Annotated in this window: 54 protein-coding genes and 2 pseudogenes (1 of these 56 cut by a window edge); 24 read left to right on the forward strand and 32 right to left on the reverse strand. The window is 72.4% G+C overall.

Features of this window, described 5'->3' with window-relative positions:
- On the reverse strand, positions 1-147 hold a 147-nt coding region (locus LCH29_RS24610; RefSeq protein ID WP_446464090.1), incomplete at its 3' end, for an NUDIX hydrolase.
- Positions 148-234: 87 nt separating this feature from the next.
- On the opposite strand from LCH29_RS24610, the gene LCH29_RS24615 reads away from it, so the two are divergent.
- From LCH29_RS24615 to LCH29_RS24675, 13 genes and pseudogenes are all read left to right on the forward strand, one after another.
- Positions 235-1,020, forward strand: a complete 786-nt coding sequence (locus LCH29_RS24615; RefSeq protein WP_446463916.1) for a GntR family transcriptional regulator — start codon at positions 235-237, stop codon at positions 1,018-1,020.
- A 195-nt stretch (positions 1,021-1,215) separates the two neighbouring features.
- Positions 1,216-1,566, forward strand: coding sequence for an SCO3933 family regulatory protein (locus LCH29_RS24620; RefSeq protein ID WP_164427170.1), 351 nt, complete (start codon positions 1,216-1,218; stop codon positions 1,564-1,566).
- A gap of 5 nt (positions 1,567-1,571) precedes the next feature.
- Positions 1,572-2,948 carry an FtsK/SpoIIIE domain-containing protein gene (locus LCH29_RS24625; protein ID WP_446463917.1) on the forward strand — a complete coding sequence of 459 codons (1,377 nt, stop codon included), beginning with the start codon at positions 1,572-1,574 and terminating at the stop codon, positions 2,946-2,948.
- Positions 2,949-3,027: 79 nt separating this feature from the next.
- Positions 3,028-3,237, forward strand: coding sequence for a hypothetical protein (locus LCH29_RS24630; protein ID WP_446463918.1), 210 nt, complete (start codon positions 3,028-3,030; stop codon positions 3,235-3,237).
- A 24-nt stretch (positions 3,238-3,261) separates the two neighbouring features.
- Positions 3,262-3,829: pseudogene (locus LCH29_RS24635) on the forward strand (DUF2637 domain-containing protein).
- 17 nt (positions 3,830-3,846) lie between these two features.
- Positions 3,847-4,032, forward strand: coding sequence for a hypothetical protein (locus tag LCH29_RS24640; protein ID WP_446463919.1), 186 nt, complete (start codon positions 3,847-3,849; stop codon positions 4,030-4,032).
- Complete coding sequence (locus LCH29_RS24645; RefSeq protein WP_063729874.1) at positions 4,032-4,223, forward strand: mobile element transfer protein; 192 nt, start codon at positions 4,032-4,034, stop codon at positions 4,221-4,223. The genes LCH29_RS24640 and LCH29_RS24645 overlap by 1 nt, the downstream gene beginning before the upstream one ends.
- Positions 4,224-4,236: 13 nt before the next feature.
- Entirely contained in the window at positions 4,237-4,431 is a 195-nt protein-coding gene (locus LCH29_RS24650; protein WP_391169279.1) for a hypothetical protein, read from the forward strand.
- 24 nt (positions 4,432-4,455) lie between these two features.
- The gene (locus LCH29_RS24655) at positions 4,456-4,734 is read left to right on the forward strand and encodes a hypothetical protein (RefSeq protein ID WP_446463920.1); all 279 of its coding nucleotides are present in this window, start codon (positions 4,456-4,458) and stop codon (positions 4,732-4,734) included.
- Positions 4,735-4,886: 152 nt separating this feature from the next.
- Positions 4,887-6,182, forward strand: coding sequence for a replication initiator (locus LCH29_RS24660; protein ID WP_446464091.1), 1,296 nt, complete (start codon positions 4,887-4,889; stop codon positions 6,180-6,182).
- Entirely contained in the window at positions 6,175-6,414 is a 240-nt protein-coding gene (locus LCH29_RS24665) for a helix-turn-helix transcriptional regulator (RefSeq protein ID WP_446463921.1), read from the forward strand. The genes LCH29_RS24660 and LCH29_RS24665 overlap by 8 nt, the downstream gene beginning before the upstream one ends.
- Complete coding sequence (locus LCH29_RS24670; RefSeq protein WP_446463922.1) at positions 6,414-7,649, forward strand: tyrosine-type recombinase/integrase; 1,236 nt, start codon at positions 6,414-6,416, stop codon at positions 7,647-7,649. Before LCH29_RS24665 ends, LCH29_RS24670 begins: the two co-directional genes overlap by 1 nt.
- A gap of 532 nt (positions 7,650-8,181) precedes the next feature.
- Complete coding sequence (locus tag LCH29_RS24675; protein ID WP_446463923.1) at positions 8,182-8,367, forward strand: hypothetical protein; 186 nt, start codon at positions 8,182-8,184, stop codon at positions 8,365-8,367.
- Positions 8,368-8,446: 79 nt separating this feature from the next.
- On the opposite strand, the gene LCH29_RS24680 is transcribed toward LCH29_RS24675, so the two are convergent.
- Both LCH29_RS24680 and LCH29_RS24685 read right to left on the reverse strand, forming a co-directional pair.
- Positions 8,447-9,208 carry a phosphoglyceromutase gene (locus tag LCH29_RS24680; protein WP_446463924.1) on the reverse strand — a complete coding sequence of 254 codons (762 nt, stop codon included), beginning with the start codon at positions 9,206-9,208 and terminating at the stop codon, positions 8,447-8,449.
- Between the two features lie 108 nt (positions 9,209-9,316).
- A complete protein-coding gene (locus LCH29_RS24685) occupies positions 9,317-9,478 on the reverse strand; it encodes a hypothetical protein (protein WP_446464104.1) in 162 nt (53 codons plus the stop codon).
- Between LCH29_RS24685 and LCH29_RS24690 the strand changes: the two genes are divergently transcribed.
- Positions 9,459-10,733 carry an MDR family MFS transporter gene (locus LCH29_RS24690; protein WP_446464092.1) on the forward strand — a complete coding sequence of 425 codons (1,275 nt, stop codon included), beginning with the start codon at positions 9,459-9,461 and terminating at the stop codon, positions 10,731-10,733. The genes LCH29_RS24685 and LCH29_RS24690 overlap by 20 nt on opposite strands.
- 58 nt (positions 10,734-10,791) lie before the next feature.
- Here the strand turns inward: LCH29_RS24690 and LCH29_RS24695 are convergent, their stop codons facing one another.
- The 3 genes from LCH29_RS24695 to mshA all read right to left on the reverse strand — a co-directional run bounded on the left by LCH29_RS24695 (position 10,792) and on the right by mshA (position 14,553).
- On the reverse strand, positions 10,792-12,462 hold the full coding sequence (locus LCH29_RS24695; RefSeq protein WP_446463925.1) for a glycosyl hydrolase family 28-related protein: 1,671 nt from the start codon (positions 12,460-12,462) through the stop codon (positions 10,792-10,794).
- A gap of 121 nt (positions 12,463-12,583) precedes the next feature.
- A complete protein-coding gene (locus LCH29_RS24700; RefSeq protein WP_446463926.1) occupies positions 12,584-13,096 on the reverse strand; it encodes a YbjN domain-containing protein in 513 nt (170 codons plus the stop codon).
- Between the two features lie 92 nt (positions 13,097-13,188).
- A complete protein-coding gene (gene mshA, locus LCH29_RS24705) occupies positions 13,189-14,553 on the reverse strand; it encodes a D-inositol-3-phosphate glycosyltransferase (RefSeq protein ID WP_446463927.1) in 1,365 nt (454 codons plus the stop codon).
- A gap of 183 nt (positions 14,554-14,736) precedes the next feature.
- Here mshA and LCH29_RS24710 point away from each other — a divergent pair, with 183 nt between their 5' ends.
- Positions 14,737-15,549, forward strand: coding sequence for a class I SAM-dependent methyltransferase (locus tag LCH29_RS24710; RefSeq protein WP_446463928.1), 813 nt, complete (start codon positions 14,737-14,739; stop codon positions 15,547-15,549).
- 26 nt (positions 15,550-15,575) lie between these two features.
- Here the strand turns inward: LCH29_RS24710 and LCH29_RS24715 are convergent, their stop codons facing one another.
- Positions 15,576-16,754 (reverse strand): ROK family protein, encoded by a 1,179-nt coding sequence (locus LCH29_RS24715; RefSeq protein WP_446463929.1) that lies wholly within the window; start codon positions 16,752-16,754, stop codon positions 15,576-15,578.
- A 75-nt stretch (positions 16,755-16,829) separates the two neighbouring features.
- Between LCH29_RS24715 and LCH29_RS24720 the strand changes: the two genes are divergently transcribed.
- The gene (locus LCH29_RS24720; protein WP_446463930.1) at positions 16,830-18,290 is read left to right on the forward strand and encodes an APC family permease; all 1,461 of its coding nucleotides are present in this window, start codon (positions 16,830-16,832) and stop codon (positions 18,288-18,290) included.
- Positions 18,291-18,327: 37 nt separating this feature from the next.
- Here the strand turns inward: LCH29_RS24720 and LCH29_RS24725 are convergent, their stop codons facing one another.
- The gene (locus LCH29_RS24725) at positions 18,328-19,239 is read right to left on the reverse strand and encodes a helix-turn-helix transcriptional regulator (protein ID WP_446463931.1); all 912 of its coding nucleotides are present in this window, start codon (positions 19,237-19,239) and stop codon (positions 18,328-18,330) included.
- 139 nt (positions 19,240-19,378) lie between these two features.
- Here LCH29_RS24725 and LCH29_RS24730 point away from each other — a divergent pair, with 139 nt between their 5' ends.
- Positions 19,379-20,407 carry an aldo/keto reductase gene (locus tag LCH29_RS24730; RefSeq protein ID WP_446463932.1) on the forward strand — a complete coding sequence of 343 codons (1,029 nt, stop codon included), beginning with the start codon at positions 19,379-19,381 and terminating at the stop codon, positions 20,405-20,407.
- A 19-nt stretch (positions 20,408-20,426) separates the two neighbouring features.
- On the opposite strand, the gene LCH29_RS24735 is transcribed toward LCH29_RS24730, so the two are convergent.
- The 5 genes and pseudogenes from LCH29_RS24735 to mshD all read right to left on the reverse strand — a co-directional run bounded on the left by LCH29_RS24735 (position 20,427) and on the right by mshD (position 26,263).
- Positions 20,427-20,885: an NUDIX hydrolase gene (locus LCH29_RS24735; protein ID WP_446463933.1), complete on the reverse strand. Its 459-nt coding sequence runs from the start codon at positions 20,883-20,885 to the stop codon at positions 20,427-20,429.
- A gap of 32 nt (positions 20,886-20,917) precedes the next feature.
- Entirely contained in the window at positions 20,918-22,144 is a 1,227-nt protein-coding gene (locus LCH29_RS24740) for a CHAD domain-containing protein (protein ID WP_446464093.1), read from the reverse strand.
- A 219-nt stretch (positions 22,145-22,363) separates the two neighbouring features.
- Positions 22,364-22,789, reverse strand: a pseudogene (locus tag LCH29_RS24745) (CHAD domain-containing protein); the annotation flags it as partial.
- A gap of 16 nt (positions 22,790-22,805) precedes the next feature.
- Positions 22,806-25,061, reverse strand: coding sequence for an RNA degradosome polyphosphate kinase (locus LCH29_RS24750; protein WP_446463934.1), 2,256 nt, complete (start codon positions 25,059-25,061; stop codon positions 22,806-22,808).
- Between the two features lie 269 nt (positions 25,062-25,330).
- A complete protein-coding gene (mshD, locus tag LCH29_RS24755) occupies positions 25,331-26,263 on the reverse strand; it encodes a mycothiol synthase (RefSeq protein ID WP_446463935.1) in 933 nt (310 codons plus the stop codon).
- A 177-nt stretch (positions 26,264-26,440) separates the two neighbouring features.
- Between mshD and LCH29_RS24760 the strand changes: the two genes are divergently transcribed.
- Positions 26,441-28,264: a bifunctional metallophosphatase/5'-nucleotidase gene (locus tag LCH29_RS24760; protein WP_446463936.1), complete on the forward strand. Its 1,824-nt coding sequence runs from the start codon at positions 26,441-26,443 to the stop codon at positions 28,262-28,264.
- Positions 28,265-28,325: 61 nt separating this feature from the next.
- Here LCH29_RS24760 and LCH29_RS24765 read toward each other — a convergent pair whose 3' ends face one another.
- On the reverse strand, positions 28,326-29,501 hold the full coding sequence (locus tag LCH29_RS24765) for a macrolide family glycosyltransferase (protein ID WP_446463937.1): 1,176 nt from the start codon (positions 29,499-29,501) through the stop codon (positions 28,326-28,328).
- 570 nt (positions 29,502-30,071) lie between these two features.
- Positions 30,072-32,594: an ATP-dependent Clp protease ATP-binding subunit gene (locus LCH29_RS24770; RefSeq protein WP_123107280.1), complete on the reverse strand. Its 2,523-nt coding sequence runs from the start codon at positions 32,592-32,594 to the stop codon at positions 30,072-30,074.
- Positions 32,595-33,056: 462 nt separating this feature from the next.
- Here LCH29_RS24770 and LCH29_RS24775 point away from each other — a divergent pair, with 462 nt between their 5' ends.
- The gene (locus LCH29_RS24775) at positions 33,057-33,719 is read left to right on the forward strand and encodes an SCO3374 family protein (RefSeq protein ID WP_446463938.1); all 663 of its coding nucleotides are present in this window, start codon (positions 33,057-33,059) and stop codon (positions 33,717-33,719) included.
- 5 nt (positions 33,720-33,724) lie between these two features.
- Here the strand turns inward: LCH29_RS24775 and LCH29_RS24780 are convergent, their stop codons facing one another.
- From LCH29_RS24780 to LCH29_RS24825, 10 genes are all read right to left on the reverse strand, one after another.
- Entirely contained in the window at positions 33,725-34,060 is a 336-nt protein-coding gene (locus LCH29_RS24780; protein WP_123107278.1) for a histone-like nucleoid-structuring protein Lsr2, read from the reverse strand.
- Between the two features lie 219 nt (positions 34,061-34,279).
- Positions 34,280-34,801 (reverse strand): amino-acid N-acetyltransferase, encoded by a 522-nt coding sequence (locus LCH29_RS24785; protein ID WP_123107277.1) that lies wholly within the window; start codon positions 34,799-34,801, stop codon positions 34,280-34,282.
- A gap of 22 nt (positions 34,802-34,823) precedes the next feature.
- Positions 34,824-35,219: a BlaI/MecI/CopY family transcriptional regulator gene (locus LCH29_RS24790; RefSeq protein ID WP_009716896.1), complete on the reverse strand. Its 396-nt coding sequence runs from the start codon at positions 35,217-35,219 to the stop codon at positions 34,824-34,826.
- Between the two features lie 112 nt (positions 35,220-35,331).
- The gene (locus LCH29_RS24795; protein WP_446463939.1) at positions 35,332-35,526 is read right to left on the reverse strand and encodes a hypothetical protein; all 195 of its coding nucleotides are present in this window, start codon (positions 35,524-35,526) and stop codon (positions 35,332-35,334) included.
- Between the two features lie 34 nt (positions 35,527-35,560).
- The gene (locus LCH29_RS24800; RefSeq protein ID WP_446463940.1) at positions 35,561-36,364 is read right to left on the reverse strand and encodes a hypothetical protein; all 804 of its coding nucleotides are present in this window, start codon (positions 36,362-36,364) and stop codon (positions 35,561-35,563) included.
- 474 nt (positions 36,365-36,838) lie between these two features.
- Positions 36,839-37,636: a type III pantothenate kinase gene (locus LCH29_RS24805; protein ID WP_009716893.1), complete on the reverse strand. Its 798-nt coding sequence runs from the start codon at positions 37,634-37,636 to the stop codon at positions 36,839-36,841.
- Positions 37,637-37,798: 162 nt separating this feature from the next.
- Complete coding sequence (gene nadC / locus LCH29_RS24810; protein WP_446463941.1) at positions 37,799-38,851, reverse strand: carboxylating nicotinate-nucleotide diphosphorylase; 1,053 nt, start codon at positions 38,849-38,851, stop codon at positions 37,799-37,801.
- Positions 38,848-40,659, reverse strand: a complete 1,812-nt coding sequence (locus LCH29_RS24815; RefSeq protein ID WP_446464094.1) for an L-aspartate oxidase — start codon at positions 40,657-40,659, stop codon at positions 38,848-38,850. Before LCH29_RS24815 ends, nadC begins: the two co-directional genes overlap by 4 nt.
- Before the next feature lie 68 nt (positions 40,660-40,727).
- Positions 40,728-41,705 carry a pantoate--beta-alanine ligase gene (panC, locus tag LCH29_RS24820; protein WP_446463942.1) on the reverse strand — a complete coding sequence of 326 codons (978 nt, stop codon included), beginning with the start codon at positions 41,703-41,705 and terminating at the stop codon, positions 40,728-40,730.
- On the reverse strand, positions 41,702-42,637 hold the full coding sequence (locus LCH29_RS24825) for a Rossmann-like and DUF2520 domain-containing protein (RefSeq protein ID WP_446463943.1): 936 nt from the start codon (positions 42,635-42,637) through the stop codon (positions 41,702-41,704). The genes panC and LCH29_RS24825 overlap by 4 nt, the downstream gene beginning before the upstream one ends.
- Before the next feature lie 213 nt (positions 42,638-42,850).
- On the opposite strand from LCH29_RS24825, the gene LCH29_RS24830 reads away from it, so the two are divergent.
- Complete coding sequence (locus tag LCH29_RS24830; protein ID WP_446464095.1) at positions 42,851-44,062, forward strand: threonine aldolase family protein; 1,212 nt, start codon at positions 42,851-42,853, stop codon at positions 44,060-44,062.
- Between the two features lie 139 nt (positions 44,063-44,201).
- Here the strand turns inward: LCH29_RS24830 and LCH29_RS24835 are convergent, their stop codons facing one another.
- Positions 44,202-44,564: a hypothetical protein gene (locus LCH29_RS24835; RefSeq protein WP_446463944.1), complete on the reverse strand. Its 363-nt coding sequence runs from the start codon at positions 44,562-44,564 to the stop codon at positions 44,202-44,204.
- 99 nt (positions 44,565-44,663) lie between these two features.
- Between LCH29_RS24835 and LCH29_RS24840 the strand changes: the two genes are divergently transcribed.
- Entirely contained in the window at positions 44,664-45,755 is a 1,092-nt protein-coding gene (locus LCH29_RS24840) for a DUF5937 family protein (RefSeq protein ID WP_446463945.1), read from the forward strand.
- 1,057 nt (positions 45,756-46,812) lie between these two features.
- Here LCH29_RS24840 and LCH29_RS24845 read toward each other — a convergent pair.
- Together LCH29_RS24845 and LCH29_RS24850 are read right to left on the reverse strand one after the other, a co-directional pair.
- Complete coding sequence (locus LCH29_RS24845) at positions 46,813-47,511, reverse strand: response regulator (RefSeq protein WP_446463946.1); 699 nt, start codon at positions 47,509-47,511, stop codon at positions 46,813-46,815.
- Positions 47,512-47,592: 81 nt separating this feature from the next.
- Positions 47,593-48,789, reverse strand: coding sequence for a sensor histidine kinase (locus tag LCH29_RS24850; protein WP_446463947.1), 1,197 nt, complete (start codon positions 48,787-48,789; stop codon positions 47,593-47,595).
- A 110-nt stretch (positions 48,790-48,899) separates the two neighbouring features.
- Between LCH29_RS24850 and LCH29_RS24855 the strand changes: the two genes are divergently transcribed.
- Positions 48,900-49,910: an SAM-dependent methyltransferase gene (locus LCH29_RS24855; protein WP_446463948.1), complete on the forward strand. Its 1,011-nt coding sequence runs from the start codon at positions 48,900-48,902 to the stop codon at positions 49,908-49,910.
- Positions 49,911-49,991: 81 nt separating this feature from the next.
- Positions 49,992-51,134, forward strand: coding sequence for an NADH-quinone oxidoreductase subunit D (locus LCH29_RS24860; RefSeq protein ID WP_446463949.1), 1,143 nt, complete (start codon positions 49,992-49,994; stop codon positions 51,132-51,134).
- Positions 51,135-51,144: 10 nt separating this feature from the next.
- Here the strand turns inward: LCH29_RS24860 and LCH29_RS24865 are convergent, their stop codons facing one another.
- The 4 genes from LCH29_RS24865 to LCH29_RS24880 all read right to left on the reverse strand — a co-directional run bounded on the left by LCH29_RS24865 (position 51,145) and on the right by LCH29_RS24880 (position 54,791).
- On the reverse strand, positions 51,145-52,248 hold the full coding sequence (locus LCH29_RS24865; RefSeq protein ID WP_446463950.1) for a hypothetical protein: 1,104 nt from the start codon (positions 52,246-52,248) through the stop codon (positions 51,145-51,147).
- Positions 52,249-52,322: 74 nt separating this feature from the next.
- Entirely contained in the window at positions 52,323-53,285 is a 963-nt protein-coding gene (locus tag LCH29_RS24870; RefSeq protein WP_446463951.1) for an ABC transporter substrate-binding protein, read from the reverse strand.
- Between the two features lie 91 nt (positions 53,286-53,376).
- A complete protein-coding gene (locus LCH29_RS24875) occupies positions 53,377-54,114 on the reverse strand; it encodes an ABC transporter permease (RefSeq protein WP_446463952.1) in 738 nt (245 codons plus the stop codon).
- A complete protein-coding gene (locus LCH29_RS24880; protein ID WP_446463953.1) occupies positions 54,114-54,791 on the reverse strand; it encodes an ABC transporter permease in 678 nt (225 codons plus the stop codon). The genes LCH29_RS24875 and LCH29_RS24880 overlap by 1 nt, the downstream gene beginning before the upstream one ends.
- Positions 54,792-54,919: 128 nt before the next feature.
- On the opposite strand from LCH29_RS24880, the gene LCH29_RS24885 reads away from it, so the two are divergent.
- Positions 54,920-55,351, forward strand: partial view of a betaine/proline/choline family ABC transporter ATP-binding protein gene (locus tag LCH29_RS24885; protein WP_446463954.1) — the beginning only. 726 nt of this gene lie beyond the right edge of the window; only the first 432 of its 1,158 coding nucleotides appear in the window; it begins with the start codon at positions 54,920-54,922; its stop codon lies beyond the right edge, outside the window.

A 55,351-nucleotide genomic window follows, 5' to 3' on the forward strand; every position in this document is an offset into this window, starting at 1 on the left:
GGCGTCCGGGATGGTTTCCTCGCGTTCGAGCACGCCGCCGGGCGGTTCCCACTTACCGTTGTCCCGTCGCTTGATCAGCAACGCACGGCCAGCGTCGTCAACGATGACTCCGGCGACGCTCACGGAGTGCGGGCGCTCAGTGCTCACGTTCCACGCACCTCTCGGCTGGCTAGGCTTTCCACCGTAGCAACACCGCTTAGCCGCTCGTCTAGATACCTAAAGGAGTATGTGCATATGCCTTCCCTGACCTCTGTTCTGGGTGTATTGGACCCTACGAGCGACCGGGCGGTGTTCCGGCAGATCGCCGACGCGCTGCGGGAAGCGATCGACAAGGGGCGTTTCCGGGAGGGCGACAAGCTGCCCTCGGAAACGGAGCTGGTGGAGCACTTCGGGGTGTCCCGGATGACCGTGCGCAACTCGTTGTCGCTGCTCCAGCAAGAGGGGCTGGTGGTCTCCGAGCATGGGAAGGGGGTCTTCGTCCGGCCACGGCCTCCCGTGCGGCGGCTGGCCTCGGACCGGTTCGCCCGGCGGCATCGGGAGCAGGGGAAGGCGGCCTTCACGGTGGAGGCGGAGGCTGCGGGGAGTCGTCCGGAGGTGGACGGCCTGGAGGTGAAGGAGGAGCGGCCTTCGCCGGACATCTCGGCCCGTCTGGGCTCGCCGCGCAAGGTGCTGGCCCGGCGGCGCCGGTATCTGCTGGATGGGCACCCGGTGGAGTTCGCCACCTCGTACCTGCCGCTCGACCTCGCCCGGAACACCCCGATCGCGCAGCCCAACCCCGGCCCTGGCGGCATCTATGCCCGGCTGGAGGAGCTGGGGCACCGCTTGGACCACTTCGATGAGGAGATCCGCGCCCGGATGCCCTCGCCTGCCGAGGTGCGGACGCTCCAGCTCGCGTCAGGTGTGCCGGTCATCCACCTGATCCGTACGGCCTTCGATGCTGAGGGGCGTGCGGTCGAGGTCTGCGACACCGTGATGGCCGCTGACGCCTACGTTCTGGCCTACCAGCTCCCCGCCACCTGACAGGCGGGCCGGATGGGGCGCGGCGGGCCCGTGCTGGGCCGCCTCTCTCAACTCGTATGCACGCAGGCGGATACTCGTATAGACGAGTGGGCGAGCTGTGTGGCATGGTGGTTCTCGTTCCCGCTCGTTCGGGTTCGACCACTGGTACTCATCTAGACAACTAGGTGGGTAGGTTGCGAGAGAAGGAGAAGCAAGTTGCGTTCCATCCGTGTCGAGACCTCCGGTGCCACGGTGCTGCTGACTGAGGCGCCGGAGCCCAAGGTCAGGGACCGGCAGACTGGCGAGATCGCCAAGGACGCGCAGAGCGGCGAGACCCTGATGCGGCTCGGCGTCGTCTACATCGACGGCGGGGAGTCCTCCCTGCTTCAGGTCACCGTGCCGGAGAGCGGGGTGACGGAAGGGCTGGCGCTCGGCTCGCCGGTCACGCTGTTTGGGCTGATCGCCCGGCCGTGGGAGACCGTGTTCAACGGGCAGCAGCGGCACGGCATCGCCTTCCGTGCTGAGGCCATCGCTCCGGCTGCCATGCCGGTGGGTGCGGAGGCCTGAGCCTGATGAACGACGTCATGACGTTGATGGAGGTGGGTGGTCCGGTCGCCGGAATGGTCGGCGGGGCCGCCTACCTCCGGGCCCGGCACCCGGCCGCGTACTGGTCCACGATCGGGATGCCCATCTCCACGGCCCGGCTGTTGGGCTCGTATGGGTCTGTCATGGATGCGTGCGGGCTGACCGTTCCGCCGTCCCGGCTGCGGGCTTGGGCGACACACGCGCTCACCCATCGGGAGGTGCGGCCGGTCCCGCCGCGTCGGGGGCTGATCCGTCCGACATCGACCGGTCTGCGGGTTCGGCTGCGGCTGGCACCGGGGCAGGAACCTGCGGACGTGGCTGCTTCGGCTGAACGGCTGCGGCATGCCTGGGGCGTTCACGGCGTGTACGTGGACGTGGTCAAGCCGGGGGTGGTCGAACTGCGGCTGATCGGCTTCGACGTGCTGCGGAAGGTACGGATGCCCCGGAAGGCGGCGGGTGACCTCCTCAAGGTGCCGGTGGCGCTGCGGGAGGACGCCACGCCGTTCGTACGGGACTACCGGGCCGTTCCGCATCAGCTGACCCTGGGCGCCACGCTGTCGGGAAAGTCCATGTTCCTGCGCCACCTGATATCCGGCCTGGCCCGGCAGCAGGTCGCGCTGGTCGGGATCGACTGCAAGCGCGGGGTGGAACTGGCGCCATTCGCCCCGCGACTGTCGGCGCTGGCCACCGACCCTGTGCAAGCGGCTGAGCTGCTGCCCGTGCTGATGGAACTGATGGAGGACCGATACGACCTGATCAAGAAGCGGCAGGGCATCGCCCCCAGCACGCCGGATGAAGAGATCACCTCTGACATCTGGGGCCTGCCGTACGAGGAACGGCCGGTGCCGGTGGTGCTGCTCGTGGACGAGGTGGCCGAGCTGTTCCTCGTCGCCACACGGAAGGATGAGGAACGGCGGGATGAGATGGTTACTCAGCTCATCCGGCTCGCCCAACTCGGCCGCGCGGCAGGCATCTATCTGGAGGTGTGCGGGCAGCGGTTCGGTGCCGAGCTGGGCAAGGGCGCCACTATGCTGCGGGCTCAGCTCACCGGGCGGGTCTGCCACCGCGTGAACGATGAAGCCTCCGCCAAGATGGCCTTGGGCGACATCGCCCCCGAAGCGGTCGGCGCAGCCTGCGCCATCGCACCGGAACGGCCCGGCCTCGCGGTCGCCGGAGACACTTCCGGCGGCTGGTCCCGTATCCGTCCGCCGTTCCTGTCGCTGGGTGCCGCTGCCGAAGTCTGCCGCGAGACCGTTCACCTCGTGCCGGACCTGCCCTCGCTCAAACCGTTCCGACCGGACGTGCCGGCCGTTCCGGTGAGCGCTTCGACGTCCCTGGTTAAGCCGCTCCCGGCCGCCGAGTAACCCACCCCCTCACGGTCGGCGCGACCGCACCGCGCCATGTCCCTACCACCGCCATGCCTGAAACCCGATTGGAGTCCCTGTGTCCCGTCCCACCATCTCCGAGGTCTCCGCGCTCATCGCCGACCTGGCCGACTTCCGCAAGTCCGGTGCGGGGGACCAGGCGGAGCTGATGACCCGCAAAGCCGATCTGCTGGAGCGCATCGCCGCTGCACAGCCCGAGGACATCGAGGCCGCTGAGGTTGCCACCGCCGCTCGCGCCCGTGCCGACGAACTCACGGCGGACGGCTGACCGGGCTGGAAGGAGTCCCTACCCATGCGCGCTCACCTGGCGCGGGTTGACGCGGTGCTGGTGCAAGCGGTCATCGCCGCTGCGCTGTCCTTCGCCCACCTGCATGACCTGGCCTCGGCGGCCGGACAGGACGGGTGGAAGGCGTGGGGCCTGGCGGCGGCTGCGGTCCGGGGCGTTCAAGGCGTCGGGCTGGTGCTGGTTCGTTGTCGCCCTGGCCGCGTCCCTCGGGGCCAACGTCGCCACCGCCGGACTGCTCGACCTGACCGACGTACCGGCCTGGCTGCGCATCCTCGTCGCCGGATGGCCAGCCGTCGCCTTCCTCGGCGGAACGCTCCTCGCCCACACCGCACCAGCGGCCACAACCGCGTCGGCTCCGGCCGGGCCGGAAACCGCGGCTCCTCCCATCGAACCGGAGCCCGAGCCAACGAAGGCTCCCGCACCGCACGTCCCGGCCGCGCTCGTCACCCATGCGCGCAAGCTCGCCGACGAACACCGCACCCGGACCGGCTCACCTATCGACACCGACACCCTGCGCGCCCGCCTCGGCGTCCCCGCGCCGCTGGCCGACGCCATCGCCACCCACCTCAAGTGATCAAGGAGACGACACCTGTGCGCCCCTCCACCCTGCACGCCCTCCAGCACGCTGCCGAACTCAACAGTCAGGGCCGGTTCATCGAGGCCGTGAGCATCGCCGAACCGGTCATCCTCGCCGCCGACTCTGAGGAATGCGCGGAGATCAGGCGTTGGCTGGCCGACCACCGCGACGACTTCACCGGCCGAGGGGAGAACGGCTGATGCCCGCGCCTCGCCGCTTCCGCAGCGTCATCCGTATCGGCCCGGTCCGCGTCGGCACCGCCAACGATCAGCGGGGCCGTGAGAAGCACACCGCCGTGTGCACCGCTCCGCGCTGCGACTTCTCCGCCGATTACGACACCCGCGCCGCCGCCGAGCTGGCCGCTCGTACCCATCGTTGCCCCGTCCGTTGAAAGGAGATCGTCCGTGACCGTCAGCCTGCCCCTGGTCTTCGTCCTCGGCGTCATCGCCTGGTTCGCGATCAAGTTCCTGGGCGTCCGCATGTGGGTCGCCGTCGTCATCGCGCTGTTCGGCTTTTGGCTCGCCCACACCGGCCTCGCGCCCTTCGTGGAGTCCGGTACGCGCTCCGGCGTCGACACAGTCAACCCCGAACACGACTAGACGAGTAGGTAAGAGGAGATCACTGTGTTTCGACCGAAGTACCCCGAAGCTCCCACACCGACGATCGTCCAGACACCCCCGGCTGCTCCGGCGGTCCAGCACAGCCAGGCTCCGGCCTGTGCCTGCCAGCACGCTCCTGCGGCTGCGCCGTGGCTCGGGCCCAGTGCCCGGACGGTCGGTGTCGTTCTCGCGGTCGGCGTCGTCGTGACCGCGCTCCTGGCGGCCGTCGTCGTCACGGCCATATCCGTCGCCGTGGCCGCCGTCGTCATGCGCTCGCTACTCACCAGCCAGCGCCACCGCTGACCCACAACGCACACGACTGCCGGGGCGGCCTCGATACCGCCAAGCATCCGCCGCCCCGGCAGCCCCACCCCTCGAAAGAGGTGACACCCATCATCACCCGCACCACCCCGCCACCGCTGCCCCAACTCGGCAACCTGGCGGCACTCGGCACCATGCCCGCACTCCTCCGCCAGCTCTCCGGCCTCGGCGGCTGCACCACCCCGATCCGCCTCGACGGCCACCGCACCGAACACCACGTCAACCGCGACACCGGCGAGATCGGCCGCATCCTCCGTCACCTGGACTCCACCGAACTGCCCGCCGGGCAACTCCTGGTCCGCTGCAACAACCGCCGCACCACCCGCTGTGCGGCCTGCGCCGAGACCTACCGCCGCGACACCTTCCACCTGATCACCGCCGGACTACGCGGCGGCAAAGGCACCCCGGAAGACGTCGCCACGCACCCGCGCGTCTTCGCCACCTTCACCGCGCCCAGCTTCGGCCCCGTCCACAACCGGCTTACCGGTCCGGCTGGCACGGTCCGTCGGTGCCGGTGCGGCGTCCGCCACGACCAGCAGGACGACGCCCTTGGCACGCCGCTCGCCCCGCACAGGTACGACTACGGATCCGCGGTGCTCTGGAACGCACACGCGGGCATGCTCTGGCGGCGGTTCTCTATCTACCTGCGGCGGGAGGTCGCCAAGCGGGCCGGACTCAGCCAACGAGCCCTCCGCAACCATGCTCGGCTGTCCTTCGCCAAGGTCGCCGAGTACCAAAAGCGCGGCGCCGTCCACTTCCACGCCGTGATCCGCATCGACGGTCCCGGCGGCGGTGACACCCCGCCTCCGGCCTGGGCCACGGTCGAGCTGCTGACCGACGCCATCCAGGCGGCTACGCCCAAGGCACAGGTTGCCGGGCCGGTCATCGACGGACGAGCCCACACCTTCGCCTTCGGCGGCGAGCTCGACGTACGGCCCATCCGGGGCGCCGACTTCAACGGCGACCAGGAGCTGACCGACCGGGCCGTGGCCGCATACATCGCCAAGTACGCCACCAAGGGCGCCGAGACCGCGACCGGGGCCCTGGACCGGCCGATACGGCTGATCGCCGAAGTCGCCCACCTCGACATCACAGAGCACGCCCGGCGGTTGATCCGCACCGCGTGGGCCCTCGGTGCGCGGAAGGACCTGGAACACCTCCGGCTCCGTGCCTGGGCTCACATGCTCGGCTTCCGGGGCCACTTCTCCACCAAATCCCGCCGCTACTCCACCACCCTCGGCGCACTCCGCGACGCCCGCGCCGCATGGCGACGCGCTCAGGCTGCGGCCGCCGAGCTGGAACAGGACGAGACCACCCTCGTCCTCGCCCACTGGGCCTACGCCGGAACCGGCCTCACCCCCGCCGAGGAATGGCTGACCGCCACCATCACCCCCGCCCCAGGAACAGAAGGAGAGCCCACCCATGGCTAGCCGACGCCTCGCTGTCGCAGAAGTGACCGCCGAGTCGCGTGCCTTGCCATCGCGGTACCTGACTCCTGAGGACCTGGTGGCGATGTTCGACCTGCCCAGCGTCGAGACGGTCTACCAGTGGCGTCGCAAGCGCACCGGTCCGCGCGGCTTCCGGGTCGGTCGGCACCTGCGCTTCGACCCCGTGGACGTCCGGGCCTGGGTCGAATCCCTGCGGGAAGGGGCTGCCGCCTGATGGCCGGGCATATCCAAGACCGCTGGTACACAACCGAGACCGGACCGGACGGGAAGGTACGCAAGGTCAAGACGGAGCGTTACGGATCGGGGCTCCGATACCGCGCTCGGTACGTCGGTCCGGACGGTACGGAGAAGTCCAAGAGCTTCCCCGACCGGCAGAAGCGGCTTGCCGATCAGTGGCTCGCCCACGTTGAGGCGGATATGGCGCGAGGGCAGTACATCGACCCCCGCGCCGCCCGGATCACGTTCCAGCAGTACGCCGAACGCTGGGTGACCACCCAGGGAGCCGATCCGAACACCCAAGCCTCGATGGCGTCGCAGCTTCGGCTGCACGCCTTTCCGTACCTGGGCACGCGCCCGCTCGGGTCCTTCCAACCAGCCCACATACGGGACTGGGTGCGTCAGCTCCAGGAGAACGGTGTCCGAGGGTCGTACGCGCGGACGATCTACTCCAACGTGCGTGCCGCTCTCAGCGCGGCCGTGGACGACGGACACCTTCCCCGGAACCCGTGCGCCGCTCGCTCGGTCCGGCCGCCGACGGTTGACGCCAAGCGTGTGATCCCGTGGACGTCGGAACGTCTCTTCGCCGTCCGGGAGGCCATGCCGGAGCGCTATCAGGCCATGGTCGATCTGGGCGGCGGCTGCGGGCTCCGTCAGGGCGAGATCCTGGGCGTGGCTGTCGACGCGATCGACTTCGAGTCGGACACGCTCCACGTGGTCCAGCAACTGAAGCTGAGCCGCAGCAAGGCCGTGTTCGCTCCGCCCAAGGGCGGCAAGCTCCGGGACGTACCGCTGCCCGGGCCGGTCGCCGACGCGCTCCGGGAGCACATGGAGCAGTTCCCGCCGGTCGAGATCACCTTGCCGTGGAAGGTGGCGGACGGTCCCCCGGTGACCAAGCGGCTGATCTTCACTGGGCCACGTGGTGGGCACGTCTGGCGTACGTCGCTCAACGAGGAGGCGTGGAAACCCGCGCTCGCTGCGGCTGGAGTCATCCCGGTGCCGGGGCGGGGCCAGCCGTACGCCGAGTCCCGCGAGAACGGTATGCATGCCCTCCGGCACTTCTACGCCTCCGTCCTCCTGGACGCTGGGGAGAACATCAAGGCACTCGCCGAGTACCTGGGCCACTCTGACCCTGGCCTGACGCTCCGCGTGTACGCGCACCTGATGCCGTCGAGCCAGGAGCGGACTCGTAACGCTCTGGCTGCGGCGTTCGCAAATAACTCGCCCCAATAAGAGTCACGGAGCGGGTTCCACTGTCGATGCAAGGCTAATAAATAGAGCCAGATCAGTGAGCGCCGATAGCGAGACTACATAGCGGAAGACAATAGATTCGCCAATAGTTAGCAGATTAGATTGGTGAAATAGTTAACGGGCTGGGCTCCCGCGAGTGCCCCAAGGGACCTTTCAGCGGGCGACCATGAGGGGTGCGACACACAGGGAGTACCGCCTGATGGCACATCAAATGCCCTGTGCCGGGCTATGCTTGACCGCGCCGCGGTCAAGCATAGCCCGGCACAGGGCATTCCCCCGCTCGACTAACGCCGCCTTCGCTGGACGCTTGCGTTGCAGTCAGCCGCAGCACGTGTGGCACATCGAGCGCGAGGCCCCCAGGGGGAATCACATAGTCCATATCGCCTCACGATGGCAATTTGCATTGAGGCGCTTTCTCTCAATAAAGTGCGCATGCATTTCAGGGCCGCTCCCGGTGCAGGGGAACGGCCCATCCCATCAATGCACTGCGGTAGAGCACTCAACGGGAGGAACCATGCTCGCACGTCCGTGTCTCACCATCACCATCACCCCGAACCCGGCGCCGCTGCCACTGCTCGGCTGCGGTGTGGCTTTGCTGCCCTTCTGCTCCCAGGTTCCGGAGACCGCCGCATACGCCGTGGGGTTCCTGGTCGCCTTCAGGCTGCGCGTCCGGCTGGTACGCCCGCCGTTTCAGGCCTGACGGCCCAGGGACGGCCCGGGTGCAGCAGTAGGCCCCCTACTCACGTGAACGACGCAGGTAGGGGGCCTGGCGGGGAAGATTACTTCTTCTTGCCCTGGTTCTTGACCGCCTCGATCGCGGCCTTCGCGGCCTCCGGGTCGAGGTAGGTGCCGCCCGGGTTGGTGGGGCGGAAGTCGGCGTCGAGCTCGTAGGAGAGCGGGATGCCGGTGGGGATGTTGAGGCCCGCGATGTCGGCGTCGGAGACACCGTCGAGGTGCTTGACGAGGGCGCGCAGGGAGTTGCCGTGGGCGGCGACGAGGACGGTGCGGCCGCTCAGGAGGTCGGGGACGATGGCGTCGTACCAGTACGGGAGCATGCGGACGACGACATCCTTGAGGCACTCGGTGCGGGGGCGCAGCTCCGGGGGGATGGTGGCGTAGCGCGGGTCGTCGCTCTGGGACCACTCGGCGCCGTCCTCGAGCGGGGGCGGCGGGGTGTCGTACGAGCGGCGCCACAGCATGAACTGCTCCTCGCCGAACTCGGCGAGGGTCTGGGCCTTGTCCTTGCCCTGGAGGGCGCCGTAGTGGCGCTCGTTGAGGCGCCAGCTGCGGGCGACCGGGATCCAGTGGCGGTCGGCGGCCTCCAGGGCGAGCTGCGCGGTGCGGATCGCGCGCTTCTGGACGGAGGTGTGGACCACGTCGGGGAGCAGGCCGGCGTCGCTCAGCAGCTCACCGCCGCGGACTGCCTCCTTCTCGCCCTTCTCGTTGAGGTTCACGTCCACCCAGCCGGTGAACAGGTTCTTCGCGTTCCACTCGCTCTCGCCGTGGCGGAGGAGGATCAGCTTGTACGGTGCGTCGGCCATGCGGTCGAGCCTACTGGACGGGTTCGGGGCGGTCGCTTGACGGACCTGGTCAATTGAGTGGCGAGCGAGGGGTGAGCGGTCGTAAGTTGCGGATGCCGCTAGCGCCTCTTACATGGGGGCGCGTGACCGTGGGGGGTTCGCGATGTCCGTCGCCGGGTGGAGATTGGCTGCGAAGGAGAGCGTTTCGGGGTTGCCCCGGGCGTTCTGGTGGTTGTGGACGTCCACGCTGGTGAACCGGCTGGGCGGATTCGTGGCCACCTTCCTTGCCATGTACCTGACCGTAGAGCGCGGTTACTCGGCGACCTTCGCCGGGCTCGTCGGGGCGCTGCACGGGCTGGGCGGGGCGGTGTCGGCGGTGGTCGCGGGGGTGCTGACCGACCGGCTGGGGCGGCGGCCCACGCTGCTGGTGGCACAGGCGTCGACGGCGGTCACGGTGGCCGTGCTGGGCTTCGTACAGGATCCGGTGGCGATCGCGGCGGTGGCCTTCCTGGTGGGCATGACGACCAACGCGTCGCGGCCCGCGGTGCAGGCGATGATGGCCGACATCGTCGCCCCCGAGGACCGGGTGCGGGCGTTCTCGCTCAACTACTGGGCCATCAACCTGGGCTTCGCGTTCTCCGCGATGGCGGCGGGGCTGATCGCCCGGAACGGCTATCTGACGCTGTTCCTCGCCGACGCGGGGATGACGCTGCTGTGCGCGCTGATCGTCTTCGCCAAGCTGCCGGAGTCCCGCCCGGAGGGCGAGAGCACCGGGCGCGGGGCGGGCGGTGAGGCGGTCGGGCTCGGGACGGTGCTGCGGGACCGGCGGTTCATGGCCCTGGTCGCGCTGACGTACCTGCTCGCGACCCTCTTCCAGCAGGGCTACGTGGCGCTGCCGGTGGCGATGGGCACGGACGGGCTGTCCAGCGCGGACTTCGGGCTCGCGATCGCGACCAACGGGGTGCTGATCGTGGTCCTCCAGCTCCCGGTCACGCGGCTCATCGAGCACCGGGACCCGGCGCGGCTGCTGGTCATCGCCTCGCTGCTCACCGGGTACGGCTTCGGGCTCACCGCCTTCGCCGGGTCGGTGGGGATGTACGCGCTGGCCGTGGCCGTCTGGACGCTCGGCGAGATCATCAGCTCGCCGACCCAGATGGGGCTGGTCGCCCGGCTCTCACCGGTCCACGGGCGGGGCCGCTACCAGGGCATGAACGTGCTGGCGTGGTCGCTCGCCTCGCTGACCGCGCCGCTGGCGGGCGGCGCCGTGATCGACCGCTACGGGGCGCCCACGCTGTGGGCGGCGAGCGCGGTGGTGGGCACGGTGGCCGCGGTCGGTTACGCGGTGCTGGGGCGGCGGCTCCGGGCCGAGGACCAGGCGGAAACGGTGGAGACGGTGGAGGCGGTGGAAGCGGCGGGGACGAAGGGCGCGCAGGTGGAGTGCGCGCGGGTCGAGGGCGCGCAGGTGGAGGGCGCGCGGGTCGAGGGCGCGCAGGTGGAGGGCGCGCAGGTCGAGGGCGCGCAGGTGGAGGGCGCGGTGGCGGGCTGATCGCCGGGGTCGTACGGGCGCGGTGCGCGGGGCGGGGTCCGCGCACCGCGCCCGTACGTCACCGCAGCGCGCGCTGCGCCTCGTACAGGTTGCGCGGGTGGACCGCCTCGGGGTGGCCGTAGGACTCGATACGGGAGTGGAGCGGACCGCTGAAGTCCGGTACGTCGATCTGGCCGAACTCCCGGACCTCGCTGATGCCGACCGTCGCGCTGTACGGGGCGATTCCGTCGATCTTGACGCAGCCCGCGCGCTGATTGGTGACGGTGACGTTCCAGTGGGTGAACCGGGCGCCGTACAGCGGGCCCGCGACCGCGTCGCCGCCGTGCGCGCCGGTGTTGTCCACGGTGATCTGGGTGCGGACGTTGGCGAACGGCATGCCGCGGTGGGTGTCGAAGGTGCCCATCTCCATCCGGCCGCGTGACCAGACGTTGTAGCTGGACAGGCCCTCGACGTTGATGCCGTGCAGCTGTGTCCCGGCGGGCGCGGGCACGGTGCGCCGCGCGAGGACGAAGTCCTCGACCAGGTTGTCGTGCGAGCCCTCGCGGCAGCAGTACGGATGGTGGCTGCCGCGGCCCGAGACGGTGACCCGGCGCAGGGTGCACGCCTTCGCGGCGACGAGCAGGAAGCCGTTGTCGACGTTGTTGACGGTCACGTCGTCGACCCAGCAGTCCCACGCGCACTGGAGCGCGACGCCGTTGTAGCCCTTGTCGAGCAGGTGCGGAGCTTGTGGCGTCGCATCGAAGTCCAGGGTGAGGCCCTCCACCCCCGAGCCGGTCACCGGCCGGACGAGGGTGGTGAACCGCGGCGTCCAGGCGGGCCGGGCGTCGAGCGGCAGCGGACGGTCCAGGGTCACCCGGCGGCGGCGCCGGTCGACGGCGGTGATGCGGCAGGGCCATTCGTACGGGACGTACGAGGTCAGCTTGGTCTTGTCGGCCCATGGATACCCGGCGGCGCCCGCCACGTCCCCGGCCATGTGCTGGAGCAGGGAGTGCGTGCCGTCGTCCGCGAGCTGGAACAGCACCCGGTCGCCGCGCCGGAGGGCGGCGGTGCTCTCGACGGGCACGGTCCAGTCGCCGCACCGGGCGGGGCGGTCGACGGCGGTCAGCGTGCGCCACTCGTCGCGCCGGTTGCCGGTCCAGCCCTCGAACGGCCACGCCTGGGCCCTGATCGCGGCGGTGAGGGAGCGCCAGCGGGCGTCCGGACACACCCAGATGAGGCCACCGGCCCAGGACCAGGACGACTTGGTGCCGCCGTACCGGCTGCCGTACGGGCCGATCAGCTCGGTGAGGTTGCGGGTCGCGTGCAGCGTGGTCCGCCCGCTGCCCGCGCCGCGCAGCACGACGTTGTCGTGGCCGATGCGGATGATGCCGTCGACGCGGTACGTCCCGGGCGGCACCACCACCGTGCCGCCGCCGCGCCGCCCGACGGCCTCGATGGCGCGGTTGATCGCGGGGGCGGCGTCGGCCGAGCCGTCGGGCCGGGCGCCGTAGCGCCGCACATCGGCGGCGACCGGGTAGCGGGGCGGCGCGGCGCGCCCGCCGCGGAATCCGGCGCGGCCGACGTAGGGGATCTGGGGGTGGCGGTACGGGTCGGCGCGGAACTCGCGCCACAGCCCCGCCGATGGTCCCGCCGCGGCCGCGGGTGCCGCGCCCAGCACACCCGCCGCGGTGCCCGCGGCCACCCCCGCCGCCGCGCCGAGGACCGTGCGTCTGTCGATTTCCCTGTCCATGAGGCCCACACCTTCCATGGATGTGAACGTCGTTCAGATGAGCGACGGGCGTGAGCATGCCACGGCAACCCTCGGCGCGGAAGGGGTCGGGACGAAGCCGGTCATTCGGACCGGAGGACGGTCACTCGGCGGTGACGTCGCGGGTCAGGTTGGTGAATGCCTCGAGGTTGCGGGTGGATTCGCCGCGGGAGGTGCGCCAGGCGTACTCCTTGCGGATCGCGGTCGCGAAGCCCATCTCCAGCAGGGTGTTGAAGCTGCCGTCCGCGTTCTCCAGCACCGTGCCCAGCAGGCGGTCCAGCTCGTCCGGGGTGACGGCGGCGAGGGGGAGGCGGCCCACCAGGTAGATGTCGCCGAGCTGGTCGATCGCGTAACTCACCCCGTACAGGCGGGTGTTGCGCTCCAGCAGCCAGCGGTGGACGGCCTCGTGGTTCTCGTCCGGGTGGCGGACGACGAAGGCGTTGATGGAGAGCGAGTGGCGGCCGACCCGCAGGGAGCAGGTCGTCGACAGCTTGCGGGTGCCGGGGAGCTTGACGACGTACGTGCCGTCCTCCGGGCTCTCCCACTCCAGCTCGGCGTCGTTCAGCGTGCGCTCGATGACGGCGTGGGAGTCGGCCTGGGGGGTGGTGTCAGCCATGGGCCGATCGTAGGCGACGCCGCCCACGCGGCGCGGCGGCGCGGACCACGGCAGCCCGCGAAGCACGGCGCGCCACGGCGGCGAACCAGGTGTCAGCCGTTGGCCGCTCGCGGGAGACGCCGCTCGCGCATCGCGTCCGTGTAGACCTCCGCCGTCGCCGCCGCGGCCGTGTCCCAGCCGAAGGACTGGGCGTGGCGGGCGGCGGCCGCACCCATGCGGGTCGCGCGCCCCGGGTCGTCCGCGAAGGGACGCAGGGCGCGGGCGTAGTCGGCGGGGTCGTGGCCGTCGATCAGGGTGCCGCTCACCCCGTCCCGTACCGCCACCGGAAGGCCGCCCACCGAGGCCGCGACGACCGGGGTGCCGCAGGCCTGGGCCTCGACCGCGACCAGGCCGAACGACTCGCTGTACGACGGCATCACCAGCACCGAGGCCGCCCGGTACCAGTCCGCCAGCTGGTCCTGCGCGACCGGTGGCTGGAAGCGGACGACGTCGCCGATGCCCAGGCGCGCCGCGAGCTTGTGCAGCCGCTCGGGCTTCGCGAGGCCGGTGCCGCTCGGCCCGCCCACCACGGGGACGACGATCCGCTCGCGCAGCGACGGCTGCTCCTCCAGGAGGCGGGCGACCGCGTGCAGCAGGATGTCCGGGGCCTTCAGCGGCTGTATGCGGCCCGCGAAGAGGGGGATCAGCGCGTCGCGCGGCAGCCCGAGCCGGGCCCGGGCGGCGGCGCGGCCGTCGGCGGGGCGGAACCGGTCCAGGTTCACCCCGGGGTGGACGACGGCGACCAGGTCGCGGTCCGCCTCGTAGTGGCGCACCAGCTCCTCCGCCTCCTCGGCGGTGTTCGCGATCAGCCGGTCGGCGGCGCTGACGATCTGCTGCTCGCCGATGACGCGGGCGGCCGGTTCGGGGGTGTCACCGGCGGCGAGGGCGGCGTTCTTGACCTTGGCCATGGTGTGCATGGCGTGGACGAGCGGCACCCCCCACCGCTCGGCGGCCAGCCAGCCGACGTGGCCGGAGAGCCAGTAGTGGGAGTGGACGAGGTCGTAGTAGCCGGGCCGGTGCCCGGCCCACGCCTGCATCACCCCGTGCGTGAACGCGCACAGCTGCGCCGGAAGCTCCTCCTTGGCCAGCCCCTCGTACGGGCCCGCGTCCACGTGCCGCACGAGCACGCCCGGCGTCAGCTCGACGGTCGGGGGGAGCGTGCCGGTGGTGGCCCGCGTGAAGATCTCCACCTCGATGTCGATGGCGGCGAGGCGGCGGGCCAGCTCGACGATGTACACGTTCATGCCGCCCGCGTCGCCGGTGCCCGGCTGGTGCAGGGGCGAGGTGTGCACGCTGAGCATGGCGATCCGCCGTGGTCGCCGTAGGTGTGCGAGGCGCCGAAGGCGCTGGTGGGACGGGCCGCCGAAGGGCGTATGGGACCGGCCACGCAGGCCGAGCCGGGACGCGTGCTGGCTCACCGCGCGATACCTCCTTCTTCGGGGCGAGCTTTCTCTCCCTGCTTCCCCTCTCAGCCCACAACATCGGAACCAGCCATTCCCATTTCCGTTTTGCCAAAGTGTGACGTTCGGGATTCGTCCAGAGGTCCCCTGGAGGTGGCTGCGTGGTCGGGGCGCGGTCACGCACCCCCTAGGCTGCTCGCCATGTCTGCCCGCGTGCCTCCGCCGATCCGCCCCATCGGAACGGCCACCCGCGGGACCACCAACCCCAACCGGCTGCGGCGCATGGACCGGTGGATCGCCGCCGTCCACGGCACCGCGCTGCGGCGCGCCGAGACGGCGGTGGCCGTCGACCTCGGGTACGGGGCCGCGCCCTGGACCGCCGTGGAACTGCTGCACCGGCTGCGGACCGTACGGCCGGGGGCCCTCGTGGTCGGGGTGGAGATCGACCCGGCGCGGGTCGCCGCCGCGCGACCGTACGAGCGGGACGGGCTCGCCTTCGCGCACGGCGGGTTCGAGGTGCCGCTGCCGGGCGGGGTGCGGCCCGTGCTCATACGGGCGGCCAATGTGCTGCGGCAGTACGACGAGGACGAGGTCGCCGACGTCTGGCGGCGGCTGTGCGCCCGGCTGGCGCCCGGGGGCGTGCTGGTGGAGGGGACCTGCGACGAGATCGGGCGGCGGCACGTCTGGGTCGCGCTCGGCCCGGCGGGCCCCCGTACGGTCACCTTCGCCGCCCGGCTCGGGTCCCTGGAACGCCCCTCCGACCTGGCCGAAAGGCTCCCCAAGGCGCTCATCCACCGCAACGTCCCGGGCGAGCCGGTGCACACCTTCCTCCGCGACTTCGACCGCGCATGGGCCGCGGCCGCCCCCTACGCGACGCTGAGCGCCCGCCAGCGGTGGATCCGCAGCGCCCAGGCGCTGCGCGCGGCGGGCTGGCCGCTGACGGACGGCCCCCGGCGCTGGCGGCAGGGAGAGGTCACGGTGCGCTGGGAGGCGGTGGCCCCGCGCGGGGCCTGATCACACGGACCCGGGCGGGCCCCGGGTCAGGGGGCTTCGCGGGAGCGGGTGAAGACGCGCTCGCGCGCCTCTTCCGTCGCCGTCGCCACCGCGCCCATCAGGACCGCGTCCTCGCCGAGGGTGCTGGCGCGGACCCTCGGGCGCAGGGGGCCGATCCGGTGGAGGGTCGTGGTCACCGGGCGCAGCAGCAGGTCCGCCCCGCCACCGAGGCCGCCGCCCAGGACCACCAGGTCCGGGTCGAGTACGGCGGCGACGGCGGCGATCACATGGGCCAGCCGCTCCGCCTCCTGCCGTACGGCCGCCACCGCCGGTTCGACGCCGTCCCGGGCCGCGTCGAAGACGTCCTTGGCGGAGCCGGGACGGGCCATGCCCCGTTCGCGCGCGGCCCGGACGACCGCGCCGCCCGCCACCGCGTCCTCCAGGTCCCGCCCCCCGCTGGGCAGCGTCGGCAGGAAGCCGATCTCCCCCGCCGCGCCGTGCGCGCCCGTGAAGAGGCGGCCGTCGGCGACGACGCCCATGCCGAGGCCCGTGCCGACCATGACGAAGACGAAGAGCCTGCTGCCCCGTCCCGCGCCGAAGGTGTACTCGCCGAGCGCGGCCAGGTTGGCGTCGTTGTGGACGGACAGCGGCGTGCCCAGTTCCTCGCGCATCCGGTCCAGCAGTCCCGCCCGCCCCCAGCCGGGGAGGTTCACCGCGTACCGCACCCGGCGCCGCTCCGGGTCGTACACGCCGGGCGCGCCGACGACCGTGTGCGCTACCAGCGCCGGGTCGACCCCGGCGTCCGCGACGACCCGGCGGGCGGCGGCGACGGTGAGGTCGGCCATGGCGGCGGCGCTGCGGCCGCGGTTGCGGACGTCGGACCGGGCGACGACGGTCCCGTCCAGGTCGGCGGCGGCCACCCGCAGCCAGGAACGGCCGATGTCCAGGCCGAGGACGTAACCCGCGGTGGGATCCGGTTCGTACAGCACCGCGACCCGCCCCCGGTCCGGCGGCGCCTGCCGCCCCGCCTCGCGGACGAGCCCCGCCTCCTCCAGGGCGGCGAGCGCGGTGGAGACGGTCGGCTTGGACAGGCCGGTGTCGCGGGCGAGCTGGGCGCGGGAGGCGGGTCCTTCGGCGCGGAGCCGGGCGAGGAGGAGGCGTTCGTTGTTGCTGCGCAGCCGCTGCCGGTTCCAGCGGCGGGCGTCGTCACCGGCCACATCGGTCATCGCGACGCCTCCCCGTCCAACCCTTGACGGCATCAAGTAAGGCTCCTTAACTTAATCCATCCTACGGAGGTGGACATGTCCAGCACCGAGGGCGGCTTCGTCCGCCGCATCGGCCTCTTCCAGGCCACCGCCATCAACATGAGCCAGATGTGCGGCATCGGGCCGTTCGTCACCATCCCGCTCATGGTCGCCGCCTTCGGCGGGCCGCAGGCCGTCATCGGCTTCATCGCGGGCGCGGTGCTCGCCCTCGCCGACGGGCTGATCTGGGCGGAGCTGGGCGCCTCGCTGCCGGGGGCCGGGGGCAGTTACGTCTATCTGCGCCAGGCGTTCCAGTACCGCAGCGGCAAGCTCATGCCGTTCCTCTTCGTCTGGACGGCGATGCTGTTCATCCCGCTGATCATGTCCACGGGCGTGGTCGGCCTCGTGCAGTACCTGGGCTATCTGTGGCACGGCATGAGCCAGACGCAGGGGGATCTGGTCGGGCTCGGCGTGGTCGCGCTCGTCGTCGGGCTGCTGTGGTGCGGGGTCGAGCACATCGCGCGGATCACGGCCGTGATGTGGTGCGTGATGATCGCCTCGGTGGTGCTGGTGATCGCCGCCGCGTTCAGCCACTTCGACCCGGGGCAGGCGTTCACGTACCCCGCGGGCGCCTTCGACCTGGGCAGCGGCGCCTTCTGGACCGGCTTCGCGGCCGGGCTGACCATCGGCATCTACGACTACCTCGGCTACAACACGGCCGCGTACATGGGCGCCGAGATCAAGGACCCCGGCCGCACCCTGCCGCGCGCGATCGTCGCCTCCATCCTCGGCATCATGGGCATCTACCTGCTGCTCCAGATCGGCACGCTCGGCGTCGTCGACTGGCACCGGATGCTCGACCCGAACTCGGTGGCGTCCCGGTCCGTCGCCTCCGCGGTGCTGGAGGAGACCTGGGGGAAGGGCGCGGCGGACGTCGTCACCGTCCTCATCCTCATCACCGCCTTCGCGTCCATCTTCGCCGGGCTGCTGGGCGGATCGCGGGTGCCGTACGACGCGGCCCGCGAGCGCGTCTTCTTCCGCCCGTACGGCACGCTCCACCCGCGGCACCGCTTCCCGGTGCTGGGGCTGGCGACGATGGGCGTGGTGACCGCGGCCGGATTCCTCATCGGCCGCCACACCGACCTCGCCACGCTCATCCAGCTGCTGACGACGGTCATGGTGATCGTGCAGGCGCTGGCCCAGGTCCTCGCCGTCACCGTGCTGCGCCGCCGCCAGCCGGCGCTGCGGCGGCCGTACCGGATGTGGCTCTATCCGGTGCCGAGCGTGGTGGCGCTGGTGGGCTGGCTGGTCATCTACGGCTACGCGGACAAGAACTCCCCCGGGCGGCACCCCATCGAATGGTCGCTGGCCTGGGTCGCGGCGGGGTGCGTGGCGTTCCTGCTGTGGGCGCGGGCGGAGAAGGTGTGGCCGTTCGGCCCGAAGGAGATCAGCGAGGAGTACGCGAACGGGGGCGACCCCGACGCCGCGGACGCGCGGGGCGGCGCGGCCGCGGTGTGACGGCGGGGGCGCGGGGATCAGGCCCGGGGCGCGGAGTTCAGACGCGCGCCCCCGCCTCCAGACCCGACTCCGCCTCCAGACCCGCCCCCGCCTCCAGACCCGCCTCCGCGTCCAGACCCGCCGCCAGGGCCCGCAGCGCCTTCTCCGACGCGGACCCCTTCTCCACCGTGTACGTGCACAGCACCTGCCCCGGGTCCGCGGGCAGCACCAGCGCCTCGAACGTCACCACCAGGTCCCCCACCTCCGGGTGCCGGTACCACTTCGTACCGCGCATCCGCTCCTGCACCGCCTGCGCCTCCCAGCTCTGACGGAACTCCTCACTCCGCTCCCGCAGCTCATGAATGACCTGGCACAGCCGTGCGTTGCCCGGGGTCCGCCCGATCTCCGCGCGCAGACTGGCCACCGTGTCGTCGGCGACCTCGGACCAGTTCGGGTGCAGCTCCCGCGTCCGGGGGTCGAGGAAGATCAGCAGGGCGCCGTTGCGCTCGTCCTCCGGCAGCGCGGCGAAGTCGACACCGATGCGGCCGCCGAGCCGGTTCCAGGCCAGGACGTCCATGCCCGGGCCGAAGACGAAGGCCGGAACCATGCCGTCGCCCATCGCCTCCAGCAGCCGCAGGATCTCCGGCCGCACGCGCGGGCGCGGGCCCGCGTCCACCCGGCCGTGCCGCCGCGGCAGGGTGATGTTGCGCAGATACGTGTGCTCGGACGGGGTCAGCCGCAGCGCCCGCGCCAGGCCGTCCACGACGGAGTCCGAGACGGCGGGGGCGCGGCCCTGCTCGATGCGGGTGTAGTAGTCGACGCTGATCCCTGCGCGCTGCGCGACCTCCTCGCGGCGCAGGCCCCGCACCCGGCGCCGGACGACGCCCTCCGGCAGCCCCACGTCGGCGGGGTCGAGCGCGGCGCGGCGCGCCTTGAGGAACGCCTTGATCTCCGGTTCGGAATGGCCCATCGGTCCATTATCCGGGTGGTTCCGGCAGACCCAGGTTGGATCGGGCCTGGTCCGGTACTCGTCGGCGGCGGAGGCTGTGTCCAGTTGCTCCGAACCCCGAATCCCGAACCCACCGGAGCACCCAGCGGGAGGCATACCCATGAAGCGCAGGATCCTCGGCGGCACCGGCATCTCGGTCAGCGAATACGCCCTGGGCGCGATGATGTTCGGCGCCGTGGCCAACCGGGACCACGACGACTCGGTACGGATCATCCACCGCGCCCTCGACGCGGGCATCAACTTCCTCGACACGGCCGACATCTATTCCGCGGGCGAATCGGAGGAGATCGTCGGCAAGGCCCTCAAGGGCCGCCGAGAGGACGTCGTCCTGGCGACCAAGGCCCATGGCTCCATGGGCGACGACGACAACCACAGCGGCAACTCACGCCGCTGGATCACCCGCGAGATCGAGAACAGCCTGCGCCGCCTCGGCACGGACTACATCGACCTGTACCAGATCCACCGCCCCGACCCGACGACCGACGTCGACGAGACGCTGTCCGTCCTGTCCGACCTGGTCCGGGCGGGCAAGGTGCTGGCCGTCGGGTCGTCCACCTTCCCGGCGGAGCAGATCGTGGAGGCCCAGTGGGTGTCGGAGCGGCGCGGTCACGTCCGGTTCCGCACCGAGCAGCCGCCGTACTCGATCCTGGCGCGGAGCGTGGAGGCGGCCGTGCTGCCGACCGCGCAGAAGTACGGGATGGGCGTGCTGAGCTGGGGCCCGCTCTCGGCGGGCTGGCTCTCGGGCCGCTACACGAAGGCGTCCGACATCGACCTGGCGGGCGGCGGCCGGGCGGCGCTGGAGCAGTTCAAGTTCGACCCGTCGCGGCCGGAGAACGCCCGCAAGCTCGAGGCCGTCGGTGAGCTGAGCAAGCTGGCCTCCGACGCCGGGCTGTCGCTGCCGCACCTGGCCATCGCGTTCGTACGGGCCCACCCCGCCATCACCTCGGTGATCATCGGGCCGCGGACGATGGAGCAGCTGGAGGACCTGCTCGCCGGGTCCGAGGTGGAGCTGAGCGCGGACGTCCTGGACCGGATCGACGAGATCGTGCCGCCGGGCACCGACCTCAACCGGGCCGACAGCTACTACGTGCCCCCGGCCCTCGCCGACAAGGCCCTGCGGCGGCGCTGACACCGCTGGCACGGGCCGCTCAGGACGCGTCCAGCGCGGTGAGCAGCGCGTCCACGAGGGTGCGGTCGTGGTCGTAGGTGAGGCGGCTGCGGGCCGCGGCCGGGGGCAGCCAGAGCAGCCGGTCGACCTCCCGGTTCGGCACGAACGGCTCGTCGGGGACCGCCTCGGCGGCCCAGTAGCGGACCTCCTTCGGGCGGCCCCTGGCGGCGTAGTGCAGCGTGGGCAGCTCCACGCCGGGCGTGCAGCCGATCCCGGTCTCCTCCACCACCTCGCGCACCGCGCAGTGCAGCGCGTCCTCGCCGCGCTTCAGCTTGCCCTTGGGGTGCGACCAGTCGTCGTACCGCGGCCGGTGGACGAGCGCGATCTCCAGCCCGCCGCCCCGCGCGGTGTGCCGCGGGGGGTGCCGCCAGAGCACACAGCCCGCCGCCAGCACGGTCGTCACGTCGTCCCGATCCCGGGCATCACCCTGATCGCTCATCCTGCCGTCCCGCCTCCCCTGGCGTTCTGTCGTCAGGAAGCCTGGCCCACGACCCGCCGCCACATCCGGCCGAACGCGAACCGGGCCGCCTCCACCTCGTGCCGCTGGTCCGCGTGCAGCACGCCGAGCGCGTACGCCGTCGCCGGGGCGATCCGCGGCGTACGGGCCGCGGCCGCCGCGGCGGCGGCCGCCTCGGCCGCGTCGCGGTGCCGCTCCAGCGCCTGCCCGGCCGCCTCCAGCCGGGTGGCCTGCGACGGCTCCGCGTCCGTCGCCGCGGGCCGCGCCGCCATCAGGTCCAGCACCTCCAGTGCGTAACGCCGCATCCGCACCAGCCGCCGCACCTGGTGCCAGGGCGCGTCCTGCCGGTCGCTGGCGGGCGGCGAGTCGGCGGCGGGCGTCGCTGCGAGCCCGTGGACCAGCGCCTCCGCGTTGTACGGATGCCCCGCACGGCCCAGCGGAAGCGCCTCCACCGCCTCGATCAGCCGCCGGTTCGCCAGCTCGGCCAGCGGCGGCAGCACCTGCTCGGCGGGCCGCCCGGCGGCCGCCTCGTCGAGCGGCACCTCGGAGGCGAGCAGCGCGACGGTGTCGGCGACCGCGTGGAAGCGGGACGAGCCGAGCGCCTGGAGCGCGGCGGTGTGCGCACGGGTCCGGGCCAGGGTGAGCTGACGCTCCAGCAACGCCCCGGCGCGCGCGGCCCCCACGGTCAGCGCCCCGCCCCGGGCCTCCTCCGGATCCCCGGCCCGCTGGTGCGCCGCCGAACGCCGCTCCTCCGCACCGCCGCCGCCCCGCGTCCGCGCCCGGGCCGGTTCCGCGCCCCGCGCCCGTCCCCCGTCGGCCCCGGTACGCCCCGCCCCACGCCCCGCCCGCGCGGCCTGGCGGCCCGGCGCGGCGTCCTCGGCACCAGCCACACCCGCGCCAACCGCACCCGCGTCCCGGCCGGTCCGGCCCGACACGTCCGTACCGTCGGCGGCCCCCGCCGCACGCCCGGCCGCGTCCTCGGCCTCTCGCTCGCCGTCCGCGCCCCCGGCCGTGCCGCCACCCTGCGCACCGGCGCCGGGCCCGTGCGTACCGGCCGCGTGCGTACCGGCCGGGGCGGGCGGGCCGTCCGGCCGGGTGTCGGTGTTCCACTCCTCGTCGTGCTCGTACGGGCGGCGGGGCGGCGCCGTGCGGTCGGGCGCTTCCGCCGTCTCCTCCGGGCCCGGGCCCGGGCCGCCGCCGCGGGGGGCGCGGGGGGCGGGGTCCGGGGTTCCGGTGGCCAGGGAGACGCTGCGGCGGGCGGTGCGGGAGGAGCGGGGGGCGGCGCCCGCGGCGCCGTCGATCCCCGCCGTGACCCCGCCGCGCGCGGTGCGGGCCGCGATGGTGGTGGACCCGGAGGCCCCCACAGCCTCCGGATCCACGCCGGTGGCCGCCGGTTCCCCGGCCGCCGCGTCCCCCGACGGCGTCCGGTCCGGCAGTCCCCCCGCGCCCGAGAGCCGGTGCAGGGCGTCGCGCAGCCGGGCGAGCCGCCCGGCGTACGCGTGCTCCAGCGCCAGCGTGCCCGACAGCCAGGCCAGCTCGGCGCGCAGCTGGTCGGACCAGGCGGTGTCGGTGATCGGGCGGTAGACGGAGAGCGCACCGCTGATCCGGCGCGCGGCGCGGCGCAGCAGGCGGGCAGCCTCGGCCGCCTCCTCGACGTCGGCGCCGCTCTCGCCGTGCAGCCGCAGGCTGCGCAGGAAGTCCCCCGCCTGGGTGTGCAGATACTCCGCCAGCACCTCGCCCGCGGTGGCGGGACGAGCAGGCTGGTGCCCGGACGCCGTCGCCACGGGCGGCTCCGCCGCATGCTTCGTCATGTCGTACCCCCCGGGACCCACGGCTGCGGCGGCGGTGCGGGGCGGGGTGCCGGGTCCGGCCCCGGTCCCGGTCATCCCGACCAGCGGCAGGTCATGTCGTTGAACCACGCCGTCGCCTCCGGGCGTCTATGAGCATCTCCTGTACGTTCCGCAGCGGCTGTCCGTCCGCGTCCGTCGCATGCCGGGTCCAGCCGCCGTCCGGGCCCAGGTGCCAGGAGGAGGTGGAGTCGGACATGCCGGTCTCCAGCAGTCGGTTGAGCGAGGCGCGGTGGCCCGCGTCGGTGACCCGTACCAGCGCCTCGATGCGGCGGTCCAGATTGCGGTGCATCATGTCGGCGCTGCCGAGCCACACCTCCGGCTCGCCGCCGTTCCCGAACGCGAAGACGCGCGAGTGTTCCAGGAACCGGCCCAGGACGGAGCGGACCCGGATGTTCTCCGACAGCCCCTCGACGCCCGGCCGCAGGGCGCAGATGCCGCGCACCCAGACGTCGACCGGCACCCCGGCCTGCGACGCCCGGTAGAGGGCGTCGATGACGACCTCGTCCACCATCGAGTTGACCTTGATCCGCACGAAGGCGGGCCGCCCGGCGCGATGGTGGGTGATCTCCTTGTTGATGCGGGTGACGAGCCCGTCGCGCAGCGACTTGGGGGCGACGAGCAGCCGCCGGTAGTTCTCCCGCCGCGAGTAGCCGCTGAGCCGGTTGAACAGGTCGGAGAGGTCCGCGCCGACCTTGGGGTCGGCGGTGAGCAGCCCCAGGTCCTCGTAGAGCCGGGCCGTCTTGGGGTGGTAGTTGCCGGTGCCGACGTGCGCGTAGCGGCGCAGGGTGTCGCCCTCCTGGCGGACCACCAGGGACAGCTTGCAGTGGGTCTTCAGCCCGACCAGGCCGTAGACCACGTGGCAGCCGGCCTCCTCCAGCTTGCGCGCCCACTTGATGTTGGCCTGCTCGTCGAACCGGGCCTTGATCTCGACCAGCACCAGCACCTGCTTGCCGGACTCTGCGGCGTCGATGAGCGCGTCGACGATCGGCGACTTGCCCGACGTCCGGTAGAGCGTCTGCTTGATCGCGAGGACGTCCGGGTCCGCGGCGGCCTGCTCGAGGAACGCCTGGACGGAGGTCGAGAACGAGTCGTACGGGTGGTGCAGCAGCACATCGCGCTCGCGCAGCGCGGCGAAGATGTCGGGCGCGGAGGCGGACTCCACCTCGGCCAGGTCGCGGTGGGTGCCCGCGACGAACTTCGGGTACTTCAGCTCGGGCCGGTCCGAGGCGGCTATGTCGAACAGCGCGGTGAGGTCGAGCGGGCCGGGCAGCGGGTACACCTCGGCGTCGGAGACCTTCAGCTCGCGGACGAGCAGATCGAGGACGTACGGGTCGATCGACTCCTCGACCTCCAGCCGCACCGGGGGCCCGAAGCGGCGCCGCAGCAGCTCCTTCTCCAAGGCCTGGAGCAGGTTCTCCGCGTCGTCCTCCTCGACCTCCAGGTCCTCGTTGCGGGTCACCCGGAACATGTGGTGCGCGAGCACCTCCATGCCGGGGAACAGCTCCTCCAGATGCGCCGCGATCACGTCCTCCAGCGGCACGTACCGGTGCGGGGAGGCCTCCAGGAAGCGGGAGAGCAGCGGCGGCACCTTCACCCGGGCGAAGTGGTCGTGGCCGCTGACCGGGTTGCGGACCACCACGGCGAGGTTCAGCGACAGCCCCGAGATGTAGGGGAACGGATGGGCCGGGTCCACCGCGAGCGGGGTCAGCACCGGGAAGATCTGCTGGCGGAAGAGGGTGAAGAGGCGGGACTGCTCCTTCTCCGTGAGGTCCGCCCAGCGGATCAGGTGGATGCCCTCCTCGGCGAGCGCCGGGGCCACGTCCTGCTGGTAGCAGGCGGCGTGCCGGGCCATGATCTCGCGGGACCGGGTCCAGATCTGCTCCAGCACCTCCCGGGGCTGGAGCCCGGACGCGGAGCGGGTGGCCACGCCGGTCGCGATGCGCCGCTTCAGACCGGCGACCCGCACCATGAAGAACTCGTCCAGGTTGCTGGCGAAGATCGCGAGGAAGTTCGCCCGCTCCAGCAGCGGGGTCGCCGGGTCCTCGGCCAGCTCCAGCACCCGCTCGTTGAACGCCAGCCAGCTGCGCTCACGGTCCAGGAACCGGTTGTGGGGCAGCTCGGTGCCGTCCGGGTCCGCCCCGCCGCCCTCTTCCTCGTAGGTGTCCGGATCGGCGTCGAGATCGGGATCCAGCGCCCGCACGGGCGGGGCGGCGACCGCGTGCGGACGGTGCGCCGCGATGGACCCGACCGACGGCTGGGGCTGGGGCTGCGGGACGTGGACCGGTGCCTGACCGCTGGACTCGTTCATGACCTCATTGTTCCGCGCCGCGGCGACACGCGGCGTGGCGGAAGGCGGCGCGGTAGCGGCACGGAGCCTCCGGTTCGAGGGATGGGGCACAGCGGGCTGCATTCAGTGATGCTTGCAACCGAGATTGAACCGTCGGTAACGGAGACATGGCGTTTGGGAAATCGGGACCCGTCCCGCAGGAGTCCCGACCACCCCTCCCGGAGCCTCCGGTTCCGCCCGGAAGACCCCGTCTGTCCCGGTCGGCCGCCCCTCGCCCGTACTCCTTGCCCTCAGGTCTCGGTTCGATACATGAGATCCGTCTCGTGCGTGACGAACCCGAGCCGGTCGTAGACGGACACGGCGGCGACATTGTCCGCGTCGACGTACAGCATCGCGGTCGGCAGCCCCTGCGCCGCCAGGTGCCGCAGCCCGATCGCGGTCAGCGCCCGGCCGAGACCGCCGCCCTGCGCGTCCGGCCGCACCCCCACCACGTACACCTCGCCCAGCCGCTCCTCGGCGTGCACCTTCGTCCAGTGGAAGCCGACGATCTCGCCCGCGCGCTCGGCCAGGAAGAACCCGGCGGGATCGAACCACCCCTCGCCCTTGCGGTCGTCCAGGTCGCGCTGGGTGAGCGCGCCCTGCTCGGGGTGGTGGGCGAAGGCGGCGGCGTTCGCGGCGAGCCACGCCGCGTCGTCCTCACCGGGCCGGAAGGTCCGTACGGTGACGCCCTCCGGAAGCGTGGGCTCCGGGATGCCCAGCTCGTCCGGCGGGCCCAGCGGACGCCGCATCTGCCGCAGCTCGCGGAACAGGGTCAGCCCCAGCACCTGCGCCAGGTGCCGCGCCGAGGCGTGCCCGCCGTGCGCCCACACCCGCAGCCGCTTCCCGGACTCCTTCAGCAGCGTCACGCCCAGCGCCCGGCCGTGCCCGCGGCCGCGGTGCGCCGGACGCACCACCAGCTCGGCGGCCGGGGCCTCCACCGGGTCGGTGTCCTCCAGCTGCGCGTAGCCGACCAGCTCCCCGCTGGGCTCGCGCAGCACCAGATGGCGCACCCCCTCCCGGCGCCCGCGCAGCTGCAACCGCCCCTGCTCGGACACCGCCTGCTGCCCGTCGGCGCGCGCGGACTCGGCGATCAGCCGCAGCACGTCCTCCACCACTGCGGGCGCCAGCTCCTCCAGCACCTCGATCCGGCGGGCCCCGGCCGTCTCGTTCACCACGTCATCCATGGGACCGAGCGTACGTCCGCCCCCTCCCCCGGCAAGCCGCCGGACTCCTCGCCCCCGGCCCGGGTCACCCGGTTGACCACCGGCAACCAGCTCGTAACCTCCATCCCCCTGCCCCGCTACGCGCGTTGACCGTAAGCTGCCGCCCACCACTCACCACGGGGCACACAAGGGGACGACATGTCAGCGAGACCTCAACGGCGCGGAGCGGCACGCCGGTTGGCCACCGGAGTCGCGGTGCTGGCCACCGCCGCCGGGGTGCTGTCCGCCGCGAACCCGGCGGGGGCCGACGCCAAGGGGGCCGACGCCCAGCGGCACCGGCCCGGCCGCACCGTCGACGTACAGCTGCTGTCCTTCAACGACCTCCACGGAAACCTGGAGCCCCCGCAGGGCTCCTCAGGCACCGTCACCGAAACCCAGCCGGACGGCACCACGAAGGCCATCCCGGCCGGTGGCGCCGAATACCTCGCCACCGCGCTCCGCCAGGCCCGCAAGGGCCACGAGTACTCCGTCACCGCCGCCGGCGGCGACATGATCGGCGCGAGCCCGCTGATGTCCGGCCTCTTCCACGACGAGCCGACCATCGAAGCCCTCAACAAGCTCGACCTCGACGTCACCTCCGTCGGCAACCACGAGTTCGACGAGGGCCGCGCCGAACTGACGCGCATGCAGAAGGGCGGCTGCCACCCCAAGGAGGGCTGCTACGAGAAGGGCAAGACCTTCAAGGGCGCCGACTTCCCCTACCTGGCCGCCAACGTCACCGACGACAAGACCGGCAAGCCGATCCTCAAGCCGTACACCGTCTGGCGCCACAAGGGCGTGAAGGTCGGCTTCATCGGCGTCACCCTGGAGGGCACCCCCGACGTCGTCACCGCGGAGGGCGTCAAGGGCCTGACGTTCCACGACGAGGTCGAGACGATCAACAAGTACGCCAAGGAGCTCCAGCGCAAGGGCGTGAAGTCGATCGTCGCCCTCATCCACGAGGGCGGGCTGCCCGCCTCCGCCGCGTACAACGCCGACTGCGACAACGGCGGCGCGGGCAAGGGCATCTCCGGCCCCATAGTGGACATCGCCGAGAACGTCACCCCGACGGTCGACGCCCTGGTCACCGGCCACACCCACCAGGCCTACGCGTGCACGATCGCGGACCCCTCCGGCACCCCGCGCACCGTCACCTCCGCCGCCTCCTTCGGCCGCCTCTACACCGACACCACCCTCACCTACGACCGCCGCACGAACGACATCGTGCGCACCACGGTGAAGGGCGCCCACGCGGCGAACCACGTCGTCGACCGCGACCGGCCCAAGGCCGCCGACATGACCTCGCTCATCGGCCGCTGGAACAAGCTCGCCGCCCCCGTCGCGGGCAAGCCCGTCGGCTATGTCTCCGCCGACATCAACGGCCGAGGCGCCGGGACGTACGAATCCCCGCTGGGCGACGTCATCACCGACGCCCAGCTCGAAGCGCTCGCCCCGGACGACAAGGGCGGCGCGCAGATCGCCCTCATGAACCCCGGCGGCATCCGCTCCGACCTCGCCTACAAGGCGTCCGGCAGCGAGGGCGACGGGGTCGTGACGTACGGCGAGGCGTTCACCGTGCAGCCCTTCACCAACATGATGAACGTCATCGACCTGACCGGGGCCCAGCTCATCACCGCGCTCCAGCAGCAGGTCAGCGGCTCCAACGAGGCATCCCCCAAGATCCTCCAGGTGTCGAAGGGCCTGACCTACACCCTCGATCTGACCAAGTCCGGCAAGGACCGGATCGTCACCGACACGGTGAAGCTGAACGGTGAGCCCATCGACCCCGCCAAGACCTACCGCGTCGCGATGAACGAATTCCTCGCGGGCGGCGGCGACGGCTTCCCCGCCTTCAAGGACGGCAAGAACAAGCTCGTCGGCGCCTCCGACCTGGAGGCGCTCAACGCCTACCTGGGCGCGCACTCCTCGGCGTCCACGCCCCTGGCCCCGCCGAAGGCGGACCGCATCACGATCGTGAAGTGACCGCGTGACGTGACCGCGCCTGCGGCCCGGCCCGGCTTACGGACCGGGCCGCAGGCGTGTCTCAGCCCAGCATCTCCTCGATCAGGTCCGCGGCCCGCACCGTGCCGCCCTCGGCCCGCACCTGGTCGCGCAGCTCGGCCGCCCGCCGGGCCACGCCCTCATCCGTGGTGAGGTCGAGCAGCGCGGCGCGCAGCACCTCGGCGGTCGCGTCCGCCGTGTCGACGCGGCGGGCCACGCCCAGTTCGACGAGCCGGTCGGCGTTCACCGGCTGCTCGGCCCCCTGCGGTACGGCGATCATCGGCAGCCCGCAGTACAGGCCCTCGCCGCTGCTGCCCATCCCCGCGTGGGTGACGAACGCGTCGGCCTGCTCCAGGATCGCCAGCTGCGGCACCCACGGGTGGACCTCGACGCCTGCCGGGACGTGCCCCAGCTCCTCCGGGTCGACGTAACGGCCGATCTGGAGCACGACATGCCACCCGGGCAGATCGCCGAAGGCGGCCAGGCACTCCCGGTAGAAGCCGGGCTGCCGGGTGTACGCCGAGCCCAGGGAGACCAGCAGCACCTTCTCGGCACCGGCGGGGCGTTCCCACCGGCCCTGGTCGGAGCGGTCGCCGAGGCACGGCCCGACGAACGTCACCACCTCCTCGTCCACCCGGTCCGCGTTCGGCTGCATGGCCCGGGGGATGAGCGCGATCGCCCGCCCGGGCGGCCCGCTGAAGGCGTTCACGTCGGTGGTCGTCGCCCCGCAATCGGCCAGCCACGCGGCGAACTTCGCCTGGTACGCGTCGGCCCCGGGCAACGCCATGAGGTGCGCCGCGACCTCTTCTTCGTAGCCCTCCCAGCCGACGAAGGACGGGGAGAGCTGCACCGCCGGGCGCCCCTGCGCCTCGGCGAGCGCCCGCCCGGCGTACCCGCCGATGTCGTACAGGTAGAGGTCGGCCGGGTCGTTGTCGTACGCGGCACGCAGCTGCGGCAGCGCCTGGATCGCGTCGTCCAGGAAGACGGTCATCGCGGCGATGGGGTCCTCGGGCCAGTCGTTGTCGGCGACGGGCAGCGTCGAGCCGTACGGCACGAATGCGGCACCGGTCGGCTTGATGACGTCCGCCAGATACGCGTCATTGGCGTACGTCACGCGGTGGCCGCGCGTCACCAGCTCCCGGATGATCTCGAGGCTGGGGAGCGTATGGCTGATGGCGGGAATGCCGACCATCGCGATATGGGCACGGCGACGGGACATGAGAGATCACTCGATTCAGGTCTACGGCGAATGGGACACGACGAGCCGGCGCAGCGGCGATCTCACCGGTGCGCTGGAGAGGGCGGCGTGTCAGCCGTAGATCTGAAGAAACGAGTCCATGGGCGTACGCTACCCGGGCCGTTCGCGCCGCCGCCTCCCCTTTTCGCGCCCCGCCCGCCGAACTCAGCCCGCCATAAGCGACCCCTCAGCGGCGGGTCATAGGGTCGACCCTGCGACGGGCCGCCCGTTCTCCCCCCCTCTCCCGGCGGGCCGTCGCCCTCAAACGCCCTGGGCGCCCTCAAACGCCCTGGGAAATGCCGCGGCCCTTTCCTCAGCCCGGCACCGGCCGCCCTCCGCATTTCGTGCACCGGTTCTTTCAAGACGGAATGCGCGGCATTTCCGCCACCGGCCCACCGGTCGGCGGTCCGACCGCCACGCCGCGGATATCGCCACGGGCCCGTAGCGGCCCGAGAAGGCCCGCAGAGGGCCGCGGGCGGCCAGGACGACGAAAGGGGCCGCCGGACCGTGCGAAACGGTCCAGCGGCCCCTCAGCCGCTCACAAGGTGACGCTTATGCGTCCTTGCTCAGGTTCGGGCCTCCGCCGGCGGCGGACTCGATCGGCGGGGTGTCCGGCAGCGCCGACTTCTCCTCGCCGCGGAAGGTGAACTTCTTCTCCTCACCCTCGCCCTCGGTGTCCACGACCACGATGTGGCCCGGACGCAGCTCGCCGAAGAGAATCTTCTCCGACAGCACGTCCTCGATTTCCCGCTGAATGGTCCGGCGCAGCGGCCGGGCACCCAGCACGGGGTCGTAGCCCCGCTTGGCGAGCAGCTTCTTGGCGTCACCGCTGAGCTCGATGCCCATGTCGCGGTCCTTGAGCCGCTCGTCCACCTTGGTGATCATGAGGTCGACGATCTGGATGATGTCTTCCTCGGTGAGCTGGTGGAAGACGACGGTGTCGTCGACACGGTTCAGGAACTCGGGGCGGAAGTGCTGCTTCAGCTCCTCGTTGACCTTGGCCTTCATCCGCTCGTAGCCGGTCTTCACATCGCCCTGGGCGGCGAAGCCCAGGTTGAAGCCCTTGGAGATGTCCCGGGTGCCGAGGTTGGTGGTCATGATGATCACCGTGTTCTTGAAGTCCACGACCCGGCCCTGGGAGTCGGTCAGCCGACCGTCCTCCAGGATCTGGAGCAGCGAGTTGAAGATGTCCGGGTGGGCCTTCTCGACCTCGTCGAAGAGGACCACGGAGAACGGCTTGCGGCGCACCTTCTCGGTGAGCTGGCCGCCCTCCTCGTAGCCCACGTATCCGGGCGGGGAGCCGAAGAGCCGCGAGACGGTGTGCTTCTCGCTGAACTCCGACATGTCGAGCGAGATCATCGCGTCCTCGTCGCCGAAGAGGAACTCGGCGAGAGTCTTGCTGAGCTCGGTCTTACCGACACCGGACGGGCCCGCGAAGATGAAGGAGCCGCCGGGGCGCTTGGGGTCCTTGAGGCCCGCACGCGTACGCCGGATGGCCTGCGAGAGCGCCTTGATGGCGTCCTTCTGGCCGATGACGCGCTTGTGCAGCTCGTCCTCCATGCGCAGCAGCCGGGAGGACTCCTCCTCGGTCAGCTTGAAGACCGGGATACCGGTGGCCGTGGCCAGGACCTCGGCGATCAGCTCCTCGTCGACCTCGGCGACGACGTCCATGTCGCCGGCCTTCCACTCCTTCTCCCGCTTCGCCTTCGCGGCCAGGAGCTGCTTCTCCTTGTCGCGCAGGCCCGCGGCCATCTCGAAGTCCTGCGAGTCGATCGCGGACTCCTTCTCCCGGCGCACGTCGGCGATCTTCTCGTCGAACTCGCGCAGGTCCGGCGGCGCGGTCATCCGGCGGATCCGCATCCGGGAACCGGCCTCGTCGATCAGGTCGATCGCCTTGTCCGGCAGGAAGCGGTCCGAGATGTAGCGGTCGGCCAGGGTGGCGGCCGCGACCAGGGCCGAGTCCGTGATCGAGACGCGGTGGTGCGCCTCGTAGCGGTCCCGCAGACCCTTAAGGATCTCGATGGTGTGCGGCAGCGACGGCTCGGCGACCTGGATGGGCTGGAAGCGGCGCTCCAGGGCCGCGTCCTTCTCCAGGTACTTCCGGTACTCGTCGAGCGTCGTCGCACCGATGGTCTGAAGCTCGCCCCGCGCCAGCATCGGCTTGAGGATGCTCGCGGCATCGATCGCGCCCTCGGCGGCACCCGCACCCACCAGGGTGTGGAGCTCGTCGATGAACAGGATGATGTCGCCGCGGGTGCGGATCTCCTTGAGGACCTTCTTCAGGCGCTCCTCGAAATCACCGCGGTAGCGGGAGCCGGCGACCAGGGCACCCAGGTCCAGGGTGTAGAGGTGCTTGTCCTTGAGGGTCTCGGGCACCTCGCCCTTGACGATGGCTTGGGCCAGTCCCTCGACGACCGCCGTCTTACCGACGCCGGGCTCGCCGATGAGGACCGGGTTGTTCTTGGTGCGGCGCGAAAGCACCTGCATGACCCGCTCGATCTCCTTCTCGCGCCCGATGACCGGGTCGAGCTTGGATTCGCGGGCGGCCTGCGTGAGGTTGCGGCCGAACTGGTCCAGGACGAGCGAGGTGGAGGGAGTGCCCTCCGCCGGACCGCCGGCGGTGGCGGCCTCCTTGCCCTGGTAGCCGGAGAGCAGCTGGATGACCTGCTGCCGCACCCGGTTCAGATCGGCGCCCAGCTTCACGAGGACCTGGGCGGCGACGCCCTCGCCCTCGCGGATGAGGCCGAGCAGGATGTGCTCCGTGCCGATGTAGTTGTGGCCGAGCTGAAGGGCCTCGCGGAGCGACAGCTCCAGGACCTTCTTGGCACGGGGGGTGAAGGGGATGTGCCCGGACGGGGCCTGCTGGCCCTGACCGATGATCTCCTCCACCTGCTGGCGGACCGCCTCGAGCGAAATCCCGAGGCTCTCCAGGGCCTTAGCGGCGACACCCTCACCCTCGTGGATCAGGCCCAGGAGAATGTGTTCGGTGCCGATGTAGTTGTGGTTGAGCATCCGGGCTTCTTCCTGAGCCAGGACGACAACCCGCCGCGCGCGGTCGGTGAACCTCTCGAACATCGTTAATCGCTCCTCAGAGCGGTCAGAAAGATCGGGGACGATCCCCTCCCTGTCCTTCCGCATGCTAGTCCCGCAACCCGGGACAGCTCATTCCAACTGCCGACAACCGTCCGGATCGGCCCCACTCTCACAGGGCGCACAGCAGATGGCCTCCTGCCCGAACAGCCGACAACTGCTCCAACCCGATGGTGCGAGACGATGTTCCCGCAGGCCAGGCATATACGCCCACCGTCAGTACGCCGATGGCGAACGCCCCTTTCTCCCGACACGCGGACCGCCCCTCCCACTAGGGATGTCTTACCCGCAAGCACGGACACTCCATGCCGGTCGGGCCGGTTCCCTCCGCTACGGGCGAACAACCTTGCGCCAGTTCACCACCCCTGCACGCCCCCATCCGATCACGCCATGCGGTTGTCCGCCCACGGGACGTAACCTTCGGAGAGGGAGACAGTTTCTCTGGGCATGATCCCCACCGCCACGGCGCCGTCCGGCCGCTCACAGGACCGCCCGGCCCCCGGAGCGTGCTCATCCGCGCAGGGCGCGTGCTCATCCGCACAGGGCGCACCGGGGTGCGCGCGGTGGTACGAACGGGGGCTGAACTGGCCGACGACCGGCAGCGGTCCCGTCGAGCTGCTCACGGGGGTGGCATTCGACGTACTGGAGCTGCCGGCCGTCGCCGGTTTCGCGCTGCTGCGGCGCGTACCGCGGACCGGTCCGGTCGCGGTGGAGGGCCCCTGGATGCGGCTGCTGGTGGCCGCGGGCAGCGCCGACGAGCTGCCGGGGCTGCTCGACTGGCTGGAGTGGGGCGGGGTTCCGCTGGATCTGACCGCACTCGGCGCCGGCGGCCGGATCACCGCTCCGTGCCCCTCCGCCGCATGGCCTCCGCCCGGGGAGCCCGGGTCCGGGACGTCCGCTGAACGGTGCCCGCAGGAGGCCGCCGTATGGCTGCGGCCTCCCGAGCCGGGGGGCGGGGTGGAGCCGACGCTGCCGGTGACAGGCTTCGGGGGCGATGGGGGCGCCCCCGACCTCGTGCGGCTCGTGGGTGCGGCGGCCACGGAGTGCCACCGAGCCCGGTTGCTGCGCGCCCGACCACTGCCCAGGCAGCGGCGAGCCGGGGAAGGGTGACGCGCTCAGCCGTTGGCCTTCTCGTACGCCTCACGAACGGTCGCCGGAACACGGCCGCGGTCATTGACCTCGTAGCCGTTCTCCTTGGCCCAGGCGCGAATCTTCGCGGTGTCCTGGCTGCCGCCCGACGCCGCACGCGCCTTTCCACGGCCACCGGAAGCCCGGCCGCCGGTGCGACGGCCGCCCTTGGTGAACGGCTCCAGGGCGTCCCGGAGCTTGTCCGCGTTGGCGGTGTTGAGGTCGATCTCGTAGCTCTTGCCGTCCAGCGCGAACGTCACGGTCTCGTCCGCCTCGCCGCCGTCGAGGTCGTCGACAAGAAGGACCTGAACCTTCTGTGCCATGGGGTTCCTTTCAGGGAAAACGGGGGGTCGGGGCGCGGCGTTAGCCGCTGATGTCACACCCCCCAGGTAATTACACTACGGGAGAATAGGAAACCGCTTTTCCCGGAAAAACACAAACCCTCCGGGAAGGTTCGACCGATCGACCATGCGGGAAGGCTGATGGAACCCACTGTTCCGGAGCTATGTGATAGGGGCGCGATTCGGACATAGGGACCGCGATCACAGTTGCAGAAGCATCCGGCTGTTGCCAAGGGTGTTCGGCTTCACCCGTTCGAGACCGAGGAACTCGGCGACGCCCTCGTCATAGGAACGCAGCAGCTCGCTGTAGACATCCCCGTCGACCGGCGTCTCGCCGATCTCCACGAAGCCGTGCTTGGTGAAGAAGTCGACTTCGAAGGTGAGGCAGAAAATGCGCCGGACGCCGAGCCAGCGCGCCGTCTGCAACAGCTTGTCGAGCACCAGGTGGCCTACACCACTCCCCTTGTGAGCGGGATCCACCGCGAGAGTACGAACCTCCGCGAGGTCTTCCCACATGACGTGGAGTGCGCCGCAGCCAATGAGCTCGGCGTCCTCGTCCCGCTCCGCGACCCAGAACTCCTGGATGTCCTCGTAAAGGGTCACCGTGGCTTTGTCGAGCAGGATGCGATCGCTCACGTAGGAGTCGATGAGCCGGCGCACGGCTCGTACATCGCTGGTCCGGGCGCGGCGGACGGTGACTACTTTTGATAGTGCAGAGGACATGCCCGGACGCTATCGCCCCGGCTCATCGCCCCGACTCACCGGGGCTCTCTCCCGGCTCACCGAGTTGTGCGACGCGCATGGCATCCCGCAGTGCATCTCGCTGCTCTTCGGACATCATCCCGAAGAACGCGACGAGGGCGGCCGCCGGGTTGTCACTGGTTGACCACGCTTCGTTCATCAGTGCGGCCGAGTAGGCGGCCCGGGTGGAGACCGCGGCATATCGATAGGCGCGGCCTTGCACCTCCCTGCGGAGCCAGCCCTTGTGATGGAGGTTGTCCATTACGGTCATGACCGTCGTGTAGGCGATCGAGCGTTCTCGCTGAAGGTCTTCCAGGACTTCTCGGACCGTGACCGGGCGGTTCCACTTCCACACCCGCGTCATGACCGCGTCTTCCAGCTCTCCCAATGGCCGAGGCACATGTGAATAATAGTGGGAGATGTGCCGAATGTCGGGAGATGTACGCCGCGAAAGGCCGCACGCCCCGGGATGCGGAGACATCCCGGGGCGTGGTGGTTGGTGCGGGGGAGCGTCAGGACGCGTCGCGGCCCGGCGCGTTGCCGGCCGCCGCCGTGCGGTCCGCCTCGGCGCGGGCGAGCGCCGCGTCCACGAGGTGGTCTTCCTTCGCCTTGTTGGCGCCACCCTGGCTCTTGATCATCGTCACGATCAGAAAGGTGAAGGCCACGGCCATCACCAGGGGCGGTACCAGCGCGGAGACGTAATCCATGGCAATCGGCCTCCTTTTGCTCGATGTCCCCAGATTACGCGGCGCCCGCGTCGGCCCCCGCGCCGGGGCCGAGCCGGGACTCGTCCTCCGGCGGCGGGGAGGGGCGGCGGCGCTTGGGCGGGAAGACCTCGGCGGGCGTCGGCACCGGCCGGTGCGGGCGCGGGGTGCCACGCCCCGGCTCACGCCGCTTCGGCTCCTCGCGGTCACCGCGGTCGGGCGCGGGGGTGGGCTTCTTGCGCGGCTCCCGCTTCGGCTCCTCGTCCTTCAGCACCGGCCCGCCTGCGCCCCCTTCCGGCCCGGCCGCCCCTCTTCCGGTTCCGACGCCGCCCGGCAGGGCGCGCAGGCGGGCCTCCACGGGGCGGGGGCGCGGCGGCCCGGCGGCCACGGCGCGCGTCGCGAGCCGGGCGCGTACGCCGCGCTCGGCCAGGCGCTCACAGTGGCTCAGCAGCGTGCGGCGGCGCGCGGCCTCGCCGTCCGACACGGTGGCCCGGCACAGCGCGCGCAGCGCGGCCAGGTCCTCCGGGAGCGGCTCGTAACCGGCCGCCAGGGCGCCCTCGAGCTGCTCCAGATAGCCGACGGCGGCGCCGGGGAGAGCGGCGCGGTAGCGGGCCAGCTCGTCGAGCAGGAACGCTCGCAGCCGCCCGCCCTCGCGGACCGCCTCGTCCACGGCCTCGGCGAGCCGGAAACAGTCCTGGACCTCTTCCGCCCGGTCCGGGCCGAGCGGGCCGGGGGGAGTGACGGGTTCGGGTTGGAGGGCGATGGCGAGGGCGCGTCGGAGCACACGCAGCTCATCCGCACTGAACGCCATTCCGCCGCGGGATCCATAGGGCGTGGGCATGGGAGGACTTTAAGTGCTAAGCGGACAAATTTCGCTGAGCGGCGGGCGGTGCGGCGCGTTGCGGGGGCGGCCATTCGGCGGTGGGAGCCGGGGCACGGGCCGCCTCCGCACCGGAAGTCCGCCCGAGTCCGCCCGGAGCACGTGCGGTGCCCGTCCGGCGCCCGTCCGGAGTTCGGACCGGGTGTCTCCGGGCAGGGGCGGGCAGCGGCCGGGCGGGTTCCGCTTGTCGATCCCGAATTCGACGGGACGGCATTCCTCGACTGTGCCTCGGCACGCGCTGGAGTGCCCTCACCGGCGCCCCGCCGAATGAACAGCGCGATGAGAGCGCGCGGAATTCGTTTCGTAATGCCGCCAATACCGCCGAGTTCGCAGGTGAACCGTTGTTTTCGGCGCGATCGGGAGCCGAACGGCCCGATCAGCGCCGATCAGCCGGATCAGCGCTGTCCAGCTCAGTTCAGCTCCGTCCAGCTCAGTTCAGCCGCGCTGGACGTTGCGCTCGTAGACCAGCCGCAGGCCGATCAGGGTGAGCCAGGGCTCGTGCTCGTCGATCACCGAGGCCTCGCCCAGCACCATCGGGGCCAGACCGCCGGTGGCGATCACCGTCACGTCCTCGGGGTCCTGGGCCAGTTCACGCGCCATGCGCCGGACGATCCCGTCGACCTGGCCCGCGAAGCCGTACAGGATGCCGGACTGCATGGCCTCCACGGTGTTCTTGCCGATCACGCTGCGCGGGCGGGCCAGCTCGATCTTGCGCAGCTGCGCGCCGCGCACGCCCAGCGCCTCGACCGAGATCTCGATGCCGGGCGCGATCACCCCGCCCACGTACTCGCCGCGCGAGCTGACCGCGTCGAAGGTGGTCGCGGTGCCGAAGTCGACGACCACGCACGGGCCCTCGTACAGCTCGACGGCCGCCAGGGCGTTGATGATCCGGTCGGCGCCGACCTCCTTGGGGTTGTCCATCAGGATCGGCACGCCGGTCTTCACGCCCGGCTCGACCAGGACGGACGGCACATCGCCGTAGTAGCGGCGGGTGACCTCGCGCAGCTCGTGCAGGACGGAGGGGACGGTGGAGCAGATCGAGATGCCCTCGATGCCGTCGCCCAACTCCTCCCCGAGCAGCGGATGCATCCCCATCAGGCCCTGGAGCAGGACGGCCAGTTCGTCGGCGGTGCGGCGGGCGTCGGTGGAGATCCGCCAGTGCTCGACGATCTCGTCGCCGTCGAAGAGGCCGAGGACGGTGTGGGTATTCCCCACGTCGATGGTCAGCAACATGGGCGACCCCGCTTCCGGTCGGGCTCACGGCAGAGGGCGAGTTCTGGGGTGGTGGGCGGGGCGCATGGGCCACCCCGCTTCGGACCCGGCTCACGGCAGAGGGCGAGTTCTGGGGTGGTGGGCGGGGCGACGGGCGGGCCGATGGTCAGCAGCATCGCCAGTTCACCCCGTCTCGCGCAGGTCCAGGCCGATGTCCAGGATCGGGGACGAGTGGGTGAGCGCGCCGACCGCCAGGTAGTCGACGCCCGTCTCCGCGTACGTACGGGCGTTGGCCAGCGTCAGACGGCCCGAGGACTCCAGCGCGGCCCGGCCCGCGACCAGGTCGACCGCCTCGCGGGTGCGCTCCGGGGTGAAGTTGTCCAGCAGGATCAGATCCGCGCCCGCCTCCAGGATCGGCGGGATCTGGTCCAGGGTGTCGACCTCGACCTCGATCGGCAGGTCCGGGAACTCGGCCCGTACGGCGCTGAACGCCTGCGCCACGCCGCCCGCCGCGACCACGTGGTTGTCCTTGACGAGCGCCGCGTCCGACAGCGACATGCGGTGGTTGACGCCGCCGCCGCAGCGCACCGCGTACTTCTCCAGGGCGCGCAGCCCCGGCGTCGTCTTGCGGGTGTCGCGGACCTTCGTCTTCGTGCCCTCCAGGGCGTCGGCCCAGGCGCGGGTCGCGGTCGCGATGCCGGAGAGGCGGCACAGCAGGTTGAGCGCGCTGCGCTCGCCGGTGAGCAGGTCGCGGGTGCGGGTGCGGACGCTCAGCAGCTTCTGGCCGGGCTCGACCCGGTCGCCGTCCTCCACGTGCCGCTCGACCTCGAACTCGTCCGTGCAGACGACGGACAGGATCGCCTCGGCGATCCGCAGCCCGGCCACGGTGCCCGCCTCACGGGCGGTGAAGTCGCCGGTGGCGAAGGCGTCCTCGGGGACGGTGGCGACCGTCGTCACGTCCACGCCCTGGTCGAGGTCCTCCTCGATCGCCATGTGCGCGATGTCCTCGACCTGGACGGGGTCGAGCCCGGCCCCGGCCAGCAGCTCGGCCAGGTCGGGGTCGAGGCCGCACTCCATCGGGTCGAGCCCGTACGCGCCGTCGTCGGCGCCGCTGCCGCAGGCGCAGGCGCTGCCGCAGCCACCGCCCTCGCCGCCGCCCGGGACGCCGATCTGGAGCAGCGGAAGGGCCGCGGACTGGGGCGGACTCTGCTGGCGGTCGTCGGAGGTGCTGCTCACGGGTGGGACTCCGTCTCGGGTCGGGTGGTGGGTGAGGGGAACGCCGCGGAGTCCGTCGTACGGACGTCGAGCGAGCCGTCGGGGCCGAGCGTGACCAGGAGGTGCCGCTGCCACGCCGCGTCGTCCCGGTCGGGGCGGTCCTCCCGCCAGTGGCAGCCGCGGGTCTCCTCGCGCCGGAGCGCGGCGGCCACCAGGACCCGGGCGACGAGGAGGAGGTTCGTCGCCTCCCAGGTCTCGACGCCGGGCTCGGCCGTCTTGCCGTCGCGGTGCAGCGTCTCCACGGCGTCCTCCCGGACGCGGTCCAGCTGCCGGGCGGCGTGGGCGAGGCTTGTCGCGGAGCGGAGGACACCGGCGCCGGTGGTCATGATGCGCTGGACGGCGTACCGGGCCTCGGGGGCGAGCAGGGCCCCTCCCCCGCCCCGGGCCGACGCGCCGGTGGCCGCGCCCGCGCCCTGCGGTGCGGTCTCCGGTGTGGGCTCCGGCGTGGGACTCGGTAGGGGACCCGGTATGGAGGGCCGCTCGGCGATGTCCGCCGCGATGCGCTCGGCGAAGACCAGGCCCTCCAGCAGCGAGTTGGACGCCAGCCGGTTCGCGCCGTGCACGCCCGTGCAGGCCGTCTCCCCGCACGCGTACAGCCCCGGCACCGTCGTACGCCCCCGCAGGTCCGTCCACACCCCGCCGCTGGCGTAGTGCGCGGCGGGGGCCACCGGGATCGGCTGGGTGACGGGGTCGATGCCGTGGGCCCGGCAGGCGGCCAGGATCGTCGGGAAGCGGTGCTCCCACATCCGGGCGCCGAAGTGGCGGGCGTCCAGGTACATGTGCTCCGTGCCCTGCTCCCGCATCCGCCCCATGATGCCCTTGGCGACGATGTCCCGGGGCGCCAGCTCGGCCAGCTCGTGCTGCCCCACCATGAAGCGCACCCCGTCCGCGTCCACGAGATGGGCGCCCTCGCCGCGCACCGCCTCGGACACCAGCGGCTGCTGCCCCTCGGCGTCCGGGCCGAGCCACAGCACCGTGGGGTGGAACTGGACGAACTCCAGGTCGCTCACCTCCGCCCCGGCGCGCAGCGCGAGGGCGACGCCGTCGCCCGTGGAGACGGCGGGGTTGGTGGTCGCGGAGAAGACCTGGCCCATGCCGCCCGTCGCGAGGACGACGGCGCCCGCGTGCACCGCGCCCACGCCGTCCCGCGCGCCCTCGCCCATGACGTGCAGGGTGACGCCCGCGGCACGGCCGGAGGCGTCCTTGAGGAGGTCGAGCACCAGCGCGTTCTCGACGGTGTCGATCCCGGCCGCGCGCACCGCGCCGACCAGGGCGCGGGAGATCTCCGCGCCGGTCGCGTCGCCGCCCGCGTGGGCGATGCGGCGGCGGTGGTGGCCGCCCTCGCGGGTCAGCAGGATCTCGCCGGTGTCGTCGTCGGCGTCGAAGCGGGCGCCGGTGCCGATGAGCCTGCGCACGGCGTCGGGGCCCTCGGTGACCAGCATCCGCACGGCCTGCTCGTCGCACAGCCCGGCACCCGCGACGAGCGTGTCGTCGAGATGCTGCCCGGGGGTGTCGCCCTTGCCGAGGGCGGCGGCTATGCCGCCCTGGGCCCAGCGCGTGGATCCGTCGTCGAGGCGGGCCTTGGTGACGACGGTGACCTTCGCCCCGGCGGCGGCGCAGCGCAGCGCCACGGTCAGGCCCGCGACGCCCGAGCCGACGACCACGACGTCGGCCTCGGTGGCCCAGCCGGGCGCGGGGGCGCGCAGGGCGGTGGCCGGGGCGGCGGGGGCCGGGGGCCTGCTCGTCGACCCGTGCTGCGGCTCGTTCATCGGCTCATCCGTCGGCTCATTGGTCGGCTCATTGGTCGGCTCGTTCATCGATTGGCTCGTCCGCCCGCTCACCGGCCCGCTCCGAACCACAGCCGGATGTTGTCGATCAGCCGCGTGGAGCCGACCTTCGCGGCGACGGCCAGCACGGCTTCGCCGGTGTGCTCCTCGGGTGCCTCGGTGAAGCTCTCCGGGTCGATCACGTCCAGGTAGTCGAGGACGAGCGGGGGGTCGAGCCGGGCCGCCTCCGCCAGCACCGCGCGCGCCGCGGCCCGCACCGCGCCGGGCGAGCCGACCCGGACGAGGCCGTCCGTGTCCCCGCCCGCGGCAGTCCCGGCGGATCGCGCCGCCGCCAGCCCCGCGTCCCGCCCCGCGAACAGCGCCCGGGACAGGGCCAGCGCGGTGTCCCGCTCCTGCGCGGACAGGTAGCGGTTACGGCTGGAGAGGGCCAGCCCGTCGCCCTCCCGGACCGTGGGGACGCCGACGATCTCCATCGGGAAGTCCAGGTCGTGCACCATCCGGCGGACCAGCACGAGCTGCTGCGCGTCCTTCTCGCCGAAGAAGGCGAAGTCCGGGCGGGTGAGGTGGAGCAGCTTGGCGACGACGGTGAGCACCCCGTCGAAGTGGCCGGGCCGGGAGGCGCCCTCGTACCCCTCGCCCATGGCCCCGGCGGACATCCGTATCCGCGGCTCGCCGCTCCCGTACACCTCCTCGGCGGAGGGGGCGAAGACGATGTCCGCGCCGGCGGCGGCCGCGACCTCCAGGTCGGCGTCGAGCGTGCGCGGATAGCGGTCCAGGTCCTCGCCCGCGCCGAACTGGAGCGGGTTGACGAAGACCGTGACGGTGACGAGGCCCTTGGCGCCGACCCGGGCGCGCGCGGCGCGGATCAGCGACGCGTGCCCGTCGTGCAGCGCGCCCATGGTCATGACGACGGCCGTACGCCCCGGCACGGCGAAGTGCGCCAGCGCCGCGTCGAAGTCCGCGCGGCGCGCGAACAGCTCGACGTCCGGCTCACCGGGGCTCGGTCTGGTCCACAGCTTCGGGCTCACGATCCCGCTCCTCCCCGGCCCCGGGCATCCGAGACATCCGACAGAACGCCCAGCAGGTTCTCCGCCAGCTCCGGCTTGAGCATCCCGTGCGCGAGCGCCCGGTCCGCCGTGGCACGGGCCATCGCGAGATATCCGGCGACGGCCTGCGGAGCGTGCCGCTTCAGCTCCTGGACATGCGCGGCGACCGTGCCCGCGTCGCCGCGCGCGACCGGGCCGGTGAGCGCGGCGTCGCCGCTGCGCAGCGAGTTGTCGAGCGCGGCGCCGAGCAGCGGGCCGAGCATCCGGTCGGGCGCCTCGACCCCGGACGCGCGCAGCAGCTCCATGGCCTGGGCGACCAGGGTGACCAGGTGGTTGGCGCCGATGGCGAGGGCCGCGTGATACAGCGGACGGGACTCCTCCGCGACCCACTCGGGCTCGCCGCCCATCTCGATGACCAGCGCCTCGGCGGCCAGCCGCAGCTCCTCGGGCGCGGTGACGCCGAAGGAGCAGCCCGCGAGCCGCTGGACGTCGACCGGGGTGCCGGTGAAGGTCATCACGGGGTGCAGCGCGAGCGGCAGCGCACCGGCCCGCAGGGCGGGCTCCAGCACGGCGGTGCCATAGCGGCCGGAGGTGTGCACCAGCAGCTGGCCGGGGCGCACCGCACCGGTCTCGGCGAGGCCCGCCACCAGCTCGGGCAGGGCGTCGTCGGGGACGGTGAGCAGCACCAGCTCGGCCCGCGCCAGCACCTCGGCGGGCGGGACGATCGGAACCTCGGGGAGCAGGGCGGCGGCCCGGCTCACGGAGGCGTCGGAGACGCCGGAGGCGGCGACGGGCCGGTGCCCGGCCAGCCGCAGCGAGGCGGCCAGCGCCGGGCCGACGCGACCGGCGCCGACGACGCCGACGGTCAGCCGGGCCGGGCGGTCCCGCGGCTCGGGAAGTGGATGTGCGTTCACGCGACTGCGGCCTTCCGTTCCAGTCCTCAGGGGGTACCGGACGATTCCCCGCCATGCTACGCGAGTGCTCCGCTCGGGCCGGGGCGCAGCCCTGCGCCTGTGGATAACGCGGCTGGACAACGCCGCTGGGCAACGCGGCCTGTGGATAACTCCAGGGGTGACCTGCCCGTGCGTCATCATCGGGTCATGGCGGACAAGGGGGACGCGGTGGACATGGCGGATGAGGCGGATCAGGCGGATGAGGTGGGCGTGGTGGACGAGCCGGAGGGGGCGGAACAGGCCGCGCGGGCGCGCAGACTCGCGGCCTGGCGCGGCTCCGAGCGGGTCCTGGTGCGGGGCCCGGTGGAGCTGCGGATCGGCGAGCGGCTGGCGGCCCTGACCGCCGCCGCGGACCTCGACGGCGCCCTCGACGACTGGGTGGACGTGTACGGGGACGGGGTGGTCGAAAGGCTGGAGCGGCGGGTCGCCGACCTGCTCGGCATGGAAGCCGCGGCCTTCTTCCCCACCGGCACCATGGCCCAGCAGGTCGCGCTGCGCGCCTGGGCCGGGCGCACCGGCAACCCGGTGGTGGCCGTCCATCCGCTGGCCCATCTGGAGGTGCACGAGCGGGACGCGTATCTGACGGTGAGCGGGCTGCGCGCGGTGCGGCCGACCACCGAGCCACGGCTGCCCACCGCCGACGAGATCCGCGACCTGGACGAGCCCTTCGGCACGCTCGCCCTCGAACTGCCGCTGCGCGACGCGGGCTTCGTGCTGCCGGAGTGGGACGACCTGGTCGCCGTCGTGGAGGCCGCCCGGGAGCGGGAGGCGGTGGTCCACTTCGACGGGGCCCGGCTGTGGGAGAGCACCACGTACTTCGGGCGCGGGCTCCCGGAGATCGCCGCCCTCGCGGACACGGTGTACGTGTCCTTCTACAAGTCGCTCGGCGGCATCGCGGGGGCCGCGCTGGCGGGCCCGGAGACGCTGATCGCGGAGGCGGCGGCATGGCGCCACCGGTACGGGGGTCAGCTGTTCCAGCAGTGGCCCACGGCGCTCGCCGCCCTGGCCGGTCTGGACCGCGAACTGCCGCGGCTGCCGTCGTACGTGGCCCATGCCGCGGTCGTGGCGCGGGCGATGCGCGAGGCGTTCGCGGCGGCCGGGGTGGCCTGGTCCCGGGTGCACCCGGAGGTGCCGCACACCCATCAGTTCCAGGTGTGGCTGCCGTATCCGGCGCGGGTGCTGGACGAGGCGGGGATACGGCTGGCCGAGGAGACCCGCACGACGCTGTTCCGGCGCTGGTCGGAGCCGGGGCCGCCCGGTCTGGCCGCCTCCGAGGTGACGGTGGCCGCACCCGCGCTGGACTGGACGGCGGAGGAGGTGACCGAGGCGGTCGCCGCGTTCCTGACGCGGGTGCGGGCGGTGCTGGCCGAGGACGGGCGAAGGTGACGGCTGACCGCCGGGCACGCGGCGGGCGGGCCCGCACGTGCCGGAGCTGGGCGCCGACAGGCGCAGGCGTGCGCCGCGTGCCGCACGCTGCTCGGCGCGTCGGCCGCAGGCCGGGCGCGGCCCGGCGGCCCGGCGGGGGTCAGCCGGTGGTCGGGCACGAGGACGGGTCCCTGACCGGGCGGACGGACGCGTCCCCGCCCGGCCCGGCACCTGGCCCGGCGGCCGGTTGCCGGGCCGCACCGGTCGGCCAATCCCCTGCGGCACGTACGGGCCGCGCGGCGCGTACGGCCCGGGCCGCCCGTGCCCTCACCGCGCGCAGGGCCCGCCGCAGGGCGCTGCCGCGGCGCCGGGCCGGGCGTTCCTCGATCACGGTCTGGAAGTCGCGGTATTCGCGCAGCGCCCGGAGGGTGCGCCAGTCGTCCCGGCCGGGGGCGGGCGGGGCGGGCTCACCGCGCTGGGCGGCCCGGTACAGGTCGAGTGCGTACTGCTGAGTGACGGACATGGAAGGAGCGTCGGACGGCCCGCCGCCGCCCGTCACCTCGATTGACGATCGCCGTCAAACGAAGTCGGGGCGCGGCCCGGGCTGCCGCACCATGGGGACATGGCCAATGTCGTGGACATCACCGGGCTGCCGCCCGAGCGCATCGTCTTCAGCCCGTCACCGCTCGCGGAACTGGGCGCCGCACTGCACGTGCTGTCCGAACCCGGCCACCACCCCGGGCAGCACGGCTGGGCCACCGCGACCGCCGCCTCCCTCAAGCCGGATCTCGCCGACCGGCTGTGCGAGGCGGACTTCCTGTGGGGCACGGCCCGCTCCGACCTGCTGCTGCCGTCCGCCCCCGGCGCGACGCTCGCGGAGGAGCTGGACGCGCTGGACCGGATCGACGACGAGGCGTTCGTGGCCGCCGCGTTCGAGATCAGCTGCTCCGCCTCGTACGACCGGCCGACGCCGTCCCCGCTGGTCGACCGGGACGAGCGGGACCGGGTCCGGGACATGGCCCGGGCCCGCGGACCGCGGCAATTGGCGTTCGTGGACCGCATGCTGGCGGACCCCGACGGGCTGCGGGTGTGGCTGCGGCGCCTGCTGGAGGACTGCCATCAGGCGTTCTTCGCGGACACCTGGCAGCGGGTGCGGGTCCAACTGGCCGCCGACGCCCGCCACAAGGGCGAGCTGCTCCAGCGCAAGGGGCTCGCGGAGGCGCTGACGGCGACGTCGGCCGCGCTGTCGCTGGAGCAGGGTGCGGACGGGCGGTCGCGCGTCCTGGTCGACAAGCTGGCGGCGGGGCGTACGACGGCCCACGGGAGCGGGCTGACCCTCATCCCGACGACCTTCGGCTGGCCGCATCTGCTGCTCGTGCACGCGCCGGGCTGGCACCCGGTGATCCAGTACCCCGTCGCCGGGCCCGAACTCACCCCGCCCGCCGCCCTGCAACTCGTCCAGCAGCGCCTGGAGGCCCTCGCCCATCCGATGCGGATGCGCATCTGCCGCACCCTGGCCCGGGGCCCGCACACCACGGGCGAGTTGGCCGAGGCGTACGCCATCACGCCGCCGGAGGTCTCCCGGCACATCGCCGTCCTGAAGAAGGCCGGGCTTCTGCACACCCGGCGGCGCGAGCGGTACGTCCTGCACCAGCTGGAGTTGGCGACGGTGGCGCGCCTGGGGAGCGACTTCCTGGAGGGCGTCCTGCGGTAGGGCGCGGCGGCGCGCCGGGGATTTCCCCCACCCCGCCCCTTCCCGAAACCGGGGGAGCCCCCCGGCCCCCCGGCCCCTCGCCGACCGCGGGGCTCCGCCCCAGCACCCCGCGTGGGCGCCGCCGTCGCAGAGGCCCGGCCGCGCCATTGCGGCCCGGCGCGCGGAGCCCCGCCCTCTGAAGGGGGGCTCACCCCCGTGGGCGCCACGGTCACGGAGGACCTGACCCCGTCGCCCTGGCCCACCCTGCGGGGCTCACCCGCCCCAGACGCGGCCTCCGCCCCAGCACCCCGCGTGCGCGCCGCCGTAGCAGACGGCCCGGCCCCGCCGCCGCAGCCCGGGCGTCGCACTCCCGTGGGCGCCACGCTCACGGAACCTGACCCTGCCGCCGCGGCCCTCGCCCGCCCCAGATGCAGGCTCCGCCCCAGCACCCCACACGGCCGCCGCCGTCGCAGAGGCCCGGCCGCGCCATTGCGGCCCGACGCGCGGGGCCCCGCCCCCTGAACGTGGGGCTCGCGGTCACGGAGGACGTGACCCCGTCGCCGCGGCCCGACCTGCGGGGGCTCCGCCCCAGCACCCCGCGTGCGCGCCGCCGTAGCAGAGAGCCCGGCCCNNCCGCCGCGGCCCGACCCGCGAGGGGTGGCCCGCCCTCCCCGGACATGGGGCCGCGCCCCCCGTGGGGCACCACGCTCACGGAGGACCTGACCCCCTCGCCCTGGCCCGACCTGCGGGGCTCACCCGCCCCAGACGCGGCCTCCGCCCCAGCACCCCGCGTGCGCGCCGCCGTAGCAGACGGCCCGGCCCCGCCGCCGCAGCCCGGGCGCGGCCCTGCCGCCGCGGCCCGACCCGCGAGGGGTGGCCCGCCCTCCCCGGACATGGGGCCGCGCCCCAGCGCGGGTAGGCCCGCCCGGCCCACCCGCCCGCAGCCGAGCTGCGGACAGTGGGCCCAGCGCCCCGCGTGGCCGCCGCTGTCGCGGAGGGGCGGGCCCTCTCACCGCAGCCCCGCCCGCGGGCCGTGGGCCGCCCGGCCCCGCGTCTGGGCGCCCCGCCCCGGGCCGGGTCAGCGGGGTGGGCCGCCTGCGCGGACCAGGCCGGTTTCGTAGGCCATCACCACCACCTGCACCCGGTCACGGAGTTCCAGCTTGGTGAGGATGCGGCCCACGTGGGTCTTCACGGTCGCCTCGGACAGCACCAGGCGGCCCGCTATCTCGCCGTTCGACAGGCCCTGGGCGACGAGCATCATCACCTCGCGCTCGCGCTCGGTGAGCCGTTCCAGCTCCGGGCGGGCCGCCGTGCCGGATCGGCCGCCGATGCCGCCGCCGGCGGTGCCCGGGAGCATCAGGGCGAAGCGGTTCAGGAGTCGGCGGGTGGTGCTGGGGGCGACGACCGCGTCACCGCTGTGGACGGCGCGGATCGCGGTGAGCAGTTCGCCCGGTGGCACGTCCTTGAGCATGAAGCCGCTCGCGCCCGCCTTGAGGGCGGAGAAGGCGTACTCGTCCAGGTCGAAGGTGGTCAGGATGAGGACCCGCGGCGCCCCGGCGCGTTCGCAGATGCGCCGGGTCGCCTCCACCCCGTCCAGCTTCGGCATTCTGACGTCCATCAGGACGACGTCCACCTCGGCGGAGCGCACCGCTTCCAGCGCCTCCAGCCCGTCGCCCGCCTCGGCGACGACCTCCATGTCGGGCTGGGCGGCGAGCACCATGCGGAAACCGGTGCGCAGCAGCACCTGGTCATCGACGAGCATGACGCGGATCGACATCCGGTCGGTCCCTTCCCTCGGCTTCCTCGGCGCGCGCTCCGTGCGGCGCCCACCCCATACGTACGCGCCGCCGTCCGCGGCTCACCTCGCCGGTTTCAGCGGCAGCAGCGCGCTGATGCGGAAGCCGCCGCCCGGGCGCGGGCCCGCGTCGAGCGTGCCACCCACCATGCCGACGCGCTCGCGCATCCCGATCAGCCCGTGGCCGCTGCCGTCGGCACCGCCGTCCTCGTACAACTCGCGCTGGGCGCCCCGCCCGTCGTCCTCGACCAGCAGGCCGAGCCCGTCGTCGAAGTAGGTGATGCGGACGCTGGCGCCGACGTCGGGGCCGCCGTGCTTGCGGGTGTTGGTGAGCGCTTCCTGCACGATGCGGTACGCGGTCAGCTCCACGCCGCTGGGCAGTTGGCGCGGGCTGCCGACGACCTTGAAGTCCACCGGGAGCCCGGATCCGCGAGCCTGCTCGACCAGTTCGTCGATCTGCTCGACGTCCGGCTGCGGGACGTAGTCGTCGGCTTCCCCCGGTTCCCCGGTGCGCAGCACGCCCAGCAGCCGCCGCATCTCGGCGAGGGCCTGGCGGCCGGTGCCGGAGATCGTCTCCAGCGCCTGCCGGGCCTGGTCCGGGGAGGCGTCGAGGACGTACGCGGCGCCGTCCGCCTGAACGACCATCACCGACACGTTGTGCGCGACGACATCGTGCAGTTCGCGGGCGATCCGGGCGCGTTCGGCGGCGACCGCGACCTTCGACTGCGCCTCGCGCTCCTTCTCCAGCCGGGAGGCGCGCTCCTCCAGCTGGGCGTAGTAGGCGCGGCGGGTGCGGATCGAGTCGCCGAGCACCCAGGCCAGGACGAAGGGGATGGTGACGAAGACCGTCGAGACGGCGGCCTCCCCCGAGGACTCGTGTTCGGCGGGCCAGCGGAGGGTGGCGAGCGACGGTGCGCAGATCGCGGCGCCCAGGGCCAGCCGGGAGGTGCGCCGTCCGCCGGTGCACGCGACGGTGTAGACGATCACCAGCATCGCGAAGTCGACGATGTTGATCCTGACGTCCAGCGCGAGCTGGGCGAGGCCGCACGCGATGGCCAGCCACAGCATCGCCGCGGGGGCGCGGCGGCGCAGCGCGACGGCGGCGCACAGCGCCAGCGTGATCGGCACGGCCGCGAGGGGTGGCTCATAGCCCGGGGATGCCCCTACGAACCACAGGAGACCGCAGCCGAAGAGGAGGACGCCCCAGAAGGTGTCCACCCCTGTCGGATGGCTGCGGAGGAAATCGTAGAGGCGCTGCACGTCACCCAGAGTAGGCAGTGCGGACACCCGGGCGGGTCAGCCCGAGGGGCGATCCGTAGGGCCCCGTCCTACTCCCCAAGGTGGATGCCGCTCCGCTTTAGCGTGGGGACGTGGCGAGTGAACAGCACGAATGGTGCGGGTGGCGGGAAGCCGCCGAACGGGCGCTGTACGGGACGGACGGCTTCTTCCGGCGGGCGGAGGGACCGGCCGGTCACTTCCGCACGTCGGTGCATGCCTCACCGCTGTACGCGCGGGCGGTCACGGAGCTGCTGCGGCGGGTGGACGAGGCGCTGGGACGGCCGCCGGAGCTGGCCCTGGTGGACCTGGGCGCGGGGCGCGGCGAGCTGCTGACCGGGGTGCTGGCGGCGGCCGCCGGTGAGCCGCACGGACTGGCCGCACGGCTGCGGCCGTACGCGGTCGAGCGGGCGGCGCGGCCGGACGGGCTCGATGCGCGCGTGGAGTGGCGGGAGACGGCGCCGGAGGGGTTCACGGGGCTGCTGTTCGCCAACGAGTGGCTGGACAACGTCCCCGTCGACGTCGCCGAGACGGACGCGGACGGCGTCCCGCGCCGGGTCGAGGTCTCGGCGGCCGACGGCGCCGAACGGCTGGGCGCCGAGGTGACCGGCGAGGACGCGGAGTGGCTGGCCCGGTGGTGGCCGCTGGCGGGCGCCGAGCCGGGGCTGCGGGCCGAGATCGGGCGGCCCCGCGACGCGGCCTGGGCGGCGGCCGTGCGGTGCGTGGGCGCCGGGCTCGCGGTCGCCGTGGACTACGGCCACGAGCGCGCCGCCCGGCCGCCCTTCGGCACCCTGACCGGCTTCCGGGACGGCCGCGAGGTGCGGCCGGTGCCGGACGGCTCCTGCGATCTCACGGCGCACGTGGCGCTGGACGCGTGCGCGGCCGGGACGGACGCCCGTCCGATCCCCCAGCGCGACGCGCTGCGCCACCTGGGCCTCGACGGGGGCCGCCCGCCGCTCGCCCTGGCCTCGACGGACCCGGCCGCCTACGTACGGGCCCTGAGCGCGGCGGGCGAGGCGGCGGAGCTGCTGGACCCGGCGGGCCTGGGCGGCTTCCGGTGGCTGGCCCGGCCGGTGGGCCTGCCGTACGGGTCCCTCCTGCCGTAGGCCGGGGCCCGGGGCCGGGGGGCTGGTCCAGGGGCTGGACCCGGTTTCTGGGCGAGGCGGGTGCCGAGACAAACTGTTCCCATGACGGAGACGACAGTCGGCATCGGCGGCGCGGCGGAAAGCACCGACATGGTGCTGAACATCGGCCCGCAGCACCCGTCCACCCACGGTGTGCTGCGGCTCCGGCTGGTGGTCGACGGGGAACGCGTCCAGCACGCGGAGCCGGTGATCGGGTACATGCACCGCGGCGCCGAGAAGCTGTTCGAGGCGCGCGACTACCGCCAGATCATCATGCTCGCCAACCGCCACGACTGGCTGTCCGCGTTCTCCAACGAGCTGGGCGTCGTCCTCGCCGTCGAGCGGATGCTCGGGATGGAGGTCCCGGAGCGCGCCGTATGGGTGCGTACGCTGCTGGCCGAGCTGAACCGGGTGCTGAACCACCTGATGTTCCTCGGCTCGTACCCCCTGGAGCTGGGCGGCATCACGCCGATCTTCCACGCGTTCCGGGAGCGCGAGGACCTCCAGCACGTGATGGAAGAGATCTCCGGCGGCCGGATGCACTACATGTTCAACCGGGTCGGCGGGCTCAAGGAGGACCTGCCGGCGGGCTGGCTCGGCCGGGCCCGGGCGGCGGTGGCCGAGGTGCGGTCGCGGATGGACGTGTACGACGGGCTGGTGCTCGGCAACGAGATCTTCCGGGGGCGCACCCGCGGGGTGGGCGTCCTGTCCCCGGAGGCCGTGCACGCCTACGGGGTCAGCGGCCCCATCGCCCGCGCCTCGGGCGTGGACTTCGACCTGCGGCGCGACGAGCCGTATCTGGCGTACGGAGACCTCCAGGACACCCTGAAGGTCGTCGTGCGCGAGGAGGGCGACTGCCTGGCCCGCTTCGAATGCCTGCTGGAGCAGACCCACAACGCGCTGGCGCTCGCCGACGCCTGTCTGGACCGGCTCGCCGAGCTTCCGCCGGGGCCGATCAACCAGCGGCTGCCGAAGGTGCTCAAGGCCCCCGAGGGCCACACCTACGCGTGGACCGAGAACCCGCTCGGCCTCAACGGCTACTACCTCGTCTCGAAGGGCGAGAAGACGCCGTACCGGCTGAAGCTCCGCTCGGCCTCGTTCAACAACATCCAGGCGCTCACGGAGCTTCTGCCGGGCACGCTCGTCGCCGACATGGTGGCGATCCTCGGATCGCTGTTCTTCGTCGTCGGCGACATCGACAAGTAGGCACCGAGCTCTACGAGATCGCGCTGCGCAGCTCCCCGATCCCGCTGGGCTCGTTCTCCTCGTGCGCGGTCAGGTCGATGACCTCTCCCACCGCGCCCTTGCGGGTCTCGGCGAGGGTCTCCGCGCCGATCACGTCGGCGAGGTCCTCCTCGGCCTCCGGCTCGGGCTCCTGCTGCTTCGGCGGGTTCTTCTGGGTGCCGAAGTAGTCGAAGCCGCTCTCCGAACGGGAGGCGGCCCGGCGGGCCGCGGCATACGGCACCACGGCGGAGGCGGCCGTACGGGCGTGCGGAGGCGGCACCGGGGAGCTGTCCGGGCCGTCACGCTCGTCGGCCGCCGGGCGCTTCCCCGGGACGGCTGCACCGTCCTCGTCCGGGTCCGCGGCCGTTCTCCCGGCCGTGCTGTCCGTCGCTTCCGCCTTCTCCCGCTCCCTGGCCTCGGCCTCGGCCTTCTCCTGCTCGGCCGCCAGGGCACGCGATTCCGCTTCGGCTCGCTCCCGCTGCTGGCGCGCGCTGGCGACGAGACGGCTCAGCGCCTCGTCGGCGCGTGCGTACGCGCTGAGGTCGAGACCGTCGCCGAGGGATTCCGCCGACTCCGCCGACTCGGCGTCCGCGGCGGTCTCGCCGGACGGCTCCCCCGCGGTCAGCTCCTTCGACGGGACCGCGGCCTCCAGGGCGAGCCTGCGGCGCCCCTCCAGGGCGCTGGCGCGCTCGGTCTCGGCCGTGGCGTAGCGGCGCAGCAGCTCGGCGTGCTCGTTGCGCAGCCGGGCGAGTTCGGCCCGCTTGGCGCGGAGCCGGGTGTTGAGCGCGGTGCGCAGCTCGGCGGCCTTCTCCGCGTCGGCCTCCAGCTCCGCGATCCGCTCCTCGTACTTCATCTCCTGGCGGGCGGTCTCACTCGCGGCCTCCGCGACCCGGCGGCCGGCCGCGCGGTCCCAACGGCGCGTCAGGACCGAGCCGACGACCGCGGCGGTGGCCGCGGTCGCGGCGAGTCCACGGATCACAACCGTATCGCCGACCAGCCAGGCACCGGCGGCGCAGGTTATTGACGCGGCTGCAACCGACAGAGGGGGAAGTAGCCTGTGCAGGGGTGGGGATTGGCGGTGGCGTCCACGTGGCATGGGCCGAAACTTACCGTGCGTACCGCCGCTTTGGGGGGTCGGCAGGCCACATCCGTTGTGAATCCGTTGGCAAACTACTTCACCAGACCCTTCTCCTTGAGGTAGTCGGCCGCGACATCGGCGGGCTTGAGCCGCTCGGCGTCAACTTTCTTGTTGAGTTCGGTGAGATCGGCCGTGGTGAGTACGCGGCCGAGCTTGTTCAGCGCGTTTTCGATCTTGGGTGAACCGGCGGACTTCGCATTCACGACGGGAAGTACGTTGTCGGCATTCTGGAGATTTTTGTCGTCGTCGAGCAGGACGAGCCCGAACTGGTCGAGCGTGGCGTCCGTGGTGGTGGTCAGGACCATCTGGTCCTTGCCGTCCTTGACCGCCTGCTTGGCCTGCACGCTGCCGATGTCCAGCGGGTCGATGCCCGCGATGTCGATGCCGTAGCGCTTCTCCAACCCGGGCTGGCAGAACGGCCGCTTCGGGCATTCGTCGCCCGCCGCCAGCTTGACCTTCTGCCCGGACTTCCCCAGATCGGAGAGCGTCTTGAGGTCGTGCTCCTTCGCGAACTTCTCGCTCACCGCGAAGGCGTTCTGGTCGACCGCCTTGCCGGCGTCGAGCACCTTCAGCCCGCGCGGCTCCGCGAGCTTCTTCAGCGCCTTCACCGTGTCGTCCGCGTCGGAGGAGGCCACGGGCTCGGCATTCGGCCCGTTCTTCTTCTGGTTGAGGAATTCGGCGAGCGTCGCCGCGTACTCCGGTACGACATCCATCTGACCCTTCTCCAGGGCCGGTTCATACAGTTCGCGGGTGTCCACCGTCTTGAGGGAGGTCGAGTAACCGGCGTCCTCCAGCAGTCCCGCGTACAGCTCAGCGAGGATCTTCGACTCGGCGAAGGAGGCCGTCCCGATCACCAGCGAGCCCTCCTTGCCGGGCTTGCCGGAGCCGTCGCCTCCGCCGGACTTCTCCAGGCTCTCGCCGCCGCACGCGGTCGCGCCGACCGCCAGCACCACGGCGCTCGCCGCCGCCCCCGCCACTCTCAAGAACGTGCTCATGGGTTCCCCATCCATAGATATGTACGACTGGACATGTACGGCTTCGGATGCATACGGATGCGTACGGCCGCGCACCGAGGCGATGCGGGCGTTACGACGTCAGCGCGGGCGCCTTGGGCGCCTGGTCGGCGGGCGGGCGGCGGAACGCGGCCGACCGCCGCCCCGTCTTCCGCCGCATCGGGTCCAGCGCCAGCCCCAGCACCACGAACACGCCCTCGACCAGCAGCGCGAGCGCCGCGACCAGCACCGCCCCGGCCACCACCTGGGGCGTGTCGGTGAGCCGGAAGCCCGCCGTGATGATCCGGCCGAGCCCGCCGCCGCCGGGCAGCGCCGCCAGCGTCGCGGTGGCCACCACCTGCACCGCGGCGGTCCGCACGCCCGTCATGATCAGCGGGAAGGCGAGCGGCAGCTCGACCCGGCGGATCAGCTGGCCGCCCGTCATCCCCATGCCCCGGGCCGCCTCCACGACCTCCCGGTCCGCCTCGCTCACCCCGACGTACGCGTTGGTGAGCAGCGGCGGGACGGCGAACAGCACCAGCGCGATGATCGTGGGCCACTGGCCGTGCGAGCCCAGCGGGCTGAGGAGCAGCAGCACCAGCACGGCGAAGGTGGGCACCGCCCGGCCCGCGTTGGAGATGTTGACCGCGATCGCGCCGCCCTTGCCGATGTGGCCGAGCAGAACGGCGACCGGCAGCGCGACCGCGCACGAGATCGCCAGACAGACGAACGTCAGGAACAGGTGCTGGCCGAGCCGGTGCCACACCCCGTCCCCGCCCGACCAGTGCGACCCGGTGGCCAGCCAGTTCCACGCCTCGCCGATGACGCCCATCAGGCCCTCCTCCTCTTGCGCGCCCAGGGCGTCAGCACCCGCTGGACGCCGAGCAGAACGACGTCCGCCACGACCGCCAGCGCCACGCACAGCACCGAGGCGGTCAGCACCTGCGCCTTGAAGAAGCTGTGCATGCCCTCGTAGATGAGGTTGCCGAGCCCGCCGTAGCCGATGATCGCGCCGACCGTGGTGAGCGAGACGGTGGAGACCGTGGTGATCCGCAGCCCGGCCATCAGGGCGGGCAGCGCGAGCGGCAACTCGACGCCGAGGAGCAGCCGCAGCGGCCCGTACCCCATGCCGCGCGCGGCCTCCCGGGCGTCCTCCGGCACGGAGGCCAGGCCCGCCATGATGTTGCGCACCAGGATGGTCAGCGAATAGAGCACCAGGCCCGTGACCACGACCGCCTGGGACACCCCGAAGACCGGCAGCAGCAGCGAGAACATCGCGAGCGACGGCACCGTGTAGAGGATCGTGGTCATCCCCAGCACCGGGCCCGCCACGCCCTGCCGGCGGCGGGCCAGCAGCGCGAGCGGAAAGGCGATCACGAGGCCGATCGCGACCGACGCGAGGGTGATCCCGACATGCTGAAGCGTCGCGTCCGTCAGCTCCTGACCACGCGTGCGCACATACTCGCCGCAAATCCATTCGTTACTGATCAGACAGTTCTGGTCCGCCATACGCTCACCTCCCCCGGGCAGTGGTCGTCCAATTCCTGGGTGACCCTATCCCCGGGAGATGACAATCTCGTCCGATCGCCACACAACAGCAACAATGTCTGCCACGAATGCGGCAACAATGGGGAGCCATGATCCGTTTCGAGCATGTCACCAAGCGCTACGCCGACGGCACGACCGCCGTGGACGATCTGTCCTTCGAGGTCGCGGAGGGTGAGCTGGTCACGCTCGTCGGGCCCTCGGGCTGTGGCAAGACCACCACGATGAAAATGGTCAACCGGCTCATCGAGCCGTCCTCCGGCCGGATTCTGGTGGAGGACAAGGACATCGCCGAGACGGATCCGGTCGCGCTGCGCCGCCGTATCGGCTACGTCATTCAGCAAGTCGGTCTCTTCCCGCACAAGACCGTGCTGGAGAACACCGCGACCGTGCCGCATCTGCTGGGGTGGCAGCGGAAGAAGGGGCGGGACCGGGCCGCCGAGCTGCTCGATCTGGTCGGACTCGACCCTTCCGTATATGGCGACCGCTATCCGGACCAGCTCTCCGGCGGCCAGCGGCAGCGG

Source organism: Streptomyces sp. BRA346 (assembly GCF_052851135.1).

What these genes read in the sequence shown, in the direction of transcription:
- LCH29_RS24615 (WP_446463916.1), top strand. Translation starts at nt 235, where the DNA reads ATGCCTTCCCTGACCTCTGTTCTGGGTGTATTGGACCCTACGAGCGAC.
- LCH29_RS24625 (WP_446463917.1), top strand. Translation starts at nt 1,572, where the DNA reads ATGAACGACGTCATGACGTTGATGGAGGTGGGTGGTCCGGTCGCCGGA.
- LCH29_RS24645 (WP_063729874.1), top strand. Translation starts at nt 4,032, where the DNA reads ATGCCCGCGCCTCGCCGCTTCCGCAGCGTCATCCGTATCGGCCCGGTC.
- LCH29_RS24660 (WP_446464091.1), top strand. Translation starts at nt 4,887, where the DNA reads ATGCCCGCACTCCTCCGCCAGCTCTCCGGCCTCGGCGGCTGCACCACC.
- LCH29_RS24665 (WP_446463921.1), top strand. Translation starts at nt 6,175, where the DNA reads ATGGCTAGCCGACGCCTCGCTGTCGCAGAAGTGACCGCCGAGTCGCGT.
- LCH29_RS24670 (WP_446463922.1), top strand. Translation starts at nt 6,414, where the DNA reads ATGGCCGGGCATATCCAAGACCGCTGGTACACAACCGAGACCGGACCG.
- LCH29_RS24675 (WP_446463923.1), top strand. Translation starts at nt 8,182, where the DNA reads ATGCTCGCACGTCCGTGTCTCACCATCACCATCACCCCGAACCCGGCG.
- LCH29_RS24680 (WP_446463924.1), bottom strand. Translation starts at nt 9,208, where the DNA reads ATGGCCGACGCACCGTACAAGCTGATCCTCCTCCGCCACGGCGAGAGC.
- LCH29_RS24685 (WP_446464104.1), bottom strand. Translation starts at nt 9,478, where the DNA reads ATGGCAAGGAAGGTGGCCACGAATCCGCCCAGCCGGTTCACCAGCGTG.
- LCH29_RS24695 (WP_446463925.1), bottom strand. Translation starts at nt 12,462, where the DNA reads ATGGACAGGGAAATCGACAGACGCACGGTCCTCGGCGCGGCGGCGGGG.
- LCH29_RS24700 (WP_446463926.1), bottom strand. Translation starts at nt 13,096, where the DNA reads ATGGCTGACACCACCCCCCAGGCCGACTCCCACGCCGTCATCGAGCGC.
- LCH29_RS24710 (WP_446463928.1), top strand. Translation starts at nt 14,737, where the DNA reads ATGTCTGCCCGCGTGCCTCCGCCGATCCGCCCCATCGGAACGGCCACC.
- LCH29_RS24715 (WP_446463929.1), bottom strand. Translation starts at nt 16,754, where the DNA reads ATGACCGATGTGGCCGGTGACGACGCCCGCCGCTGGAACCGGCAGCGG.
- LCH29_RS24720 (WP_446463930.1), top strand. Translation starts at nt 16,830, where the DNA reads ATGTCCAGCACCGAGGGCGGCTTCGTCCGCCGCATCGGCCTCTTCCAG.
- LCH29_RS24725 (WP_446463931.1), bottom strand. Translation starts at nt 19,239, where the DNA reads ATGGGCCATTCCGAACCGGAGATCAAGGCGTTCCTCAAGGCGCGCCGC.
- LCH29_RS24730 (WP_446463932.1), top strand. Translation starts at nt 19,379, where the DNA reads ATGAAGCGCAGGATCCTCGGCGGCACCGGCATCTCGGTCAGCGAATAC.
- LCH29_RS24735 (WP_446463933.1), bottom strand. Translation starts at nt 20,885, where the DNA reads ATGAGCGATCAGGGTGATGCCCGGGATCGGGACGACGTGACGACCGTG.
- LCH29_RS24750 (WP_446463934.1), bottom strand. Translation starts at nt 25,061, where the DNA reads ATGAACGAGTCCAGCGGTCAGGCACCGGTCCACGTCCCGCAGCCCCAG.
- mshD (WP_446463935.1), bottom strand. Translation starts at nt 26,263, where the DNA reads ATGGATGACGTGGTGAACGAGACGGCCGGGGCCCGCCGGATCGAGGTG.
- LCH29_RS24760 (WP_446463936.1), top strand. Translation starts at nt 26,441, where the DNA reads ATGTCAGCGAGACCTCAACGGCGCGGAGCGGCACGCCGGTTGGCCACC.
- LCH29_RS24765 (WP_446463937.1), bottom strand. Translation starts at nt 29,501, where the DNA reads ATGTCCCGTCGCCGTGCCCATATCGCGATGGTCGGCATTCCCGCCATC.
- LCH29_RS24770 (WP_123107280.1), bottom strand. Translation starts at nt 32,594, where the DNA reads ATGTTCGAGAGGTTCACCGACCGCGCGCGGCGGGTTGTCGTCCTGGCT.
- LCH29_RS24775 (WP_446463938.1), top strand. Translation starts at nt 33,057, where the DNA reads ATGATCCCCACCGCCACGGCGCCGTCCGGCCGCTCACAGGACCGCCCG.
- LCH29_RS24780 (WP_123107278.1), bottom strand. Translation starts at nt 34,060, where the DNA reads ATGGCACAGAAGGTTCAGGTCCTTCTTGTCGACGACCTCGACGGCGGC.
- LCH29_RS24785 (WP_123107277.1), bottom strand. Translation starts at nt 34,801, where the DNA reads ATGTCCTCTGCACTATCAAAAGTAGTCACCGTCCGCCGCGCCCGGACC.
- LCH29_RS24795 (WP_446463939.1), bottom strand. Translation starts at nt 35,526, where the DNA reads ATGGATTACGTCTCCGCGCTGGTACCGCCCCTGGTGATGGCCGTGGCC.
- LCH29_RS24800 (WP_446463940.1), bottom strand. Translation starts at nt 36,364, where the DNA reads ATGCCCACGCCCTATGGATCCCGCGGCGGAATGGCGTTCAGTGCGGAT.
- LCH29_RS24805 (WP_009716893.1), bottom strand. Translation starts at nt 37,636, where the DNA reads ATGTTGCTGACCATCGACGTGGGGAATACCCACACCGTCCTCGGCCTC.
- LCH29_RS24815 (WP_446464094.1), bottom strand. Translation starts at nt 40,659, where the DNA reads ATGAACGAGCCGCAGCACGGGTCGACGAGCAGGCCCCCGGCCCCCGCC.
- LCH29_RS24830 (WP_446464095.1), top strand. Translation starts at nt 42,851, where the DNA reads ATGGCGGATGAGGCGGATCAGGCGGATGAGGTGGGCGTGGTGGACGAG.
- LCH29_RS24835 (WP_446463944.1), bottom strand. Translation starts at nt 44,564, where the DNA reads ATGTCCGTCACTCAGCAGTACGCACTCGACCTGTACCGGGCCGCCCAG.
- LCH29_RS24840 (WP_446463945.1), top strand. Translation starts at nt 44,664, where the DNA reads ATGGCCAATGTCGTGGACATCACCGGGCTGCCGCCCGAGCGCATCGTC.
- LCH29_RS24845 (WP_446463946.1), bottom strand. Translation starts at nt 47,511, where the DNA reads ATGTCGATCCGCGTCATGCTCGTCGATGACCAGGTGCTGCTGCGCACC.
- LCH29_RS24860 (WP_446463949.1), top strand. Translation starts at nt 49,992, where the DNA reads ATGACGGAGACGACAGTCGGCATCGGCGGCGCGGCGGAAAGCACCGAC.
- LCH29_RS24865 (WP_446463950.1), bottom strand. Translation starts at nt 52,248, where the DNA reads ATGCCACGTGGACGCCACCGCCAATCCCCACCCCTGCACAGGCTACTT.
- LCH29_RS24870 (WP_446463951.1), bottom strand. Translation starts at nt 53,285, where the DNA reads ATGAGCACGTTCTTGAGAGTGGCGGGGGCGGCGGCGAGCGCCGTGGTG.
- LCH29_RS24875 (WP_446463952.1), bottom strand. Translation starts at nt 54,114, where the DNA reads ATGGGCGTCATCGGCGAGGCGTGGAACTGGCTGGCCACCGGGTCGCAC.
- LCH29_RS24880 (WP_446463953.1), bottom strand. Translation starts at nt 54,791, where the DNA reads ATGGCGGACCAGAACTGTCTGATCAGTAACGAATGGATTTGCGGCGAG.